We start from the raw sequence: 57,671 nt of genomic DNA, 5'->3' as shown, positions 1-57,671 counted from the left end.
GATAGGTAATACCAACTCAGGGCTGTAAACACCAATCAGCGCCAACGGCGGGCGAGCCGGGTTAATTAATGGCCCCAACACATTAAACAGGGTGCGGGTCTTCAACTGTTGGCGAACCGGCATCGCGTGGCGAAAGCCAGTGTGATACTGCGGTGCAAACAAGAAGCAAACCCCTAACTCATCCAATGCTAATCTCGATTGCTCCGCGCTCATGTCCAGGCGAATACCAAATGCGGCCAGCAAGTCTGATGAACCTGAACGGCTGGAAACACTGCGATTGCCATGCTTGGCGACTTTTACGCCGCAACTGGCGGCAACAAAGGCGCTGGCAGTAGAGATATTAATACTGTTAGTACCATCCCCCCCGGTACCAACGATATCGGCGAACAGGTAATCCGGGCGCGGGAAGGGCTGTGCATCCGCCAATAAGGCTTGTGCTGCGCCCGCTATTTCGGCGGGTGTTTCACCGCGTACTTTCATACTGATTAACGCCGCCGCCAATTGGCTCGCTTCCAGTTCGCCACGCACGATAGAGCTAAATAGAATTTGGCTTTCAGCTTGGGTCAGGGATTTAGCCTGAAACAGTTTTTCTAATAATAATTCTTTTGATAATAATAAATTTTGCATCTTATAGTCCTTAATTACACCCTACCCAAAGAACATGGTGTTACAGGGAGACAGCCAGCGAGTAACGAATGTAGCTAGCACCGCTACAGCTTCATATGTGGCGGGCATAACGCCCAGTCCAGCGTCTGCTCAAGTAGACGAGCACCATGGGTGGTTAAAATAGATTCCGGGTGGAATTGGTAGCCACACACGCGGTGTGCATCATGGCGAACTGCCATAACCATCTCACCAAAACGGGCGTTAACGGTTAATTCTGTTGGGATATTGCTGCCCACTAATGAGTGATAACGGGCTACCGGCAGCGGATTAGGCATGCCTGCAAACATACCTTGTCCATCGTGTTCAATGGCCGAGGCTTTGCCGTGCAGTATCTCTCCTGCTTGCCCAACATGGCCGCCATAAGCTTCGATGATGGCCTGATGACCAAGGCAAATACCGATAATGGGTAACTGCCCGCGTAAGCGTTGCAATAATTCGGGCATACACCCCGCCAGTGCCGGTGTGCCGGGGCCTGGTGAGAGCATCAGCACCGGTTGTTCGAGTTGTTGCAAGCGAGCGATAATGGTGTCAGCGGCGATTTGGTTACGGTAAATCACCACCCTATGACCACTGGAGCGTAATTGGTCCACCAGGTTATACGTAAAGGAGTCAATATTATCGAGCAGCAAGATATCAGCCATTAGAAGATCTCCCTGGCATGGTGTGCGGTGGCAATCGCGCGCAGTACCGCACGTGCTTTATTGCGAGTTTCATCGGCTTCGGCCTGTGGAATAGAGTCGATCACCACACCCGCCCCCGCCTGCACCGTGGCGATACCGTCTTCGACATAAGCCGAGCGGATCACAATGCAGGTGTCCAAATCGCCGTGTGCGGTAAAGTAACCCACCGCGCCACCGTAACTGCCCCGGCGCGACCCCTCACTGCCCGCAATCAATTGCATAGCGCGGACTTTCGGTGCGCCGCTCAGGGTGCCCATATTCATACAGGCTTGATAAGCATGCAGTACATCCAGATCCTGACGCAGTGTGCCCACAACGCGTGAGACTAAATGCATCACAAAGGAATAGCGGTCAACTTTAGTTAAATCGGCTACATAGCGGCTGCCCGGTTCGCAAATACGAGCCAAATCATTACGCGCTAAATCCACCAGCATCAGATGTTCAGCCAGTTCTTTATGGTCAGTGCGCATTTCCAGCTCAATACGGCTATCTAAATCGCGATCCAATTCACCATTGGCACGGCGGCCACGCGGTCGCGTACCGGCAATCGGGTAAATCTCAATCTGGCGGTTGGTGGCATCATATTTCAGCGCACTTTCTGGCGAAGCACCAAACAGGGCGAATTCGTTATCCTGCATAAAGAACATATACGGGCTGGGATTATGATCTTTTAGTGTTTGGTATGCGGCCAGTGGCGATGGGCAAGGCAGTGAGAAACGGCGTGAAGGCACAACCTGGAAAATTTCGCCTTCCCGGATAGCCAACTGCAATTGGGCCACGACTGCGCCGTACTCTTCGTCAGACTGGTTACACTGTAACTCCATTTCAGGCACTGACTTGGCCGGGATCGGTTGCGGCGCTTGCTGTAGCTGGTGGCTAATTTGCTCTAAACGCTGGGTCAGGCGTGAATGCTCGCCCTCGTCGGTGGTGAACAGACTGGCTTGTAGCTGCGTTGAACGATGCTGATGATCCAATATCAACAAGGTTTCGGCTAAATAGAAGCAGAAATCCGGGCAACGTTGGTCATGGCGCAGCGGGGGGAGATTTTCAAAACCTGCCACCAAATCGTAAGCAAACAGACCGCCAATGAAGACGGCTTCCCGCTCAGACTCTGGGGCATCAACCAGTTTTAGTAGCAGGCGTAGCGCATCAAAAACCGATAATGACTGTAAGCGTGAGTCTTCATCTTGCACTTCATTAATGACAGGGAAAGTTAACTCACGGCCATTCGGGCGCACTTGAATCTCTACTTGCGGCGGTAAGGCGGCATCTAGTAACGGTAATAAAGATGCGCCATTGCGACTGAGCGCTTCGATCGTGACTTTCTGCTCAAGGGCAGTGATACGCAGCGCGCTATCAATAATCAGCAGACTTTTTAGATTCTGCTTACTGGTCACTTCTGCTGATTCAAGCAGCAAAGTGGCAGGCCGCGCGCCGCAGAGTTGGTGAAACAGCGCGGTTGGGTCATCGCGGTAACACGCCTGAGCGCTCAGTAACTGTAATGTGGGGCGCGAAGTTTGCATCATTTATCTTTCCTGAAAAGGGATTACGCTGAAATCTGTCCATAAAAAAGCCCGCTATTAGCGGGCTGAAGCAATCTGCATTGTCTGGTGACTGATATGCGTGATTACACCGCCCGAGAGAGGGAGATGTGCCACCAACGCAGTAAGGAAATCAGGGAAGTTTTCATTATCAGTCACTACTCTCTATGATTGCATTCAGTTTATCCCCCTAGTCCTTGAAGCCGTAGGGGTGTTAGCTACGTTCGCTTGCTGCTTACTTAGATGCTTAAGTGCCTTGTGAACTTGCGTACTAGTTAACTGGTTCGCGAGATGAATGTCAACCCTTGATTGATTGTTTTCTAACAAAGTCTGTATGGTTACCTATTACACTTTAATTCAATCCAGGTGGCTGAGTGCGGTCAAGTTTGATTAACGTTAGCGTCTTATTAACGGGTATGATAGCCAGCCACGTTTTTTCGGACTTTTGTTTTGATTAATAAGACCGTTTTGATAAATAAACCTGTTTTGATTGATAGCACCATCCCTGCTGATAAGGATGCTGCTGCCACATCAACGGCCTTTACACTTTATGATTTGCATAGCCATACCACTGCGTCGGACGGTTTATTGACTCCCTCAGCGCTGGTAATAAGAGCGGCGCAAATGCGGGTGGGGGTGTTGGCTATTACTGATCACGATACCACCGCAGGGCTGGCAGAAGCGGCTACCACCATTGCCCAGCAACAATTGGCATTGCAGCTTATTGCCGGGGTGGAAATTTCCACGTTATGGGAAAACCACGAGATCCATATTGTGGGGTTGGGTATTGATACCCAGCATGCCAGTATCTGCAAATTATTGAGTGAGCAGTCCAACTATCGCCATCTTCGGGCGCAAGAGATAAGTGCGCGTCTGGCAAAAGCACGTATTCCTGGGGCTTGGGAAGGTGCGAACCGCTTGGCGGGGGGCGGCCAGGTAACCCGTGGGCATTTCGCCCGTTATCTGGTGGAGTTGGGGTTAGCGAGTAATGTCGGGCAGGTTTTTAAAAAGTATTTAGCCAAAGGCAAGACCGGTTATGTCCCAGCGCAATGGTGTACAATAGAACAAGCCATTGAAGCCATTAAGCAATCTGGTGGGCAAGCGGTTTTGGCGCACCCTGGTCGTTACGATTTAACCGCCAAATGGTTGAAACGTTTATTAGCCCATTTTGCTGAGCATGGCGGAGATGCGATGGAAGTTGCTCAGTGCCAGCAGGCTCCCCATGAACGAGCGCAGCTTGCGCAGTACGCGCGCGACTATAATTTACTTGCATCCCAGGGATCTGATTTCCATCAGCCTTGCGCCTGGATTGAATTGGGCCGCAAATTGTGGCTCCCCGCTGGGGTGGAACCGGTATGGCGTGATTGGCCTGTAGAGCCAGCTAACGTATATGTTGAATGATGAGGTAGTGTCATGAGTCAATTTTTTTATATACACCCGGAAAACCCTCAGCCGCGACTGATCAACCAAAGTGTTGATGTGTTACGCAAGGGTGGGGTGGTGGTTTATCCGACAGATTCTGGTTATGCCCTTGGCTGCCGTTTAGAAGATAAAGCGGCAATGGAACGTATCTGTCGCATCCGCCAATTAGATGGTAATCATAACTTCACACTGGTATGCCGTGATTTGTCTGAGTTATCGACCTATGCATATGTTGATAATTCGGCGTTTCGGCTGATCAAAAATAATACCCCTGGCAACTACACCTTTATATTGAAGGCGACGAAAGAAGTTCCTCGGCGTTTGATGAATGACAAACGTAAAACTATTGGTTTACGTGTGCCTTCTAACCCTATTGCGCTGGCGTTGCTGGATGTATTAGGTGAGCCATTGATGTCAACGACATTGATGCTACCGGGTAATGACTTTGCTGAGTCCGATCCAGAAGAGATCAAAGACCATCTCGGCAAGCAAGTGGATTTAATTATTCATGGTGGTTCATTAGGGCAACAGCCTACTACCGTTATTGACCTGACGGATTCTTCTCCTGAAGTTATTCGTGAAGGAGCGGGGGACGCCACGCCGTTCCGCTAAATATCTTTATATCTGGGATGTTGGATACGGCATAACCGCAAGGTACCGCTATCCAACCCAGATGACATGCTCAATCACGGATGTTAGAACGCGTATTTAACACTAAGTCCGCCAGCCACACCTTCGCGTTTTCCGCTATAACCTGACAGTTTCATGTCCATGGACAGATTCTTTTCTTTGGTCGGTGTAATACGGATGCCCACTTCACCTATACCCGTGCTTCCTTTAATGCCTGCAGAATCGATATTATCCCCATCGATAGTCCCCTTGGCTTTACCATCAAACTCATATTCATAGGCAACCCCGCTGATAACATCCAGTTTAGGTGTGGCATGATAGGTGACAGTAACGCCGGTATTCACACGCTGTGAGTTCAACGCCGAAAACTGTAGATTTTCCCCTTGGGAATTGGTGACACTGTCACTGCCTACGCGAGTTGACAGAATACTGGCATGGGTGTCTAGTTTCACCGCCGGCGTAATGGCATAACGGTAGCCGGTTTTGAGGTGCCCACTGACATAAGATGACGCGCTGTCATAATGGCTAGTAACCCCGCCATTCACGCCGAAATCAGCAGAAGAAAAGTCGCTGGATACCCGCCCTGCACGCAGAGAACTGTTGAGGTAAATAGCGTCAGTGAATGCATAGTCGGCAATAATGCCTGCACCTTTATAGTCAACATTTCCGTTACTGTTCATGCTGGTCAATCCGCTAAAATCATTATAGGCGTTATAGCTACCCCAACCGGCTTCAAACAGGCCACCGATGGTGAGTTTCCCCAGACTCTTGGTGATACCGGTGGTTAACGCGAAGCTATCCATATCAATGTGGGAACCGGTGTTGTAACGGCTTTTACTGCCGGAGGTAAGACCAAACAGTGCCACCCCATTATCATCACGGTAAAGCTGTGCTGTATCCAACCCGGCAAGCAGGTCGCTGCCTTGGTTGATTAAAAACATGCCTGGCAGGCGGCCTTCCAAATAGGTTTTAGTCTGTGGGTTTGCGTCAAAACCGGTGGTCGGGCCGTTTTCACGACTTAATTGGGTTACGCTATCTAACGACGCCTTTACTGCATCATTTTCCCGATACACTCTGACATCCGCCAGTTTTGCCGTACCAATTGTGACTTTTTGCGTGTTATTTAACGTCGGCTCACCCCCGGTGACATTTGAGATAAGCGTAATAGCATCCCCCTTGACCAAGCCGCTGTCTTTACTGATACCGGTCACTGCAATAGCCGCATTGTCGATATTGGCCGCGTTAGTCAGTGCAATCAGAACATCATTATTTTTAATATTATTATTTAGATAAAAATTATAAAAGGCAAAATTACCCATCTTATTCAGGCTGATAGGGTTGGCAGCAAAGTTAAAGGTATTGCCGGTGAAAGCATCACCATATGAGCTTGAGATACCGTCGAAAATATCCGCATAGCCTCCCCATATTTCACTGCTATTGGCGTTAAACACCGGGGAGCCTGACAGCGTAATGGTGTTATTGATTGCCGTGGCATTCTCGGATGTTGGCGCGCCACCAAAGCTTGATGCATAACCGCCATAAATAAGGCCACTGAATACACCGCCATTCAGCGTAAGAGTGTTGGCATTACTTTTCACCCGGATGCTGCTACTTTCTCCCTGAGTTGCGTTGTCAATCATAGTGATAGCTTCGGCGTAGCCAGCATAAATGGAACCGATAAATGAACCATCATTAATAACAATAGTATTGCCACTGCTTGAGGCGCTGGCATTCGCCTGAGTTTTATCTACGGTGTTAGTGCCATAGGCAAAAGCAAACACATTGGCATAGGCATACCCACCATGCACAGGGCCACTAAACGAACCGCCATTAATTGTAATGCTGTTGGTATCACTGGTGGCGCGCGCATCAGCCAAACTTCTGGCGATACTGCCAGTACCGTAGGCATTTGCAAAAGCATTGCCATTGGTAACAGAATAACCACCGTAAATATCACCCTTGAACACACCATTGTTAATAATGATCGTATTCATATTACTGCTGGCGTTTGCATAGGTATCACTTTCGGCAATACGACTTATCGCCATAGCGCTTACCATGGCATCACTATTGCCATCGGCACTGGTATAACCGCCATAAATATCGCCATTAAATAAACCATTATTAACGATAACGGTATTATTATTACTTGCCGCATTGGCATCAGCACGGCTTATAACTGCGTTAGTATTACTAACGTTAGATGTTGATGCTACCGCATCAGCAGACCCGCCAATAATAGATTGCAATGTGGCAGATGCGGGGGTATCGACTGTAACAATATACCCAGAGGCATCGGTACTCTCCGACCCCTCCGACAATATGCCAATAATGTCAGTGCTTGAGGCTGTGGTGACCGTGCAGGCACTATCAGCCGATGTTCTGGCGGGATCGTTACACTCAATGGCATAAGCACTGGAGGCTGCACCGGTCATTAACGTTGCCATCAGGCAGCGAGTAATAAGATTAAATTTTTGGATTGTAATAGGTTTCATAGAGATGAATACATCCTGGTGATAGTGATGATTACAAGAAATAGAAAATCGAAATAAGAAAACGAAATAGAAATAAGGAACGAGAAATTGAGAAAAGAAAGGCTTGGCTTTTAATCGGGTTTAAACTCGCCTTATCGAGTTGGAATTAACACTGCAGATGGCAGTTGATGGAGTACAGCTTAAATTGATTTAGATCACAAAATAATCAGACAGGTGGCCTATCGTTGTAGGATTATTCTTGTGTTGCACAATTTTTGTTCATTTCAGTCTTGGCCCCGTGCACCTTTGGGCAAGTGAAAAGGGGGGCAGACACTTTTTGAATCCTTGAGTGTGAAATTAGTGTAATATGTCGGGTCACGAACCAGCGTGTGAAGCCGCCTGCACCCTTTTTAGTGCGCCATGCTGTGTTCCAAAATGTATTACAATCAGTGAGTTTTGCTTGATTGTGAGCTTAACTTATTGATTACAATATATAACTCGACGCCTGTGAAGGCGACATTAGAGGTTGCTCAATGAGCGAGAAGTCAGAAAACCAAAAATTACCAAACTCAAAGCCACAAAGCCCTAAACCACAGGGCGATAAAATTGTGGGTGAAAAATTACAGAAAATCTTGGCACGGGCCGGTCATGGTTCGCGTCGGGAAATCGAAACCATTATCCAACAAGGCCGCGTCAGTGTTGATGGCAAAATATCAACATTGGGTGATCGTGTTGAAGTCACTCAGGCCACCAAAATTCGCCTCGATGGTCATCTTCTTTCTATTAAAGAATCTGAAGAGGCTGTTTGCCGTGTTTTGGCATATTACAAGCCGGAAGGTGAACTCTGTACGCGTAACGATCCCGAAGGTCGCCCAACGGTATTCGATCGTTTGCCAAAACTGCGCGGTTCGCGTTGGGTGGCAGTAGGTCGTCTGGACGTGAATACGTCAGGTTTATTATTGTTCACCACTGATGGTGAACTTGCCAACCGTCTGATGCATCCAAGCCGTGAAGTCGAGCGCGAATATGCCGTGCGGGTGTTTGGTCAAATCGATGACGAGAAAATCAAACAACTCAGCCGTGGCGTGCAGTTGGACGATGGTCCGGCAGCTTTTCGCACCATTAGCTTCCAAGGCGGAGAGGGGATTAACCAGTGGTATAACGTTACGTTAACCGAAGGGCGCAACCGTGAAGTTCGCCGCTTGTGGGAAGCTGTTGGCGTGCAGGTTAGTCGTCTGATTCGTGTGCGTTATGGTGATATTAATTTGCCGAAGGGGTTGCCACGCGGCGGTTGGACCGAATTGGATCTAAAGGCAACCAACTACCTGCGTGAGTTGGTCGAATTGGATTCTGAAACAGTCAGTAAATTGCCTGTAGAGAAAGACAGACGCCGGGTTAAAGCCAATCAAATCCGTCGTGCGGTTAAACGCCACACTGAAGTCGCTGGCCGCCAGGTCGCGGGCCGTCAAGGTTCTGCTCGTAAAAGTTCTACTCGTCAAAATGCGGGTAATGCAGCGCCAGCAGCAACGGCAGCTCGTCGCGGATCGAACAAGCGCGGGTAATTCATCTAAGGGGGGGTCCTTTTCTCCCCCTCATTCATTTTATGCATTCACATCATCCCACTTCCTCAGATATCCTTTTCCTTCCTAAAGTATAAAAAACCAACATATCTCTATTGGGTAGTGGAATATTTCTATAATAAATGGTTTGACCACGTATATACACTGTCAACCACAATAAGATACCGCTAGTTTTGAGATATTCTGTGTGACTATATTGCTCTTGGGGAATACCCCCTCAGATTTAAAATCCAGGAGTATTAACATGAAAAAGTCTCTGTTAACGACCAGCGCGGCTATTTTATTTGTCGTCGGCACCGGATTCTCATCTGTAACTTATGCTTGCGCTGGGCCTCACTCTCACTATGGTGACAATTGTGAAAAGACCTGTGGTTCGCTCCCTGAGCCATTGAAAACAATCTGTTATTTTGGCAGCACACAACATAAAGCTCAGTCATCGAGCCAAGTGGGCCCTGGTATGGCAACGCTCACGCCTCCCATTGGGACATTGACCCCATCCAAAATACCCATGATCCCACTCGATAAGTAATTTGGAAAACGTAGCTCACCAATAGGGGCCAGTGAGGTTGAGATCTCATTATCTATCTAGCGAAAATGCCGCAGATATTACCTCTGCGGCACCTTATTGATTTGCATGAATACTGCGAATTACCAGTCAATACCTTGCTGTGCTTTAACTCCGGCATCAAAAGCATGCTTGACCGGGCGTAATTCACTGACGGTATCGGCCATTTCTAACAAGTCGCGGTGGCAGCCACGGCCAGTAATAATCACAGTTTGATGGGCCGGGCGCTGCTTGAGTGCTGTGATAACCTCATCAAGTGGCAGATAGTCATAGGCGACCATATAAGTCAGCTCATCCAGCACCACTAAATCCAGGCTTGGGTCTGCCAACATTCGCAACCCGTGTTGCCACACACCTTGGCAGGCGGCGGTATCGGTTTCTCTATTCTGCGTATTCCAGGTAAAACCGGTCGCCATAACCTGAAATTCAACCCCATGTTGTTGCAACAGGTTTTTCTCACCGTTAGGCCATTCACCTTTAATAAATTGAATCACTCCCGCTTTCAGGCCATGCCCGACCGCCCGGGTCACCGTACCAAAAGCGGCGGTGGTCTTGCCTTTGCCGTTACCGGTAAAAACAATCATGATGCCGCGTGTTTCTTGCGCTGCCGCAACCCGTGATTCAACCTTTTCTTTTATTTTTTGTTGGCGCTGCTGATGGCGTTCTTCAGACATAACATGTTCCTTTATTCGGCGGGGCCGGGTTTGCGGCCGGGTTGTGCATCGAAACTGATACCGGTTTTTCTGCGGCTATCATCACTCATAAGATAAAGATACAGCGGCATAATATCAGCAGGCGTTTTTAACTTAGCCGCATCTTCGTCAGGGAAGGCGGACGCCCGCATCTGAGTCCGGGTTCCCCCCGGATTAATACAATTAACCCGCAGATTGCTGTGTTTATATTCTTCTGCAAGCACTTGCATCATGCCTTCAGTGGCAAATTTGGATACTGCATAAGCCCCCCAGCCAGAACGGCCCTGGCGACCAACGCTAGAGCTGGTGAAGACCAGAGAGGCGCTGTGGGATTTCAATAGCAGAGGTAAAAGCGCTTGAGTAAGCATAAATGTCGCATTTACATTCACTTGCATCACCTCTTGCCAGAGGGCAATATTCTGCTCCGCCATTGGGGCGATATCGCCTAATAAACCGGCATTATGTAACACACCGTCCAGATGAGAAACATGCTGGCTTAGGGTTCCTGCTAACTGCTGGCAATCTTGTTCTGTTGCATGTAATAGGTCAAGTGGCAGTGCTAACGCTGGTAACCCTTGAGCCTCAGCTATCTGTTGCTGTACAGCAATCAATTTACTTTCCGTTCGGCCAACTAACACTAAACGAGCACCAAAACGGGCATAAGTCAGGGCCGCTTCGCGACCAATACCATCACCTGCTCCCGTCACCAGGATAGTGCGATTATTGAGCAGGTCGTTTTTAGGTTGATAATGCATAACTATTCCTCTTACTGGCGGCAGATATTGTATTCAGACATGCCGCGATATGTTTTACATTCTTATATTTAAGCGAAACCAATGCAATTTTTCATTTGCGCAAGACGGCAGCTTACGGGTTCGCTAGAATGCAGGTATCTCTCTAATAGCAGATGAATAAAGGCGGTATTTGTGGAGTTAATTTCTCTGTACGGACTGTTTCTGGCCAAAGTAGTGACGATTGTGGTCGCCATTGGTGCGGTAGTGTTACTGGTTGTCAGCCAAGGGATGAGAAAACAAGGGCAACGGGGAGAATTGAATCTGGTTGATCTGGGTGAGCAGTATAAGGAAATGCAGCGGGAAATGCGGCTGGCGCGCATGGACCATGCGGAACAAAAAACCTGGATCAAAGAGTTTAAGAAGCAGCAAAAATCGGATCAAAAACTGAAGAAGCAGCGCGCCAAAGCCGGTGCGGTGGCAGCAGTAAAACCCTGTCTGTATGTGATTGATTTTAAAGGTAGCATTGATGCGCATGAAGTGACGTCATTGCGAGAAGAGATTTCCGCAGTGTTGGCGGTTGCTAGCGCGCAAGATGAAGTGCTGCTCCGCCTCGAAAGCCCTGGCGGTGTGGTGCACGGTTATGGTTTAGCCGCCTCGCAATTGGAGCGTTTGCGCCATAAAGGGATTCGCCTGACGGTTGCGGTAGATAAAGTAGCGGCCAGTGGGGGTTATATGATGGCTTGTGTGGCTGATCGTATCATCAGTGCGCCCTTTGCTATCATTGGCTCCATCGGTGTTGTGGCCCAAATCCCGAACTTCCACCGCTTGCTAAAAAAGAACGATATTGATGTCGAGTTGCACACCGCTGGTGAGTTTAAACGCACGCTGACATTGTTTGGTGAGAATACCGAGCAAGGGCGCGAGAAATTCCGTGAAGATTTAAATGAAACGCACCTGTTATTCAAACAGTTCGTGCAGCAGCAACGCCCCTCTTTGGACATTGATGCGGTTGCGACCGGTGAACACTGGTTTGGTACCCAGGCCAAAGAGAAAGGGTTGGTTGATGCTATTGGTACCAGTGATGATTTATTGATTGCTGAAATGGATAACCATGAGGTTATAGGTGTGCATTATGCGCGGCGCAAACGTCTGATGGACCGTTTTACCGGCAGCGCGGCAGAAAGTGCTGATCGTCTATTATTACGCTGGTGGCAGCGTGGCGAAAAACCTTTGTTATAATCTTAAACTTTGGGTTTTTAGTGAAGAAAGGCAGGGGGCTTAGCCCCCTGTTTTTTGTGGCTAAACGGGCCACACAGTAACGAGAAAAGTCACCGGCGATTAATCAATTAAATGATATTTAGCTGACAAAACGTGGGCCAAATGTTTAAACATATTAAATACTGCGGTTGTTTTCGCTGTCGGTAAACCGTCCGCATCCAGGAAAAACTCGCCGCGAAATACTAATACCGGCCCTTTTTGCTCAACCTCAGTTGCCTGCATGCCATGCAGATAATCTTCATGTTGACGAATAATCTCATTAGCCTCTGCCAATAATTTATTACGCTCAATCGGTGTTGTGTTGCCGAACATGATATCTCCTCACTACAGTGTAATTTATCTCACTATTGTACTGCGGGTTAGCATTTGTCCGCAAACCGGCTAAGGTTTATTCGAGCCTCTGGCTGCTTTGCAGCCGCGATTGGATAAATTCATATTCCTCGCTAATTAGGTTGCGTAGTGCTTTTTATCAGGTACAGTGTGGGATTTTATACTATTAGGTGGAAGGTTTTGTTGACGCCATGAGGCAGAATTCACTGCAGTAGCTCTGGGCGCAGGCAAAAATTTTGAGGGATCGTCAGGTAAGACTCGGCAGGCACATTTATGGCCCCGATCAAAAAAACAGGTTGATCTCCTGAGAAAGTACCGCAATATAAAAAAGAGATTCAGAATGCCGCGGTACGGCAAGATAAAAACCTTCTTTTAGAAGAAATAATTTAGGTAAAGGTCATTATGGGTAAAGCCCTCGTAATAGTTGAGTCCCCGGCAAAAGCCAAAACTATTAATAAATACTTAGGGAATAACTACGTGGTTAAGTCCAGTGTCGGTCACATTCGTGATTTGCCGACCAGTGGATCAGCCAGTAAGAAGAGCGCTAACTCAACTGAAGATAAAGCCAAGAAAACCGACAAGCCCAAGACCAAAGTAAAGAAAGACGAAAAGGTTGCGTTAGTGAACCGTATGGGCGTCGACCCTTATCATGGCTGGAAAGCGCAGTACGAAATTTTGCCCGGCAAAGAAAAAGTGGTTGCCGAGCTGAAAGCATTAGCCGAAAACGCTGACCACATCTATCTCGCAACCGACCTTGACCGCGAAGGAGAGGCAATTGCCTGGCATTTGCGGGAAGTGATTGGTGGTGACGATAAGCGCTTTAGCCGCGTGGTATTCAACGAAATTACCAAAAACGCCATTCAGCAAGCGTTTAATCAACCGGGTGAATTGAATATCAACCGGGTGAATGCCCAGCAAGCTCGTCGCTTTATGGACCGGGTTGTTGGTTATATGGTTTCCCCGCTGCTATGGAAAAAGATTGCTCGTGGCTTGTCTGCCGGTCGAGTGCAATCAGTGGCGGTGCGCTTAGTTGTTGAGCGTGAACGAGATATCAAAGCATTCGTTCCAGAAGAGTATTGGGAGCTGCATGCTGACTTGCTGGCGAAAGGTGACGTTCCGATTCAAATGGAAGTCACCCATGCCCATGATAAGCCGTTTAAACCGGTAAATCGCGAGCAGACGCATGCTGCACTGAAATTACTGGAAAATGCGCGCTATAACGTGCTGGATCGTGAAGATAAACCGACCAGTAGCAAGCCTGGCGCGCCGTTTATTACCTCCACCTTGCAACAGGCTGCCAGTACCCGCCTGAGTTTTGGTGTGAAAAAAACCATGATGATGGCGCAGCGCTTGTATGAAGCAGGTCATATCACCTATATGCGTACTGACTCCACCAATTTAAGTCAGGATGCGCTGACTATGGTGCGTGATTATATTGGCGATAATTTCGGTGCTAAGTATCTGCCATCCGCGCCTAATCAGTACAGCAGCAAAGAAAATTCGCAGGAAGCGCATGAAGCTATTCGCCCCTCAGATGTGAATGTGATTGCTGAGCAGCTAAAAGATATGGAAGCCGACGCCCAGAAGTTGTACCAACTGATTTGGCGTCAGTTCGTGGCTTGCCAGATGACACCAGCTAAGTATGACTCCACCACGTTGACCGTTCAGGCTGGGGATTTCCAACTGCGGGCTAAAGGGCGTACTTTGCGCTTCGATGGTTGGACCAAGGTGATGCCAGCGCTACGTAAAGGCGATGAAGACCGCACTTTACCGGTAATTGAAGTGGGCAGTGATCTGGATTTACAAAAACTGATCCCAAGCCAACACTTCACCAAGCCGCCGGCGCGTTACAGCGAAGCATCGCTGGTAAAAGAGTTGGAAAAACGGGGCATTGGCCGTCCATCCACTTATGCATCAATTATTTCGACCATTCAGGATCGTGGTTATGTGCGGGTAGAAAACCGCCGTTTCTATGCTGAGAAAATGGGCGAAATCGTTACTGACCGGTTAGAAGAAAACTTCCGCGAGTTGATGAATTACGATTTTACCGCTCGCATGGAAAGTGGCCTGGATCAGGTTGCCAACAATCAGGCCGAGTGGAAAGCTGTTCTGGATGGCTTCTTTGCTGAATTCAGCGAGCAGCTTGAAAAAGCAGAGAAAGACCCTGAAGAGGGCGGCATGCGCCCGAATCAAATGGTGATGACCAGCATTGATTGCCCAACGTGTGGGCGTCAGATGGGGATTCGTACTGCCAGCACCGGTGTATTCCTTGGGTGTTCTGGTTATGCATTGCCACCTAAAGAGCGCTGCAAAACCACGATTAATCTGGTACCCGAAGCTGAAATTCTCAATATCCTTGAGGGTGATGATGCGGAAACTAACGCATTACGCGCCCGCCGCCGCTGCCAGAAATGTGGTACGGCAATGGATAGCTATCTGATCGATAACCAACGTAAATTGCATGTTTGCGGTAATAACCCGGCGTGTGATGGTTATGAGATAGAAGAGGGCGAGTTCCGTATCAAAGGGTATGAAGGCCCGATTGTTGAGTGCGAGAAATGTGGTTCTGAAATGCATCTGAAAATGGGGCGTTTTGGTAAGTACATGGGCTGCACCAATGATGAGTGTAAAAATACCCGTAAAATCTTGCGCAGTGGCGAAGTCGCACCACCTAAAGAAGATCCAGTACCGTTGCCAGAACTGCCTTGTGAGAAGTCAGATGCCTATTTCGTGTTGCGAGATGGTGCCGCTGGCGTGTTCCTGGCTGCGAACACCTTCCCTAAGTCGCGCGAAACCCGTGCGCCGTTAGTCGAAGAGTTGGTTCGCTTCAAAGATCGCTTACCTGAAAAATTACGTTATCTGGCTGATGCGCCTGTGGTGGACAATGAGGGTAATACAACCATGGTGCGTTTTAGTCGTAAAACTAAACAGCAGTATGTTTCATCAGAGAAAGATGGCAAAGCCACAGGTTGGTCTGCTTTCTATATTGATGGCAAGTGGGTTGAAGCGAAGAAATAAGCGTCTGCACCGATCTGAGCACACTTAAGCCTATAGTGTGGCACTCCGGTACAATAAAAGAACCAGCCTCAATGGCTGGTTTTTTTATTGGGCTAATCCACTCAAGTGCTTTATAGTCTTAGTTAATCCGCTAAAGTTATCGCACTTTGGCTACTGTCTGCATTTATCAAAAAATACTATTATTTTTAGGCTGATGTACTGTAATGCCAGGTCAGAAGGGTATATATAGTTAGCAATGAAATGATATAGTAGTTATATAAAATATTTTCTTATCACCTAATGTTATTATAAGGTCAATACTGACCAGCTTCGCACCATGCAGTTTACGGGTTTTAGTTAATAACTTCTCGGCATACCGGGTGATACCGATATACCAAACTGTGGCGTTCCCACAGTGTTCAACCTAGGATGGTATCGATATGAAATTGCAGCAGCTCCGTTATATTGTTGAGGTGGTTAATCACAACCTTAACGTATCATCCACCGCAGAAGGGCTGTATACCTCGCAGCCGGGGATCAGTAAGCAGGTCCGCATGCTGGAAGATGAGCTGGGTATCCAAATTTTTGCCCGCAGTGGCAAACATCTCACGCAGGTGACCCCCGCAGGGCTGGAAATCATCCGTATTGCCCGTGAAGTTTTGTCCAAAGTAGATGCGATTAAGGCCGTTGCCGGTGAACATACCTATCCTGATAAAGGTTCGCTGTATGTTGCCACCACCCATACTCAGGCGCGTTATGCATTGCCGAATGTGATTAAAGGTTTTATTGAGCGTTACCCGCGGGTGTCGCTCCATATGCATCAAGGCTCGCCGACCCAAATAGCCGAAGCGGTTTCTAAAGGGAGCGCTGATTTTGCTATTGCCACTGAGGCGCTGCATTTATATGACGACCTGATTATGTTGCCGTGCTATCACTGGAACCGTGCTGTGGTAGTGAAGCCAGATCACCCTTTAGCAGGTAAAACCCACGTCAGCATTGAAGAGCTGGCAGCATACCCGATTGTGACTTATACCTTTGGTTTTACTGGCCGTTCTGAACTGGATACTGCGTTTAATCGTGCTGGCCTGACACCGCGCATTGTCTTTACCGCGACAGATGCTGATGTGATTAAAACCTATGTACGATTAGGGTTGGGTGTTGGGGTTATCGCCAGTATGGCAGTTGATCCGATCCAAGATCCTGATCTGGTGATAGTTGATGCCCGTGATATCTTTACCTACAGCACGACGAAAATTGGTTTCCGCCGCAGCACTTTCCTGCGCAGTTATATGTATGACTTTATTCTGCGTTTCGCCCCACATCTGACCCGTGACGTGGTGGATAAAGCGGTTGCTTTGCGTTCTAATGATGACATTGAGGCGATGTTTAAAGACATTAAATTGCCGACTAAGTGATTTATAAAGAAATAAAAGCCATCTCTTTTTAGTGATGGCTTTTCCATAACAGAACTAATAAGTAAAAATTCAAAAGCCAATAGTCACCTCTCCTGTTAATTTGTTTATGAAAATAATGGTGTTATTTTTATAGGTGCTTTCAGGGGGATATATGTCTTCAATATCTTGTCCGTTATTAAGTAATAGATTAACTAATATGTTTTCATTCCATGATGATGTCTATACCGGAAATGAAATTTTTAATATGAAAATTGGTGAAGAACAGTTTGTTTTAGAAAAAAAGAATGGAATTAATAAAGTATTAGATGAGTTATGTAAACATGGGTGGGTTAATCCATCTGCAAATTATCAAGACACGAACCTGTACAATTTACTGAGTTCTTTGGCTGAAACCTCATTGGCAGAAAGGATGATAGGTTTCGATAACGCACTGAAATGTGGTCTGCCGCCTGGTTATAACGCAACTTTCTGCTTTGAGGATAATGGCCAATCTGGTGTGAAGATGCATTATGGGGTGGTCCACAGTGACGGTGACTGTGATCTATTTAAATTGACGGGTGATTTTCTGTTTGATAAAGATTGTAAATTAAGTCATGAAAAAATTTTCATTTCTACCGAATGTTTCCCTCAATGCCCTAAGGCGTTAGAAGATGCGCTGGACTCCAGAACTGTAATAAAGGTATTTTTAGATTGGTTAATGAATTTATTTCATTTGAATGGTACTGCGTTTGAATGTGCTCAATCTGTTGCCGATATGGAAAATAATATTGAGGTGAATTTTTCTAAAGGAAATATCAATCAGGATAATAGTGCTGATTCCGTAATAGAAAGTAGAACGAATGGAAAGTATGAAAATGATCACCATGAATTTTTTGAAAAAATTTCTCATGGGTTTGATGAAATAACTCATTATATAAACAATGAATTAGATGAGTATAGTGATAATAAAATTGAACAAATGATAATAAAATTTTCTGATGATCTTAAAAATGAGATAGAGAATGATGAGAAAGCTCTTAAACAACTAGAAAGTGATTCAGTTAAACCCACTCAAGATCCTGAAAAGATAGAAGAGATAGAAGAGAGAAATGATGGATTTGAGCATCGCTCAAAAGATGATTTTGAATGGGACGATGCTATTTGATAGATAATGTAAATCTGAGTAATTGACACAAATTGGCCATCACCATCGTTTACACCTATCGCTGCCAGTAATCGCCATTGTTGCCAAAATGTTAATGTTTCTTTGTGTTATATTTAATTCAGACCTCATAATTACAAGGGAATAGCCTTGTTGGGATGAATGCTGTTTTAGAGCACTTATAAGAAACAATGGAGGCGCTATGTCGTTGGATCTGCGAAAAACGAGTATGGCCAAGTTGGTCGCTCTTAATCACGAATATCACTACTACAGCCTGCCGCAATTGGCGGCAGTGCTGGGGGATATTGACCGACTGCCGAAATCACTGAAAGTGTTACTGGAGAATCTACTGCGTCATCTGGATGGCGAACAGGTTCAAGAGGATGATTTAAAAGCCATTATTGATTGGCAGCTAACCGGGCATGCCAGCCGGGAAATTGCTTACCGGCCCGCGCGGGTATTAATGCAGGATTTCACCGGCGTACCGGCGGTAGTCGATTTGGCTGCGATGCGTGAAGCAGTCAAACGGCTGGGGGGCAATGTGGCGCAGGTTAACCCATTGTCACCGGTAGATTTGGTTATTGACCATTCCGTCACTGTTGACGAGTTTGGTGATAAAGCCGCTTTTGGCGAGAACGTCCGGCTCGAAATGGAACGTAACCACGAGCGCTATATCTTCCTGCGTTGGGGGCAGAAAGCCTTTAGCCGTTTCCGTGTGGTACCGCCGGGTACCGGGATCTGCCATCAGGTTAACCTTGAGTATTTGGGGCAGACGGTTTGGCATGAACAGCAGGATGGGCGGGCGGTTGCTTACCCCGATACGTTAGTGGGTACCGATTCCCACACCACCATGATCAATGGCTTGGGGATACTCGGTTGGGGCGTCGGTGGGATTGAAGCGGAAGCCGCAATGCTGGGCCAACCTGTGTCAATGCTGATTCCCGATGTGGTCGGCTTCAAAATGACCGGTAAGATGCGTGAAGGGATCACTGCCACGGACTTGGTGCTTACCGTAACGCAAATGCTGCGAAAACACGGGGTAGTCGGCAAATTCGTTGAGTTTTATGGTGATGGTCTGGCTGATTTGCCACTGGCAGATCGCGCGACTATAGCCAATATGTCGCCTGAGTTTGGTGCTACCTGTGGTTTCTTCCCGGTGGATGACGTGACGCTGGGGTATATGCGCTTAAGTGGCCGCAGTGATGAACAGATAGCCTTGGTTGAGGGCTACAGTAAAGCACAGGGGTTGTGGCGTCATCCTGGTGACGAGCCAATATTCACCAGCCAGCTCGCATTGGATTTAAGCACAGTAGAAGCGAGTATGGCTGGGCCGAAGCGGCCACAAGACCGGGTCGCTTTACCCAAAGTGCCCTTAGCCTTTAAAGCGTTTGAAGAACTGGAAATCAATAGCAAAAAAGATAAAGTTGACCATGTTAGCTTCACACTGGAAGGGACAACGCACGAGTTGGTATCTGGTGCGGTGGTGATTGCCGCGATCACCTCATGCACTAATACTTCGAATCCCAGCGTACTGATGGCAGCCGGTCTGTTAGCTAAAAAAGCGGCAGAGAAGGGGCTAAAAACCAAACCATGGGTGAAAACCTCACTAGCACCAGGCTCTAAAGTGGTGACTGAATATCTCAACGCCGCCGGATTAACCCCTTATCTGGATAATTTGGGTTTTAATCTGGTGGGCTATGGTTGTACTACCTGTATTGGTAACTCTGGCCCATTGCCAGAGCCAATAGAAAAAGCCATCAAAAGTGGGGATTTAACCGTCGGTGCGGTGCTGTCCGGTAACCGAAACTTCGAAGGGCGCATTCATCCTTTAGTCAAAACCAACTGGCTGGCTTCGCCGCCGCTGGTAGTGGCTTATGCCCTGGCCGGTAATTTGAACATCAATTTGGCCCAAGAGGCGCTTGGTAACGACCCAGAAGGCAAGCCGGTTTATTTGAAGGATATTTGGCCTAGCGGGTTTGAAATAGCCAAAGCGGTGGAAGAGGTTAAAACGGAGATGTTCCGTAAGGAATATGCTGCTGTATTTGATGGTGATGAGGAGTGGCAGTCAATTCAGGTCGATAGCACGCCGACTTATGATTGGCAGAGTGATTCTACTTACATCCGGTTGCCCCCTTTCTTTAGTGATATGAAAGCGTTGCCTGATCCGGTTGAGGATATCCACAATGCACGTATTTTGGCTATCTTGGCCGATTCCGTCACCACAGACCATATTTCTCCCGCCGGTAATATCAAGCTCGATAGCCCAGCGGGCCGTTATCTGCGTGATCGTGGGGTCGAAATTAAAGAATTTAACTCCTACGGTTCCCGCCGCGGTAACCATGAAGTGATGATGCGTGGGACTTTTGCCAATATTCGTATCCGTAATGAAATGGTACCGGGGGTTGAGGGGGGCGTCACTCGTCATATTCCGTCACAAAATGAGATGGCTATCTATGATGCCGCTATGCGCTACCAGCAGGAAAATGTGCCATTGGCGGTGATTGCCGGTAAGGAATATGGTTCAGGCTCTAGCCGTGACTGGGCAGCTAAAGGGCCGAGATTATTGGGTGTGCGGGTAGTGATTGCTGAGTCATTTGAGCGTATTCACCGCTCCAATCTGATTGGCATGGGTATTTTGCCGCTTGAATTCCCCGCAGGGGTTAATCGCAAAACCTTGGGGCTGACGGGTGACGAGTCCATTAGCGTGAGTGGGTTACAAACGCTGTCTCCGGGGCAAAAGGTCGCAGTGACGATAACCTACGCTGACGGGCGGCAACAAACGGTAGATACCCACTGTCGTATAGATACAGGTAATGAATTGGTTTATTTTGAAAATGGCGGCATTTTGCATTATGTGATCCGCAAAATGCTGTAGGCAGTAAAATACGGCAGTTATTCGTGACACTGTCACTGCGGTGTTTGTTCAATAAAAAGGGTGGCTGAGAAACCACCCTTTATTTGTCTTTGAACGCGGCCAGTTATTTGGTTAACAGATGGCCCATTTTGGCTGCTTTGGTCGCCATGTATTGTTCGTTCTTGGGGTTCTGCCCGACAATCAATGGCACCCGTTCAACAATATTGATCCCCGCTTCGGAGAGAATCTCAACCTTCTTCGGGTTATTGGTCAGCAAACGTACGGCTTTGACACCCAGTAATTTATATATATCAGAACATAAGGTGAAGTCACGTTCATCGGCGGCAAATCCGAGTTGATGATTAGCTTCAACTGTATCCGCGCCCAGATCCTGCAAAGCGTAAGCGCGAATCTTATTCAATAGGCCAATATTACGGCCTTCCTGACGATGATAAATCAGCACACCGCGCCCCTCTTCGGCAATGTGTGCCAAAGCGGCTTCTAACTGAAAACCACAGTCACAACGCAAGCTAAACAAAGCATCGCCCGTTAGGCACTCAGAATGAACACGGGATAGCACCGGTTTATCACCACTGATATCACCAAATATTAAGGCCAGATGGTCATGGCCAGAGGCTAATTCTTCGAAACCGACCATCAAAAAATCACCCCAAGGCGTCGGTAACTTGGCTTCTGCTACACGTTTAAGCTGCATCTTACTGTTCATATTATAACTTCAGACCTTAAGGATGTTATCGCGCATCCTGATGTGGATACCCGCTTTAACCCGTTATATCCCTTCATCTTAGGGATTAGGTTAAATAAAAAGTTTCTCTGCGATCATTATTAGCTATATTGCCATAACTTTTGACTCACTGCTGTTCAACAATGCAGCGATAAGCAAAGAGAAAATGTCTGACGAGAACATATTTGGGTAATGACAAAATTTTGTTTATGTTATCAATGATTAATGGGACTTATACTGTGTGGTTATAGCTGTTGTACAATTCGTGCTATCACCATGGAAAAGACGATATAGACATTATGTGCAACCAAGGGCTCCCAGATGTGGAATATAGCGAAACGAATCACTGCCGGAACACTAATCTTACTCTTACCCACCCTTGTTATCTGGCTCTCCGGTTGGCAGTGGCAACCTGGCAGCAATAATGTGTGGTTGAAAAGCGTGTTCTGGGTGACAGAAACAGTCACTGCACCGTGGGGAATATTGACCAGTGCGCTGCTCAGTTGCTGGTTTTTATGGTGCTTACGGTTTCGGATTAAACCTGCGATTGGCTTGCTGCTCCTGATGGGGGGCGTCATTATTGTCGGCCAGGGTGTAAAATCGCTGATTAAAGAGCAGGTACAAGAGCCACGCCCGTTTGTGGTATGGCTGGAAGCAGAGCATCATATTGATAATCGCTTTTTCTATTCACTTCCCCGGGCTGAACGCAGTGAGTTGGTCAAACAGCAACTCCAGAACCAAACTATTATCCCCGTGTGGTTGAGCCGCCATTGGCAGTTTGAAACTGGTTTTGCTTTTCCCTCTGGCCACACGGTTTTTGCTGCCAGTTGGGCATTGTTGGCGGTGGGCATATTGTGGCCACGGCGGCATTATAAGACGGTGTTTTTACTGATGATATGGGCGCAAGGTGTCATGATGAGCCGGTTGGTACTCGGTATGCACTGGCCACGGGATCTGATCGCTGCAACACTTATCAGCGGGTTATTGGTCGCCATTGTGTGTAGCTTAGTGCAACGTTGGTTCGGTTCATTAGCGATTTTGCCGCAGGAACAGCGCGAGATTGAGCAACGTGAGCATGAGGAAAAATAAGTGATTAGTTATTATTCTCAGCCCAGTCGCTTAAAATAATATCGATTAGGTACTCAATTGGCGCTTTATATTGGTGCAGGGTTTCTTTGCTGGGCAAGGAAGTGCTAATTTATCAAGTAAGGGCGCCACATTTTTGGCATAATTCATCAGGTTGATTCGGCCTTTAGGAAAAAACGTGAAATATTTGCTGATTTTTTTGTTAGTGCTAGTGATTTTCGTGATTTCAGTCACGTTAGGGGCAAATAACGATCAAGTCGTTACCTTTAACTATTTATTGGCTCAGGGCGAATATCGGGTATCTACGTTATTGGCAACGCTTTTTGCGGCTGGTTTGGTTCTTGGGTGGGTTATTTGTGGGCTTTTTTATCTGCGGGTTCGGATTTTACTGGGGCGCGCAGAGCGGAAAATTAAACGTCTTGAGTCACAGCAAGAGCAGCCTATTGAATCCAGTGCGGCTGTTTCCACACCTGCTGTCAGCAAGGAATAATTTTCTATGTTAGAAATGCTGTTTCTGCTGTTGCCCGTCGCTGCCGCCTATGGCTGGTATATGGGGCGTAGAAGCGCTCAGCAGGATAAGCAACAGGATGCTAACCGTCTGTCTCGTGAATATGTGGCAGGGGTTAACTTCCTTCTCTCTAATCAGCAGGACAAAGCGGTCGATCTGTTTCTTGAGATGTTGAAAGAAGACAGTTCGACGGTTGAAGCGCATCTGACGTTAGGGAATTTGTTCCGTTCTCGTGGTGAAGTTGACCGCGCTATCCGCATTCATCAGGCCTTGATGGAAAGTGCTTCCCTGACTTTCGAACAACGGCTGCTGGCAATTCAGCAACTTGGCCGTGATTATATGGCGGCGGGTTTATATGATCGGGCAGAGGATATGTTCAATCAATTGGTTGAGGAACAGGATTTCCGGCTCGGGGCATTGCAGCAATTATTAGTTATTCATCAGGCTACCAGTGATTGGAACAACGCGATTGAAGTTGCGGAAAAACTGGTCAAAATGGGTAAAGATAACCAGCGGCTGGAGATAGCGCATTTCTATTGCGAACTGGCACTGCAAGCAATGGGGAGTGATGATTTAGAGAAAGCAATGGGGTTGCTGAAGAAAGCGGCGGCAGCGGACAAGCAGTGCGCCCGTGTATCCATCATGCGAGGTCGGGTGCATATTGCCAAGGGTGAATATGCCAAGGGCGTAGAGGCACTGGAGCGTGTGCTGGAGCAGGATAAGGAAGTGGTCAGCGAGGCATTACCTATGCTGAGCGATTGCTACCAACATCTACAACAGCCTGAGGCGTGGGCAAATTTCCTCAAACGCTGCGTTGAAGATAATACGGGTGCTACGGCTGAGTTAATGCTGGCAGAAATTCTGGAACAGCATGAAGGCCGTGATGTGGCACAAACCTATATCAACCGCCAGCTACAACGCCATCCTACTATGCGTGTTTTCTATCGGTTAATGGATTATCACCTGGCTGATGCAGAAGAAGGGCGAGCGAAAGAGAGCTTGCTGTTGCTGCGGGACATGGTAGGAGAACAAATTCGGACCAAACCCCGTTATCGCTGTCATAAATGTGGTTTTACCGCTCACTCTTTGTATTGGCATTGCCCGTCATGTCGAGCCTGGGCTTCGGTTAAGCCGATCCGGGGGTTGGATGGGCAGTAAAATGTCTCTATTGTCTGGGGCAGATGGAAAGTAATCGGGTGAGTTGAGTCACCCGATTGGCAGAACGTGTTTTGTGATGCAGTATTGTTAGGCTTTATTTTTTCTTCTGGGGCGTTTTCACCCCGTCTTTCAATAATTGGCGCAGTTTCTTCAACTCTTTTTGGCTTAACGGCTGTTCTGAGATCTCTTCTACACCTTGATTATCAATCTCACCGTGATGCAACTTGGCATCTTTGCGGCTAGTTTTGCTGCTTTTAACATCAATCTCAAAGCTCTTTTCTAATCTTTCGCAGACTTCAGTACTCAAGGAGAACTGTTTTTCTAAGGCGGCAGCTTTGATTTTCTCTTTTAATTCCAGAGGGATCTTAATGGTTAAGGTAGATATTTCACTCATCATATAACCTTCAACTTAGGGGAAAATACCAAGCTAAGCGAGGGAAGCGAAACTGTCTAGGGGATAACACAACTGTCACAAAAAATTCACATTGGGCACGGCAAAAAGAGCGCAAATGCGCTCTTAGAGTGAGATAAAGCGTTAACCAGAGGGACGGGCATTAACGATAGATAATTGCAGTACCGTGCATTTTGTTATTGCCGGTCGCTGAAGTGATTAGGAAAGACTTTGCACCGGCAGCCTTAGCTTGCTGCGCCAATGCATTTTCTAGCTCAGTCAGCGTGCCAGCATTGCTGGCAGAAATTACGCCAATCTCATTCAATCCTGTTGATTGATTACTTTGGACTTGGGTGGCAGCAACACTGGCAAATGAAGCGAGAGACAGAATTAATGCCGGGGCGATGAATTTAATGCTTTTCATGTGAAACTCCAGTTTCTAGTTTATTATTTGAATGTTTACTATTTTTTACTTGTTCAGTAGACAGTGACTGTCTGGCGATGGAGTGAATGATACAGCATTAATATTGAATGATAATCACAAACAACTGAGGATCTAAATCAAAATATTTGATTGATAATTTACATTTCTTGAAGCTGATTTACTTAATGGTAGGTATGAACAATCCCACTGCTTGACGTAAATTGACCCTATTCGGCAATCATGTCTCATCAACAGCAAACATTGGTGTCGCCCGATAGCTGTAATTTCAGTAGAGCACCCTGTAGAATATGGGCGTTATCATTACTTATTGACTGAAAAGGGCTTAAAAATGACGTCTGCAACTAAAACGAATAACAGTGGCCCGATATCTTCTCCGATCATAGTCGCGCTGGATTATGCCGATAAAGACGCTGCGTTAGCCTTTGCTGATCGTGTTAATCCGCAAGATTGCCGGTTAAAAGTGGGCAAGGAGATGTTCACCTTATATGGCCCTCAGTTGGTCCGTGATCTGCATCAGCGTGGTTTTGAGGTTTTCCTTGATCTGAAATTTCACGATATTCCCAATACCACCGCGAAGGCGGTGATCGCGGCAGCAGAACTTGGGGTGTGGATGGTCAATGTCCATGCCAGTGGTGGCGCGCGCATGATGACCGCAGCTAAAGAGGCCTTAGTACCCTATGGGCATCAGGCCCCCCTATTGATAGCGGTTACGGTACTTACCAGCATGGATGGCGAAGATTTACGTGATATCGGTATTAACATTAGCCCGGCAGAGCATGCCGAGCGGTTAGCGAAACTGACCTGGGATTGCGGTTTAGATGGCGTGGTGTGCTCCGCCCATGAAGCTGTACGCCTCAAGCAGGTTTGTGGCGCTGACTTTAAACTGGTTACCCCAGGTATTCGCCCGCAGGGTAGTGAGGCAGGTGATCAGCGCCGTATCATGACACCTGAGCAAGCAGTCACTGCTGGGGTAGATTATATGGTTATCGGGCGTCCGATCACCCAATCTCCTGATCCGGCAAAGACACTGAGTGAAATTCTGGCATCATTGAGTAAGGTGGCATAATGACGAATGATAATAGTCGACTGGTGTATTCAACTGACACTGGGCGTATCAGTGAACCTGAGCTAAAACCCGCGCGGCCAAAAGGCGATGGCATTGTTCGCATCCAGCGTCAAACCAGTGGTCGCAAAGGAAAGGGCGTGTGTCTGATTACCGGTATCGATGGCAGTGATGAAATGCTAGAGAAAGTGGCAGCAGAATTGAAGAAGAAGTGCGGTTGCGGTGGATCAGTCAAAGAGGGCGTGATCGAGATTCAGGGTGATAAGCGGGAACTGTTGAAGCAGCTTTTAGAAGCCAAAGGAATGAAAGTTAAGTTAGCCGGTGGTTGATAATCATTACGGGTTTGATGACACGGGAGTGACTGAGAAAAATTGAGGTTGCAGGTAGCAAGCAAGCTAACACCCCCTGCAACGTCAAGTAAAATAGGCTAGGTTATTTGCTGACTTGGTGCCCGATAACCCCACCAATAGCCGCGCCGCCTAATGTCCCCAGCGTGCTGCCGGTCAACACCGCACCGCCTACGGCACCGGCACCGGCACCTATTGCGGTATTCCGGTCACGTTTGGACATGTTAGAACATGCGGACAGGGACAAGGCCAGCGTTAGCGCCAAGGCGGCAGTGGCAAATCGTTTATTGATTATCATCATAATAATTCTCCTGACGTTGGCTGAGCACGGACAGATCAGGTCATGTAGCATTCAATCTATCTATCCTGATATATCCATGCAAAATGTAACTTACCTAATTAAGTATAGGCACTGTATCAATTTTAGCCGAAGTCTCATTTTGTTAGTGTTTAGAATAAAAATCGCCGTTTGGATTTAAATTCGCAATTAATGCTAAAAATTCGTTTTGTCACCGATAGAAATTAGTATAAATATCCGCAAATCATTTAATAGGTAAATAGTCCTAATTTGATCTGATGATGAGGATAATTAGGGTTTATCTGAGGCCAAAGGCGCAATTAAGCCATTGTCAGCGCTAAATAAAATATGACGTTCTGGTAGGTACATCTCTCAGACTGTACTTTCCAGCCGATCTGCACGCAGTTTATAGCCATTTATCCCATACCTGTTCTGACCTGTGACGCTGAAAATGAGAGAAATTCAGACATTCAGGATACGACGATGCTTAACGAACTGAAACAGCAAGTGCTGGCCGCCAATCTGGCTTTACCTCGCCATAATCTGGTCACATTCACTTGGGGTAATGTCAGTGCTGTCGATAGACAACGTGGTTTGCTGGTTATTAAGCCTTCCGGTGTGGAATATGATGTGATGACACTGGACGATATGGTGGTCGTCGAGCTGGAAACTGGCAAAGTGGTGGAGGGCAGTAAGAAGCCTTCATCGGATACCGATACTCACCGAGTGCTTTATCTTAATTTCCCGCAGATTGGTGGCATCGTTCATACCCATTCACGCCATGCAACCATTTGGGCGCAGGCGGGGCTAGATTTGCCAGCATGGGGCACCACGCATGCAGATTACTTCTATGGCGCTATTCCTTGCACTCGGCTGATGACGCAGGAAGAGATTGCTGGCCGCTATGAATGGGAGACCGGTAATGTCATTGTTGAAACATTCCATCAACGGGGCATTAAGCCGGAAGATGTGCCTGCCGTTTTAGTCAATTCACACGGGCCGTTTGCCTGGGGGACCAGCGCGGATAATGCAGTGCACAACGCGGTGGTGTTAGAAGAGTTGGCTTATATGGGGATTTTCTCACGCCAATTGAACCCGCAACTTGGTAATATGCAACCGCAACTGCTGGATAAACACTATTTACGCAAACACGGTAAAAATGCCTATTACGGGCAATAATCGCTGTTTGGGCCTCTCGTTGAGAAGCAAACAAGATAACCCGTGTTCAGTCTTGCACGGGTTTCTCCAGCCATAGCACGGAGTCAGTGATATCGAGCATTTTTGCTTCGACCTGTGTAATGGCATCATTGATACCTTGATTGTAATAATGTGCGCCCAGCTCACGGCTGATGAATTCCAGTAAAAATTCCGCATCAAAATCTTCCAGCTCAATACTCAGGTTCTGCTCCAGATAGTCCTGAATTTTACGTGCCATCCGCTGTGTCTGTTCACGCGTGAAGGTAATGTCCGCCATTATTGCTGTTACTCCGTTATGAATGTTGTTCCTCTTATTCGCTGAGGATATCGACTTGAATGCCTTGTGCCATTAATTGCTGCTGATAACCTGCGGGCAGGCGGTTATCGGTAATAACCCGGTTGATGGACGATAATGGCATCAGTGAATTCTGATGCACTTGGCCAAATTTTGATGCATCGGCCAGAATAATATTTTCAGCGCCTTTGGCTAACACACTATTGATCACATCGGCCCGTAACATATCGCGCCCAGTAAAACCGGTATCCACTTGGTAACCATCGATGCCGATAAACGCCTTACTGAAATGCACATGGCGCAAACAAAGTTGCGTCAATGGGCCAACCATACTGTCACTTTTTTTCTGATAAATTCCGCCCAGAAGAATGACTTCACAGGAAGACTCTTTCAATTGTCTGGCAATATAGCCACTCACCGTCACCAAGGTAATGCCAGGGCGTTGTGCCAAATGATGCGCCAGCAGGGCGTTACTACTGCCACTTTCGACAAATACCGTTTCACCTTCATTGACCAGTGATGCAGCGTGATTGGCCAGTTTTTGCTTCATGGCGAAGTGAGTCATCATGCGAACATCAACATCGTCACTCTCAAGCGCGACGGCTGAGCCATGCACTCGCTTGAGCAAGCCTCGTGATTCTAGCTGATTGAGATCCTGACGGATTGTCACCTCAGAGACCTGTGTTTCTTGTGCCAATTCACTGACGCTGACACGTTGTCGGTCGTTTACCAACTGTAAAATTATTTGTTGTCTTGGGTTCATGGCATTCCAGATCAAAGGATGTGATGGGAGGTGCACCTGCCAACGCAGGTCAACGCTCGCCGGTCACAGCATCTTAATAGTAAATAATACCCTAAATAGCGCGGATAACACTCGGTGGACTGAGGGAAAAGTGAGGCACCCCACAACTCTGTCCTACAACCCTATCATCGCACTTTTTGCATTATGCAAAAACATATTACTTTCGATTGAAGTCAATATAACTTTCGAATGAAAGTATTTTGATGGAGATCACGTTATAGATTCATTATTGGTCTATGATTGCGGCTAATGATTGTTGGTAAATCCATTTGCTTAGCTGGGTAACCAGTCTGGCTGCTTACATAATCCAAACCGGAGGTTCTTATGGAGCTTTATCTTGATACCGCAGATGTCGCCGCAGTAAAACGCCTGGCGCGTGTATTGCCATTACAGGGGGTCACTACCAACCCGACTATTCTGGCAAAGGCGGGCAAACCTATCTGGGAGGTGTTACCTGCGTTGCGTGATGCTCTGGGCGGTACCGGTAAACTTTTCGCACAAGTGCTGGCCAATGACAGCGAACTGATGGTGTCCGAGGCAATTATGCTGTCAAAGCGCATCCCTGGTTTGGTTATCAAAATTCCCGCCACCGCTGAAGGATTGGCTGCTATTAAGCAATTGAAAGGGATGTCGATTCCCACATTAGGTACCGCCGTATATGGTGCCGGGCAAGGGCTGCTGTCTGCATTGGCAGGGGCTGAATATGTCGCACCCTATGTTAACCGACTGGATGCACAAGGCGGTGATGGTATTGCGATGGTCCGTGAATTACAGCAATTGTTAACCTTACATGCTCCAGGTGCTAAAGTGCTGGCAGCCAGCTTCCGCACGCCGCGTCAGGTTCTGGATTGCCTGTTGGCGGGCTGTCAGTCGGTCACCATACCGGTGGATGTGGCAGAACAATTTATTAGCGCGCCTGCGGTAAAAGCGGCAGTAGAACAATTTGAACAAGATTGGCAGGGCGCATTTGGCTCGCCAATCTTGAGCTAGTTGTGGTGCCTGCTGTTCAAACGGATAATAAAAACGCCCTGTGAAGTATCCACAGGGCGTGACAATGTCACTTTATGGTTCGGCTTGTTAGCCGCCTAGCAAGGGCATTTCCCCAGTTTGCCCGCCTTGCTGGGGAAGCGGGCATCCAGACAATAACGGTGGAATTCCCGTTCGGTCATCGGTGCGGTGTCAGGGTGATGCCGGCGCATATGATTAACATAATTACCGTAATCCTGTACTCCCACCATCAGGCGAAAGCTTTGTGCCACGCGGTGTGCGATAAGGCGCAACCAAGCCCGCAGATCTGTCGGCTGGACAGCCACAGGAACCAGCGGTATACAACGCGTAATCAGGCGCGGCGTGGTTGCTAAACCTGTTCGGGTGCGAAACGGTATGCCTGCATTAACCACGAGCAATCTCCTCACGCAAGACAATTTCAGTCTCATGGGTGGTCGGTTTGCTGGATTTCAGCGCACGACGGACCACAAAGAAAGATGAAATCAGCATGGTCACTGCCACCAGCATAAAGAATGCACATAAGGCGGCATTGATCTGGTTGTTGAACACAATAGTTTCCATGTCTTTAATGCTTTTGGCGGGGGCAATCAGAACCCCTTGTTCAACCCCGGCTGAGAATTTCTTCGCTTGCGCCAGGAAGCCAATACTCGGTTTTTCATGGAAAATCTTCTGCCAGCCCGCAGTCATTGAGGTAATAAACAGCCAAATCGTTGGCAGGATGGTTACCCAAGCATAGCGTTGCTTCTTCATTTTAAACAGGACGACAGTCCCTAAAATCAGCGCCATCGATGCCAGCATCTGGTTACCGATACCGAACAGTGGCCACAAGGTATTGATCCCCCCTAGTGGGTCAACTACACCTTGATAAACAAAGAAGCCCCAGCAGGCGACCGCCACGGTGGTACCGGACAAGTTACCAAACCATGAGCGGTTATTTGCCAGACTCGGCACCACCACACCCACCAAATCCTGCACCATAAAGCGGCAGGCGCGGGTACCGGCATCCACGGCGGTCAGAATAAACATGGCTTCAAATAGAATGGCAAAGTGATACCAGAAGGCCATCATATTGCGGCTGTTAAATATCTCACTGATAATATGCGCCATCCCGACGGCGAAAGTGGGGGCACCACCTGCACGGGATAAAATGGAGTTTTCGCCAACATCTTTGGCAATCATGGCCAGGGTTTCAGGTGTAACTACAAACCCCCAACTGCTAATGGCCAGAGAGGCGCTTTCTACTGTGGTGCCAATCAACGCCGCCGGAGAGTTCATGGCAAAATAGACACCGGGATCGATAACCGAGGCACAAATTAGCGCCATGATGGCGACAAAGGACTCCATCAGCATCGCGCCATAGCCGATAAAGCGGGTGTGACTTTCACGCTCAATCAGTTTTGGTGTGGTGCCACTGGCAACCAAGGCGTGGAAGCCCGAAATAGCCCCGCAAGCGATGGTAATAAACAGGAACGGGAACAGGCTACCGGAGAATACCGGGCCGCTGCCATCAATAAAACGTGTGACGGCAGGCATTTTCATTTCAGGCATGGCAAAGACAATACCGATGGCCAGACCAATAATGACGCCGATCTTCAGGAAGGTCGACAGATAGTCCCGTGGTGCCAGCAACAACCACACTGGCAGCACTGAGGCGATAAAACCGTAGATAACCAGCACCCAAGTCAGGGTGGTGCCGTGTAAGGTAAAGAATGGCCCCCAATAAGGGTGAGCCGCGATATTGCCGCCGTAAATAATTGCGGACATCATCAGTACGAAACCAATTAAGGATACTTCCGCGATTTTACCTGGGCGGATAAAGCGCATATAAACGCCCATAAACAGTGCGATCGGGATAGTCGCGGCAATGGTGAACAAGCCCCATGGGCTGTCAGCTAAGGCTTTAACCACCACTAATGCTAGCGCGGACAAGATGATAATCATCACCCCTAGCGCACCCAGCATGGTAATAACCCCGGCAAAAGCGCCCAACTCTTGTTTTGCCATCTCCCCCAGAGAACGGCCATCACGGCGGGTAGAGATAAACAGGATCAAGAAATCCTGTACCGCACCAGCCATCATCACCCCGACCAAAATCCAAATAGTCCCCGGTAAGAAGCCCATCTGTGCGGCCAGTATTGGCCCGACTAACGGCCCGGCACCGGCAATCGCCGCAAAGTGGTGACCGAATAGCACCCATTTATTGGTCGGGACATAATCCAGGCCATCATTGCGCCGCTCAGCAGGTGTTAGACGGCGGTCATCCAACTCAAACACATTCTTGGCAATAAACAGGCTGTAAAAGCGGTAAGCGATGCTGTAACACGCCACTGAGGCGATCACCAACCAGATGGCATTGACATGCTCACCGCGGCTGATTGCCAGCATGGCAAAGGCAAATGCACCAATTAACGCCACGGTCAGCCATATGACGACAGTCTTGACGTTCTTCATGGGTAACGACTCCTTGTTATGAGGAAAATTTAACAGTTATCAGCACCCGTTTTGGAAAAAAGATGCAAACCGCTAGTTAACATAAGAGCTTTAATGTGAAAGAAAAGATGCGAAAGTGAAAAATGTGATCGGTAAATTATTTTAACGTAATGTAAAGTAGCATTTGCTTACATTTTGTGACGCTGACAGCGCTAAGTGGAGGGAACATCAAGTGGGATTGAAGGGGGCAATTGAAAAGGCCGTGGGATGTTGTGTATCACCACGGCTTATACTTGTCATACTTCAAGCTGCATGTGCGTTAGCTACTTTTGTTACTCGGCCCATCCTTGGGCCACGCCTTTGCAAGCAGCGTTCAAATCTGCTCCTGGCAGATTTGTCACCGGAATCATTGACTGGTGTCAACTTATCAAACCACCGGGCGGGCCACCACATTGCGAGTTTCCATGCGAACTTCGGCAATACGCACTTCGATTTTATCGCTTTGGCTATAAACCGTTTCACCTTTAATTTGCACGGTACCTGTTTCCTGACTGCAGACCATTTCATCACGTACTGCATGAATAAACGGTGCAGGGATAAAGGCCACAGCGCCATTATCCAGCAAACGAACACGCAGGCCACCACGGGTGACATCAATGATTTCCGCCGGGAAGCGGGTATCAGTACCGGCTTGAGGCTGTAGATAACGGGCATACAGCCAGTCACCGACATCGCGTTCAGCCATGCGGTTCAGGCGGCGGCGCTCAGCCAACTGCACGGTTATCTCATCTTGTGGTTTCTCTGCTTGCTGGCCGGTAATAATAGCTTTGAGCAGGCGATGATTGACCATATCACCGTATTTACGAATAGGTGAAGTCCAAGTGGCATAGGCCTCTAGCCCTAAACCAAAGTGTGGGCCGGGAACGGTGCTGATTTCGGCAAAGGTTTGGAAGCGGCGGATACGGCTGTCGAGGAACTGGGTTGGCAACGCATCGAGATGGCGGCGCAACTCACAGAAGCCTGGCAGAGTCAGCAGAGCCTGCGGGTCAGCCTCGACACCATTGGCTTGCAACACGGTCGCTGCCTGTTCAACCAAGGCCGGATCAAAACCGGTATGCACGTTATAAATGCCAAAGCCCAAATTATCGCGTAACTCAATAGCAGCACAGACGTTGGCGGCAATCATGCACTCTTCAACAATACGGTTAGCAATACGGCGGTGCTCAACGATGATATCCAGCACTTCGCCTTTCTCACCCAATAGGAAGCGGTAATCTGGGCGGTCTTTAAACACCAGCGCATGCTCTTGACGCCAGTTGCTACGCGCTTCGCAAACCCGTTTCAGTAATAGAATTTGCTCGGCAATATCCGCATCAGGTGGCTGCCAACCCATGTTGCCGTCCAACCAGTCAGAAACCTCGTCATAAACCAGTTTGGCCTTAGACTCGACCCAAGCGGAGGAGAAGCGAATATCATCACCTAACGCCCCATCAGCGGCGATAGTCACACGGCATACCAATACCGGGCGGCGCTCATTTGGCCGCAATGAGCAGAGGTTGTCAGACAAGTGGCGTGGCAGCATCGGGATGTTGAAGCCAGGCAGATAGTTAGTAAATGCACGTTTACGGGCGATTAAATCTAACTCACTGTTTTCATCGACATAGGCCGTTGGGTCCGCAATGGCAATGGTCAACAGCAGGGAACCGTCACCGTTGTCTTCTACATACAACGCATCATCCATATCTTCGGTGCTGTTGCTGTCGATAGTGACAAAGTGTAGAGCGGTCAGATCTTCGCGTGCTAAGTCGCAGTCTGGCAAGGCGGATTCGACCATAACCGGGGCTTCACGCTCCAGATTATGGCGAGCTAATGTCACCCACCAAGGCACGAAATGATCTTCACCATTGGTAATAAATGCCGTCAGATCAGCATTAAAAGCGCGATCGCCTTTTAATGGGTGGCGGCGCATTTCAGCCACGGCCCAATCACCGTTTTGGAAATCGTGGGTTAACTCACGGTCTGGACGACATTGGATGGCATCACGCAGCAATGGGTGGTCCGGCACAATAGACAGACGATCATCTTTTCGTTGTACGCGACCGACAAAGCGGGATAAAAATGGCTCGACCAATGTTTCTGGCTCAGCAATTTCACGATCTTTATCCGTGTGCAAGGTGGCAATAATCCGATCGCCGTGCATGACTTTCTTCATCTGCGGCGGCGGAATAAAATAACTTTTCTGCCCATCTACCTCAAGAAAGCCAAAGCCTTTCTCAGTACCTTTAACCACGCCTTCAACGCGCGGGGTCTGAGTGTGAAGTTGCTGTTTTAGCTGCGCCAGCAGCGGGTTATCTTGAAACATATCGTCCAGTGAATGGTGTAGTGAGTGGGTTTAATCCGGCTGACAGTTTTACGCGAATCAGCCCCATCGGGCAAGCGGCATATCACGTTGGAGGGGAATTCCTTGTTAAAGATGTGGGCATATCCGTTGCCCATGATTATCGGCCCCTGTCACCTCAATAGGGCCGATTTCATATAACAAACTCAGGCAATCCGCTGTGACAGCGGTGGTTGCCAGCGTCGAATGGTCACGGGCACTGATTTTGATGTTGGGGTGTGGGTTTGATCACCAAAACTGGATAAGGGCACCAGTGGGTTAGTTTCAGGATAGTATGCGGCGAGATTACCGCGCGGGATATCATAACTTACCAACTTGAATCCACTGACTTTACGGCTAATTCCATCATTCCATAGGGTTTCTATTTCCACCAACTCGCCATCTTCTAATGCCAATGCTGCCAAATCTTGCGGGTTAATGAACAGAACTTCTCGCTGACCATAGACACCCCGGTAGCGATCGTCGAGACCATAAATGGTGGTGTTATATTGATCATGAGAGCGTAATGTTTGTAACACAAACGGCGCTTCAACCCCGGCAATCTGCGGGAATAGACTCTCTGGCAGGGGAGCTGCGCAAAATTCAGCTTTACCACTTGGGGTAGCAAAACGCATTTCAGCAGCGGCGCTGCCCAGATAGAAACCACCGGGTTGATCACAGCGCGTATTGAAATTATCAAAGCCCGGTACGGTGGCGGCAATATGGTCACGGATCAGGTTGTAGTCAGCGGCTAATGCCAGCCAGTCCAGCGTTGCACCCTTAACCTTTTTGTTAGCGAAAACCGCATTGGCAATGCCACAAACAATGGCGGTTTCAGCGTGCTGGGTTTGCGCCAATGGCTTCCCAACACCTTCAGAGGCGTGCACCATACTGAAAGAATCTTCTACCGTAATGAATTGTGAACCGCTGGCTTGTATATCGCGCTCGGTGCGGCCCAGAGTGGGTAAAATCAAGGCATCAGTGCCGGTTATCAGGTGGCTGCGATTTAGCTTAGTACTGATATGAACGGTCAGATCGCAACGGCGTAACGCTTGCGCAGTACGCTCAGTATCCGGTGCCGCCGCCGCCAGGTTCCCCCCAAGGGCAATCAGCACTTTTACTTCGCCGCGCAACATTGCCTCAAGGGCTTCCACGGTGTTATGACCTGCACCTTGTGGTGGGGTGAAACCAAAATGGTCGGCCAAACGATCCAGCATGGCTTTTGTGGGTTTTTCATCAATGCCCATCGTGCGATTGCCTTGCACGTTACTGTGGCCGCGTACCGGACATAACCCCGCGCCGGGCTTGCCTAACTGACCAAACAACAGTTGAAGATTAGCCAATTCACGTACCGTTATCACTGAATGTTTATGCTGAGTGATCCCCATCGCCCAGGTGATGATAACGCGTTCGGCATGTTGATAAATATCAGCGGCATGGCGAATTTGCTCTTCACTTAGGCCCGACTGTTGGGTGATCTGCGCCCAGGGCGTGTTATCTACGGCCGCCAGATACGCCTCTATACCTTGTGTATGTACCGCAATAAAGGCGTGATCAAACAAACCTGGCTCCCCGTGTGCCAGTTGATGGCGATGGGTTTCCAACAAGGCTTTCACCATGCCGCGCACCGCCGCCATATCACCGCCTAAATTAGGTTGAAAATAAGCAGAACTAATAGGGGAGGATTTTGGTGTCAGCATCTCAAGGGGATTTTGCGGATCGGCAAACCGCTCCAAACCGCGTTCACGCAAGGTATTGAAACTAACAATGCGAGCACCGCGATCTTTGGCATGACGGAGGCTGTGTAACATGCGGGGGTGGTTAGTCCCCGGATTTTGTCCGAAGACAAAAATAGCATCGGCCAGTTCGAAGTCATGCATCTGAATGGTACCTTTACCGACGCCAATGCTTTGCTTTAATCCGGTACCACTGGCTTCATGGCACATGTTTGAGCAGTCCGGGAAGTTATTGGTCCCCAACATGCGGCCAAATAACTGATATAGGTAAGAGGCTTCATTACTGGCGCGCCCGGAGGTATACAGCTCCAACTGATCAGGGCTATCCAATCCATTAATATGCTGAGCGATCAACGCCAACGCCTCTTCCCAACTGATGGGTTGGTAACGGTCAGTTTGTGGGTTATAACGCATCGGATGGGTGAGCCGCCCCTGGTACTCAAGGAAGTAGTCACTCTGCTGGCGCAATGTGGTCAGACTGTGCTCGGCGAAGAATTGGGGTTCCACTGCTTTGCGGGTTGCTTCCCAACTGACCGCTTTGGCGCCATTTTCGCAAAAACTGAAGGTGCTGTGGTTATCGTCACCCCAGGCACAACCGGGGCAGTCAAAACCTTTTACCTGATTGACCCGTAGCAAATTGCGAATATTTTTCAACGCTTGTTTGCTGTCCAGGACAAAGCGCGTAGTAGCTTCGAGGGAGCCCCAGCCACCAGCCGCGCCGGTATAGGGTTTTATTGCTGATTTAAATTTCATAATGATACGCCGCAGGTGTCTTTTTTGTTTCAAGCAGGTAACAAAGTCATTAACTGTTTGGGTTTATTTTGTCACAAGTCTAGTGGCGTGGGGATGTGGCGTCTAATCGAATACCGCAATCGCGGCATAGAGGAGATTTATCGTGGTTGATAACATGTTTAAGCGGTGGAAACGACAGCAGAGTATTGCGCGCAGGCCAGAGCGCTTGTGCGCAATTCTTATGGTCTGCCTGCGCTCATCGCCACAGGCATGTACTGAGCGTTGTCAGAGGATTAATGCTCTGGGTAGACCTTTTCTTTAAACTCACACAAATCTTCAATAATGCACGAACCACAGCGCGGTTTGCGGGCAATACAGGTATAGCGACCATGCAGAATTAGCCAGTGATGGCAATCAAGCTTAAATTCAGCCGGAACCACCTTGAGTAACTTGGCTTCAACCTGATCAACATTGCTACCGGGAGCAAAGCCGGTGCGGTTACAGACGCGAAATATATGGGTATCTACCGCGATAGTTGGCCAACCAAAAGCCGTGTTCAACACCACATTCGCCGTTTTACGGCCAACACCAGGCAGTGCTTCGAGCGCAGCTCTGTCTTCAGGCACCTCGCCATTATGCTTTTCCAGCAAAATGCGGCAGGTTTTAATCACATTTTCGGCTTTAGTATTAAACAGACCGATAGTTTTGATGTATGACTTCAGACCATCAACACCCAGATCAAGCAGGGCTTGCGGGGTATTGGCCACCGGATAAAGTTTGGCGGTGGCTTTATTGACGCTGACATCAGTGGCTTGCGCTGAGAGCAACACCGAAATAAGCAGCTCAAAAGGTGAGGTATAGACCAGTTCCGTCGTGGGGTGCGGATCGTTGTCTCGCAGCCGGGTCAGAATTGCGACACGTTTCTCTTTATTCATAAGGCGTTCCGGGCATCTCCGTCCTGAAGTTGCGGCGCAGTCGCCACTCGTTGTGCTTTGCGCGCTTTCATTTTTTCGTCAATGATATATTTACCGGCCAATAGCAATCCCAAACCAATAAAGGCACCGGGTGGCAGCATTGCTAACAGGAAAGGGCTATCCAGATGCAAAATTTCGATACGCAGCACTTTTGCCCAGTTGCCTAACAACATATCTGCGCCATCGAATAAAGTACCGTTCCCCAGAATTTCACGCAGCGATCCCAGCACAAATAACGCGCAGGTTGCCCCTAACCCCATAGCCAGGCCATCCAGAGCAGATAACCCCACCGGATTTTTTGCCGCGTAAGCTTCCGCCCGGCCAATCACAATGCAGTTAGTCACAATCAATGGGATAAATATTCCCAGGGATTGATATAACCCAAAGGCATAGGCGTTAATCAGCATTTGCACGGTACTGACCACGGAAGCAATGATCATCACATAGATTGGAATGCGAATTTCATTTGGCACCCAGCGGCGCAGCGCAGACACTGCCGTATTGGTACACACCAATACCAGTGTGGTCGCTAATCCCAATCCGAGAGCATTGGTGGCCGTAGAGGAGACTGCCAACAACGGACACAGACCCAATAGCTGCACCAATGCAGAGTTATTCTTCCATAGCCCTTGCGCTAACAGATCTTTTGCTTCACTCATTGACTCTCTCCACAGACGGGCAAACTATCAAGCTTGCCCGGCAAGGTTTCCAAATACAGCGTGGTATTTTTCACCGCTCGCACCACCGCTCTTGGCGTAATGGTGGCACCGGTAAATTGATCAAAAGTACCGCCGTCTTTCTTCACTGCCCAGCGTTTGTCTTGTTCACTCTCGACATGTTGGCCGCTGAAATGGCTAATCCAATCAGAGATTCTAATATCAATCTTATCACCGAGACCGGGGGTTTCGTGATGTTCCATCACCCGACTGCCGAGTACATTACCGTGGAAATCCGCACCGACTAACAGTTGGATAGCACCGGAATAACCGTCTGGAGCCGTGGTTTCAATCGCGGCTGCCACGGGTTTATTCGCCAATCGTGCCAGATACACGCGGTGAGGAGACAGGTTACCCAACGCAATGTCAGTGACAACGTAACATTCAGCTTGCATATCATTGTCATAATTTTCAGCCGGGACAACTTGATCCAACAACGCTTTCTGTTGCAAAGCGGCCTGATGGGCAATGGTTGACTCTGTCAGTGAGTTAACCACTGCTGTCAATCCGGTAGCACCAGCGGCAAACAGGGCCAAAGTGATACCGTGACGCTTCATGGTTTTTAGCATAACGGTTCCTTATTTACCGGCGCGGTTGTGACCATAAACCCGTGGCTGGGTATAGTGGTCAATCAGTGGAACGGTAATATTGGCCAGCAGTACGGCAAAGGCGACTCCGTCGGGATAACCACCATAAACCCGAATTAACCACACCAGAATACCGATTAATGCCCCAAAAATCAGGCGGCCACGGGGTGTGGTAGACGCACTAACTGGATCGGTGGCTATAAAGAACGCACCTAACATTGTGGCACCGGAAAACAAATGCAACATCGGCGGGGCAAAACTTTGCGGGGCGGCTATCCAACTGATTGCGGCACAACCAGCCAGTGCCAACAAGAAACTGACCGGAATGTGCCAATGAATCGCTTTACGCCACAGCAGCAATAAGCCGCCCGCCAGAAAACCAATGTTAATCCATTGCCAGCCAATACCCGCTAACGTTGCAGCAAAAATGGGTTGTTGCAGAATTTGCTCAGTGGATTGTGAGCGCAGGGCAGTTTTAAAACCATCCAACGGTGTCGCCTGACTGACACCATCATAACCCATCTGGAGTTGATGAATATCCGCGCCACTGTGGGTATGTCCGGTAAAGATAGTTAAAAGTGTGTCATAAAAACCAATCGGCATACCTTGTAATGGCAACGGGGGTAGCCAAGTGGTCATTTGTACTGGGAATGAAATCAGCAGAACTACATAGCCAACCATGGCGGGGTTAAACGGATTTTGCCCCAAGCCGCCATACAGTTGTTTAGCGATGATGATAGCAAACAACGTACCCAACACAATCATCCACCAAGGGGCCAAGGGGGGCAGGCTTATCCCCAGCAGTAAGCCGGTAAGCAGGGCGGAGTTATCTTGCAACCGTATCAATACCGGTTGTTTGCGTAACTGCAAAACAGCCCCTTCGGCTAGCACGGCGGTAGCCATCGCCAGCACGGCCTGAATCAGGTTGCCATAACCAAAGAAGTAGGTCTGGGCAATAATGCCCGGAATGCAGGCCAGAATCACCAACAACATGATACTGCGGGTACTACGTTGATTGTGCGTAAAAGGGGAACTGGCTATTTGCAACCCTTTGTTCTGGGTCGGTGTTGCTGGCCTGAATTTCATGAAATTACAACCATATGTCAAATGCTTAACAGAGTGTTTAAACGCAGCTATTGCGCTGGCAAGCCAATGCTTGCGGCCATCGATACACTCAGCCGTCAGGGGGATAATAATTGTGCCGTATTCTACCCTATTCAGGCAAAGTGTAATACGCCTTAATCATAGGGTTATTATTCATAATGCATTGAGATATTAAGGAAGCTATAGCATTAAATAACCCCCGTTAGCCTAAAAATTTAACTTGCAATTTATATCGAGATAGTAACAAACATATACTAATAACGGCTCCTTAAGTGATGGCGAGTTATTAGGTTTTAATTGGCGATAGGTGTTATTTAATTTATTGTTTTAACTTGATTTTTTGTAGGTCACTTGCGGCTAATTAACTGCAAGCTAACGATTTATTAACCTGTGAAATGAGATTTGAGAAAAGCGTTGGCATAATGATAGATTAATGTAGTATGCACTGTAATTATATATTTAAAGAATAATAAGATGATCAACGAAGACATATTGTTTATAGAAGAATTAATTGAGTGGATTGAAATCAATTTAGAGAAAAGACCCACATTGGACGATGTGGCGAAGATTTCGGGATATTCAAAATGGCACCTGCAACGGAAGTTTAAAAGTATTGTGGGGTTACAATTAGCCTCCTATATACGTGGGCGGGTACTGACCCGCGCGGCTGTTGCGCTGCGCATTTCGCGCCGTCCTATCATTGAAATCTCTGATGAGTTGGGCTTCGATTCACAGCAAACCTTTACGCGTACATTTAAGAAGCGGTTTGGGGTCACGCCTAATAGTTTTCGCCAAATGGAGCACTGGGATGTGCAAGGGATGATTCCCCGCTTTGGTTTTTGTGAAAATTATACGCCTGAAATCAAACGGATATCTTTACCTGAGAGAGAGCTGGTGGGCTTTAAGCGGCGGCTGGATTTTGATGAACACAACCATTGCAGTGGTCAACACTCCTCCTTTATGGCAATGAAAGATGAAATTCTGCTCGATTTCTTTAAGGAAGTTAATTTCTCATGCCAACGGGTGTATTCACTGTTTTCAGCCAAGGAGTGTCAGAAAGGCCAGAACAGCGTGTACTATTCGACTGCTATTGATAAAGAGAAACGGCATGAAATACAGGGGCACCGTGAGGTTGATTATATCTCTATTCCGGCGGGGGAGTTTCTCTCAATATCCCACCAAGGTAGCGCCAAAGAGTGTGTGAAATTCTCAATTTATTTGTTTAATGAAGTGCTGCCAAAATTACGTGAAGAATTTGGTGGTGGTGTCGAAATGGAAGTTATCGAGATAGACAGTTGCCATGCTGAATCAAAAATGCGCGATATTTCGGTGGTTTATAACTATCTGATGTTGACGAACTGATGCTCTGCCGCCATGGCAGGGCGTCAGTTACGTGTGTTTCGTCTTAATCTGGGTTAGCAGTTTGTGCAGCTTTTTTGGCTTTAACACGGGCAATGGCGGCAGCAACGGCAGCTTTGCGTGGATCGGTTTCTAACACTTCATGTTCCTGCACCACAACCGTGGACTCAGACGGTGCTTGCGCCGCTTTCTTGGCTTCGACTCGGGCAATGGCGGCAGCAACGGCAGCTTTGCGTGGATCGGTTTCTAACACTTCATGTTCCTGCACCACAACCGTGGACTCAGACGGTGCTTGTGCCGCTTTCTTAGCTTTAACGCGGGCAATGGCGGCGGCAACGGCAGCTTTGCGCGGATCAGTTTCTAACACTTCATGTTCCTGCACCACAACCGTGGACTCAGACTGTGCCTGCGCCGCTTTCTTGGCTTTGACTCGGGCAATGGCGGCAGCAACGGCAGCTTTGCGCGGATCAGTTTCTAACACTTCATGTTCCTGCACCACAACCGTGGACTCAGACGGTGCTTGCGCCGCTTTTTTGGCTTTGACACGGGCAATGGCGGCAGCAGCAGCGGCTTGACGTGGGTCAACCGATGGTTGTGTTGCCTCATCGGGTGTTACAGTGAGTTGTTTTTCTGCCTGACGTGCTCTGGCCTGTGCTTTTCGAGCCTCACGAGCGGCAATGACTGCGCTGTTATCTGGTGTTTGCCCTGCGGTCACGGTGATAACTGCGTCAGTATCCCCATCATGGCGAGCCAATCGACTAATGGCAGCTTCAACCCTATGCTGATCAGCGTCAGTCAGTTTAACGGCGGCTTGTTTATGGCGTAGCTCACGAGCGCGCTTTTCTCGCTCCAGCCGCACTTGCTTGGCCTCAAAACGTGCTTTGGCTTCCGCTGCTCGGGCATTTTCCTGGTCGAGGGCGCGGATTTCTGCTTTTTCCTGACGGTAATATTGAACCAATGGGATATTGCTCGGGCACACATAGGCGCAAGCACCGCATTCAATACAATCGAATAAGTTATGATTGCGCGCTTTCTCATGCTCTTCACCCCGGCTGAACCAATAGAGCTGTTGGGGCAATAAACCGGCTGGACAAGCATCAACACATAAACCACAGCGAATACAAGACTGTTCGGCTTCTGATAGCCCCATTTCGGCTTCGGTCGGTGCTAAAATACAGTTACTGATCTTAACGATCGGCACATCCAAACTTGGCAGTGTAAAGCCCATCAGCGGGCCACCCATGATCACCATCGGTTGCTGTTGAGGCTGAAATCCGGCCAATTTCAACAAGTGCGATACCGGTGTACCAATTCTGGCCCAGAAATTCCCCGGTTTTGCTAATGCATCACCGGTGAGTGTCACGACCCGTTCAATTAATGGCTCATCGTCGATAATCGCCCGCTTAATGGCGACCACCGTCCCCACGTTTTGCATCAACACCCCAATGGATGAGGAATGCTTGCCGAAGGGTACCTCTTTACCGGTCAGAATTTTGGTGAGTTGCTTGGCACCGCCGGACGGATATTTGGTCGGTACCACCCGCAACTGGATCTCGTCATGGCCCCGTAGTGCGTACTGCAAAGCGGCAATAGCAGCGGGCTTATTATCTTCAATGCCAATCAACACCTGCTGTGGTTGCAGCAAGTGCCTTAAAATATCAATACCAGTGACCACTTCTTGCGCGTGATCCTGCATTAACCGATCATCAGCGGTGATATAAGGCTCGCATTCAGCCGCGTTGATAATCAGGGTGGTAACACTGTTTAAACCACCTTGTAACTTACTGGCGGTTGGAAAGCCTGCACCGCCCAAACCAGCAATACCCGCTTGATGAATACGATCCAGTAGGGCGGCGTTATCGCGTTGTAAATAGTCGGCCCACGGCTGTTGCTCACGCCAACGGTCTTCGCCATCCGGGGCAATATGAACACACAATTCAGCCAGGCCTGAGGGGTGTGCGGTGGTATGCGGAGCAATGGCCGTAATAGTGCCAGAGGTGGGGGCATGCACTGGAACTGTGCGGCCACGGCCCACAGTCAGCGGCTGCCCCTTTAATACCTGTTCGCCGGCTCTCACGCGCAGTTCGCCTTCTGGCCCCAGATGTTGTTGCAGTGGAATGATCATTTGCTCAGGCAAAGACGCGATGCGCATTGGCACTGTGCTTGATTGCACCTTCATTTCCGGTGGATGGATCCCGCCGTCAAAATCCCAGATAATGTCGTGTTGGCGGGTGGTAAACAGCTTAAACATGTTGTTCCACATCTATCATTTTCACCGGAATCATCTGCGATGCCACTAACTGAGTTGGCAGGTTTTTGACTGGAATAGTGCTCAGGTCCCACTTCCAGTTAGCGGTGGTGGCAGCAACCGGAATCATTTCAATACAATCTGTTGGGCACGGGGCAACGCAAAGGTCGCAGCCGGTACACAGGTCTGGCAATACGGTATGCATGGCTCGGGTGGCACCCACAATGGCATCGACAGGGCAGGCCTGAATACATTTTGTGCACCCGATACAATTAGCTTCATCAATAAACGCCACTTTACGCTGCGGATGAGCGGAAGCTTCGTCACCCTCTAATGGCTGTGGCTCAACTGCCAGCAGTTCGGCCAGTTTGAGCATCACTTGTTCACCACCCGGTGCGCACTTATTGATTTTCTCCCCTTGAGAGGAAACGGCTTCTGCATAGGGCCGACAGCCGGGGTAACCACATTGACCGCACTGGCTTTGTGGCAACAGGGCTTCTACTTGCTCAACCACAGGGTCTTGATCAACTTGAAAACGACGGGCGGCAAAACCAAGCACCACGCCGGATATCAGCGCCAATGTACTTAATGCACCTACGGCAATCCATAACGACATCATTAGAACTTCACCAACCCGGTAAAGCCCATAAAGGCCAATGACATCAACCCTGCGGTGATGAGCGCAATGGACGACCCACGGAAGGGCGCGGGAACGTCAGCCACTGCCAAGCGTTCGCGAATAGCCGCGAATAGCACCATGACCAGAGAGAAACCGGCAGCGGCACTGAAGCCATAAACCGCCGATTGCATAAAATTGTGAGATTGATTGACGTTGAGCAAAGCGACACCCAGCACAGCACAGTTAGTGGTAATCAGCGGCAGAAATATCCCCAGTAAGCGATAAAGCAGCGGGCTAGTTTTGCGCACCACCAATTCGGTAAATTGCACCACGACGGCGATAACGAGAATAAAGGCCAATGTGCGTAAATACACCAATCCAAGCGGCAGCAAGATAAAGCTGTTTACCATCCAGGCGCAAACAGAAGCCAATGTCAGTACAAAGGTCGTTGCCAGCCCCATACCAATGGCGGTCTCCAGTTTTTTGGAGACACCCATAAACGGGCACAGGCCAAGAAATTTGACCAGCACAAAGTTGTTTACCAAAACAGTACCGACAAACAGGAGCAGGTATTCAGTCATTACGAAGCCTAAAAAAATAAAAGCCGCCTATTATCCAAAATTGGCGGCCTAACGACAACAGATGAAGTGCAGGGTTATTACGATTTACCCACTATTTTAGGGGGAAAAAGTGCTCAATCCCATTAAAGTTCGGTAAAAGTATGCTTCACGCGTTGAGAACGTTTGATGTAAGGCACAAAAACAGCGGCTGCCAGTAGCGGCCATCCCAGTGTGCGCAAAGCAATATCATCGCTGATCGGCGAGAAAGCGAACGCTTTGAGCGCCAGTAGCACGGTTAATAGCAACCAGAGAATAAACCATTTGGGCAGGCGACGTGAGCGGCTGCAAAACAACCAGATAACCCATAATGTATAGGCCCACATCACCAGCGTTGTTATTACCGAGAAATACCATTGCAAGGTAAATGCCTGCGAATTGGTCACCAAATACTCTCGGGATTCCGGTGTGAAGATAGCCATGGCATACAGTGCTAGCATCAGACTGGCGCTGAGCAGTGTGACAATCAAATAGGCCAGAGGGGCCAATAACCAGCCGCCAATGCGTTGATATTCTTGCGGTTGAGACATAGTGAACCTTAGTAATCTATTAATAAGAAGTGATAACAACCGATTGGTCATCACTTCTTTGTATTGAGCTAGCTTAACCCGTGAATGTGCCCTTCGTCATCTATATCAATATGATAATACGCCGGTAGGGTGCCAAGGCCCGGCATGGTCATGATATTCCCGGTATAAATACGAACAAATCCGGCACCTGCTGACACGGCACAGGCCGTTACGGGCAATACAAAATCATGTGGGACGTTTTTCAGGCTGGCATCGGCACTGATAGACAGCGGCGTTTTGGCGATACATAGCGGCAAATGACCAAAACCGGCGGCGGTTATCTCCTCCAGTTGCCGGCGGGCTTGAGGGGTAAATATCACGTCGCGGGCACCATAGCGCTGCGCCATAACCTGTAACTTGTCCTCCAGTGTGGCGCTGTCTGGGTAAGGTAACATCGGCTCAGTATCTTGTGCGCAAGCTGCGATCACTTGTTGGGCTAGTGCTGTGGTCCCAGCCCCTCCCAAGGCAAATGCATCGCTGATTTCACAAGCCAGTGCTCCGGCTGATAGCGCATAGTCAGTTAGAAATCGCAATTCTTCGGGGCTGTCATCCGGGAAGCGATTAACCGCCACCACCACCGGCAAACCGTAGCTTTTCGCATTATTGATGTGCCATTTTAGATTGGTACAGCCTTGATTGAGCAACGGAATATTCACATTGAGGATCTCGGCAGGTAGCGGCTGGCCCGGTTTAATATCATACGCGCCACTATTGGCTTTCAGGCTACGCAGTGTCGCGACTAACACTACACAAGAGGGGGCAATACCGGATTGGCGATATTTAATATTAAAGAACTTTTCCATCCCCATATCCGAGCCGAAACCTGCTTCGGTTACCACGAAATCCGCTAACTGTAAGCCCAGCCGGTCAGCCAGAACCGATGAGTTGCCGTGAGCGATATTGGCAAAAGGACCGGCATGGATCAGCACCGGTGTGTGTTCACTGGTTTGCATTAACGTTGGGTGGATGGTCTCTTTCATTAGCGCGGCCATGGCACCGGCAACGCCCAAATCTGTTGTGGTTATCGGTTGGCCGCTGGTGGAGTGAGCCAGAATAATCCTGCCAATGCGTTGTCGCATATCTGGCAGGTTTTCTGACAAGGCCAAAATAGCCATCAATTCAGATGCGGCGGTTATTTCCACATGGTCTGCCCGCTCCACACCGTTGGTCTTTTCACCAATCCCCACTCGAATATGGCGTAATGCCCGGTCGTTATGATCAACCACCCGTGGCCAGAGGATCTGTTGCGGATCAATATTCAGTAACGGTAATCCGGTTTGTTGGCTAAAAGCCGGCCCCAGGCGTTGTTCATGATACAACCGTGCATCCAAAGCGGCGGCGGCCAGATTATGTGCAGCGCTGATGGCATGGATATCCCCTGTGAGATGCAGGTTCAGTTTCTCCATGGGTTGTACCTGTGAAGCACCGCCACCCGCAGCGCCCCCTTTCACACCAAAGACCGGGCCAAGACTTGGTTGACGGATACAGGCGACACAACGGTGACCTAATCGGTTGATCCCCTGACTTAAGCCAATGGTTGTCACCGTTTTCCCTTCACCTAATGGTGTAGGAGTGATACTGGAAACTAAAATCAGTTTGCCTTGCGCGCCGCCGGGTTGGAGTGCACGAATATCCACTTTTGCCATATGATGCCCATAAGGGATGACATCCTCTGCGCTAACACCTAATTGCTGAGCAATCTGCTGGATTGGCAGCATGGCTGGGTGATGGATTAAATCAGAGTTTAGGGGGAGATCATCGGCAGTCGAAGGCATTGTCGGTGTCATGGCGAGAAAAAGTCCTGTTATCAGTGATAAAACGGCGGCAGCCAACCACTGTGGCTATAAATCACCGCAAAATTATCACATAAATCGATGAATAATTGACGATACAAATCAATAAATGTGAAGTGACCCAACGTTAAGCGTGCTACCGCAGAGTCCTTAATGTTAGCTACCTAATATTTCCAACTTAAATATATTTCTATTATGAATTAAACGTTTATCGATAAAGCTTAATTAAGATGTTTTGAGTTATTAAAAGTTATAAATCCTTATGCGATAGAATCGATATATAAAAACCACTCTATGATGCCGGTATTATCTCTATCTTAACTGTTCAGGCGATTATCTGCTTATCCTGCCGACAGCTTTTTATAATAATTTTGGTAATCATACTCTATGGAAAATCACGTTCATTCCTCACTGGTGTGCGCTGCTCGATTACTCCGTCTGGCGGGGTTGAATTCAGAGGCCGTTGAGGACTTTAGCCGCAAAGCCGTCATTGATCGTTTTACAATGGCAACTCAGGCATCATTGCAGCGCTATTTATCTCAATTTTCACGTGCCACGGTAGCTCGCTTCAAAGTCAAAAAGCAGTCATTAAATAAGATTAAGCCAGAACATTTGCCACTTGCATTCCGCGATATGCAAGGCAAATTTATCTTATTGGCTCGCATTAATCAAAAGCAGGTGTTACTGCAACATGCGGATAGTGGAAAACCAGAAATCATAAGCTATCAAGAACTTGCGTCGAGTTGGAGTGGTGTCATATTTTGTTGTAGCCAGTCACGTTTCGATATTCGCTGGTTTGTTCCAGTGTTACTGAGCCACCGTAAATCATTGGTTCAGGTGTTGGTATTATCCATGTTGTTACAGTTTTTGGCCTTGATTTCGCCTCTTTTCTTTCAAGTCATTATGGATAAGGTCTTGGTGCATAATGCACTGACAACGCTTGATGTGTTAATTATTGTGCTATTAATAGTAGGTATATATGAAGTTGTATTGAAATTACTGCGGGAATATATTTTCACTCACACCACCACGCGTGTTGATATTTTATTGGGCGGTAAACTATTTAAACATCTCATCAAATTACCACTAGGTTATTTTAAGCAACGCCATGTAGGCAATATTGTCGCCAGAGTGAGAGAGTTAGACAATATTCGTGAGTTTATTACGGGTTCAGCGTTGACGTTGTGCGTCGATGTGGTTTTTACCTTCGTGTTGTTTATTGTCATGTGGTGCATCTCACCCCTACTGACATTCATCGTTTTAGGCACATTACCGTTATATCTGCTATTAGCGGCGCTGACCACTCGGCCATTGCAACAGAAAGTTGAAGTTCTGTGCGGTTGTGCAGCACACAATGGCGCATTTTTAACTGAAACTGTCTCTGGCGTTGAGACGGTAAAAAGTTTGGCGCTGGAGCCCCAAATGTATCAACGCTGGGAAACGCAAACGCGTGATTATGCCGACGCTAATTTTCAGGTACAGAACCTGCAAAATCTCAGTAGTCAGGCGGCTCAGTTATTGCAAAAACTGGCTGGTGCAGGGGTGATTGTGGTGGGCGCTTATCAAGTGATGTCGGTGCAGCTCAGTATTGGGCAACTGATCGCCTTTAACATGTTGGCGGTGCAGGCATTGATGCCAATGAGTAAGTTGGTTGATTTGTGGCAACAGAGCATCCGCGCCCAAGTGGGGTTGATGCTGATATCCGATATTTTGAGCTTACCTGCTGAGCAGTCGGTGGGCGCGCCCATTAACCGCCCGCTTAGAGGGGATATCTTGCTGCAACAGGTGACTTTCCGTTATCGCGCCGACTTGAACCCAGTACTACACAACTTTTCATTATCTCTGCAGGCCGGAGAGCATATCGGGCTGGTGGGGCCATCAGGATCGGGGAAAAGTACTGTGGCCCGATTATTACAGTGCCTTTATATCGCGGAACAGGGAGTCATCAATATTGATGGCTCGCCAATAGGGAACTTCTCACCCGACTACTTGCGGCGTCAGATAGGGGTCGTGATGCAGGAGAGTTATCTGTTCAACCGTACTGTCCGGGAGAATATCGACCATTCTCGGCCAACAGCCTCACTGAGCGAAGTGGTCGAGGCCGCATGCCTGGCGGGTGCCAATGCTTTTATACTCGCGTTGCCATTAGGCTATGACACCGTGCTATCAGAAGGCGGTGCCTCGCTTTCAGGCGGGCAGCGGCAACGTATAGCCATTGCCCGTACACTGCTGGCCAATCCCCGTATTTTGATTTTTGATGAAGCAACCAGTGCGTTGGATGATGAGTCGCAGGCTGAAGTACAGAAAAATATGGCCCGTATTATTGCCAATCGCACGGTTATCACGATTGCTCATCGGCTCTCGACGGTACGGCATTGCCACCGTATCGGCGTCATGGAACAAGGCCGGATTACTGAGTTGGCTAACCACGAACAACTCCTGGCGCTAAAGGGTGTTTATGCCCAATTGTGGCAGCAACAGGCTGACTTCAGTCATGAGGGATCAAAATGAAGTTAATGCAATATCTGCGCAGAACAGCCTTGTTCAATACGATAAAGAACCGATGGCGGCGTTGTTTCTCGCCTCAGCGCACCCGTGATGAATATGACTTTCTTCCTGCCTATTTGGATATCGTGGAGCGGCCAGTAGCACCACTGGCACGGCGCACTGCATGGTTTCTGGCGCTGACTCTGCTGTTAGTATTGATATGGTCGATTGTCGGGAAGCTTGATATTCACGCATCGGCTAAGGGTAAAGTGATTGTTTCTGAGCATTCGAAAGTGATTCAACCGCTGGAACCGGGTGTGGTGGCAGCAATTAATGTCTGCGATGGTGACAAAGTTGAAGCCGGTCAGATATTGATTGAGTTAAATCCAATCGGCATTGATGCCGAGGTGGGTAATATCAACCAGCAATTGATGCATCGCTTACTGGAAGCTGCCCGCCTGGCTGCGCTGCTCACCGCTAACCCATCCGCTATGTTTAACCCTCCCGATAATAGTCCCGATGATTTGGTCAGTACCGCCAGAGCACTTTTGCGCAAAGAAGATAACGAGGTGAATGCAGAGTTATCGCGTCAGGAGAGTGAAATGGCGGTTAATCAGGCTCATATTCAAGCGGGTCTTACCAATATTGCTCACCAGAAAGCGCTGATGGAAAACATTCATCAACGGCTAGAGGCGTTGCGAACCCTCGCCAAATCCAAGGCAATCGCTGAAGTGGAGTTATTGCTACAAGAACGGGAATGGCTAAGTGCTACCGCTGAAGCCAACCGTCTGCACAATGAGCAGGCTATTTTGCAGGCGAAAGCACACCACCTGTCACAAACCCGACTGCACTATTTAGCCGAAAAAAAACGGAGCTATCAGGAGCGGCTCAATAAAGCCCATGAAATTATTAACCAATTGCGACAAGAACAGATCAAATTACTGGAGAAGCAGCGCCAACAAAGCCTACGAGCACCGGTTACAGGTGTGATTCAACAATTGGCAATTCATACACTGGGTGGCGTTGTAACCACAGCTCAACCGTTAATGGTATTGGTGCCTGAAAGTCATCAGTTAGAGCTAGATGTCATGATTCTTAACAAAGATGTGGGTTTTGTACTGCCGGGACAAGCGGTGGAGGTGAAAGTAGACAGTTTCCCTTATACCCGATTTGGCACGTTGTCGGGTGAAGTAAAGCATGTCTCTCGCGATGCGATGGAGGACCAACAACAAGGCTTGGTGTTTCCAGCCAGAATCCGGCTGAACAGCGACAGGCTTAGCGTTGAGGGGAAGTCGGTGCGTTTATCCGCCGGTATGGCTGTGAGTGTAGAAATTAAGACCGGTCGCCGGCGGGTTATCGATTACTTACTCAGTCCATTGCAAGAGTACCAATCAGAAGCCCTGAGGGAGCGTTGATATGATGAATTCAACATCAACTCAGATAATCCAACCACTGAGCGCACTGGCCCGGGCTGCCGCGTGTTTTGATCTCGCCGTTGAGTCTTCGCAGTTGGCACACCAACTGGGATTAGCACCGGAGAAAATCGATGATATTGCAGTGTGCCGTTGCGCTGGTTGGATAGGTTTACGGGCAAGAAAAGTCAGCCAGTCATATGAACGTTTGAAACATCTGGCTCTGCCTATCTTATTCAGCGATGGGGATCAGTGGTATGTGCTACTGGCCCTGAATGAACAGGGCGCGGTGGTTTATTTTGCCGCCAATGGACAGCAGCAGCAAATCAGCCAGCAGGCGCTAGCCAATTTGTGGGGTGGTGAAGCCATTTTATTGGCGAAAGCAGAATTACGAGGGCAGAAAAAAGCCTCTTTTGGCTTTAGCTGGTTTATGCCAGTTATTACTAAATACCGTCATCAATTGCGTAATATCGTCTTAGTCTCACTGTTATTGCAGGGTATTTTGCTGGTGACCCCAATGCTATTCGAAACGGTGATCGACAAAGTCTTGGTGAGCCGTGGGGTAGGCAGCTTGGTGGTCTTAGGCAGCGCCATGATAGCTCTGGCAATTGCTGAACCCTGTTACACTTTCTTGCGCGGCTGGCTGTTTTCACATCTCTCCAGCCGAGTTGGTGCGGAACTTAACACCCGTCTTTATCGCCATTTACTGGGGTTACCACTGGCTTACTTTGGCGCACAACAAACAGGGCAAACTATCGCTAAAGTACAAGAAATGGAGCAAATCCGCAGCTTTCTGACGGGATCTGCATTAACCATGTTGCTGGATCTGATCTTTGTCAGCATATTTATAGCCGTGATGTTTTGCTACAGCAGTCAACTGACATGGATAGTCCTGTTTTCTCTGGTTTGTTATCTTCTGTTTTGGTGGGCAATTGGCGGAGTATTACGTAAGCGGGTTGAGTGTCAGTATGAAGCCAGTGCAGATAATACATCGTTTTTAACTGAAGCGATTAGTGGGTTGGAAACGATAAAAACCACAGCAACCGAAAGCCAGTTTAATCGTGGTTGGCAGCAATCACTCGCACGCTACGTTCGGGCGTCATTTGCTGGTGCGAGGATGGCGAATATTGCTGAGCAAGGTATTACATTTATCAACAAAGTCACGTCTGCCATTGTGTTGTGGTTTGGCGTTAAATTGGTATTGGCTGGGGGGCTAAGTCCAGGTCAATTCATCGCGTTTTCAATGTTTTCGGGTTATGTAACTCAACCCATTTTGCGTTTGGCGCAGATATGGCAAGATTTCCACCACACACAAGTTGCTCTGAAACGCATTGGTACTATTCTGGATTATCCAACGGAGCCAGGGAGTGCCGGATTATCGTCAAGTAATGAGTGGGTAGGGCGTTTGACGTTTAAACAGGTGCGCTTTCGCTATCGGCCAGATACCGCTGAAGTTTTACAAAATCTCAATTTGGATATAGCCGGTGGGGAATTTATTGGTATTACCGGCCCATCTGGTTGTGGCAAATCAACGCTAACGAAGTTACTACAGCGGTTATATCTTCCTCAACATGGGCAGATTCTGGTAGACGGGCAGGACTTGGCGATTACTGATGCCACAGCTTTGCGCTGCCAAATGAGTGTGGTATTGCAAGATAGCATCTTGTTTTCTGGTAGCCTGCGGGACAACATCTGCCAGTGCCGACCCAATGCTGATGATACTCTGGTTGAGAAAATTGCCCGGCAGGCGGGGGCGCATGATTTTATTATGGCTTTACCTCAGGGCTATCAAACCCAGGTTGGGGAACGAGGTAGTATGTTGTCTGGCGGGCAGCGGCAGCGGGTTGCTCTGGCGAGGGCGCTAATGGCGGATCCTAAGATCTTGATTCTTGATGAAGCAACCAGTGCTCTGGATTATGAATCTGAGGCGGCAATTATGCGCCAATTGCCTGAGATTATCCGTAATCGCACTGTAATCTGCATTGCTCATCGGTTGAATACATTGCGTCAATGTCATCGTATTTTGGTATTAGGGTACGGGCAAGTTTTAGAACAAGGCAGTCATCAAGCGTTACTTGCTCAGGGAGGGGCCTATGCACGGTTGTGGCAGTTACAAACCGAATAACAATTAGCGATAGTGGCCGACTATTCTTGTTTAAAATAACGCTGGGTGAGAATCACTCACCCAGCGACCACCAGGCATACCGCGAGTGATTACAGCTTGTCACCGTTGGTTTTAATCACCTCTTGATACCAGAAGAAGCTTTTTTTACGCTGACGCGCCAGTTGTTTCCGATGTTCGACATAAACAAAACCATATTGTTTCTGGAAGCCATTCAACCAACTGAGCAGATCGATAAATGACCATGGATAGTCGCGATATACAGGATATCAATCACAAAACCGTAAACAGCGGCTAAACAAGGTAAAGACAATATGGGTCATCGAATACCACTGTGTATATAATCAGTGTTTCGCAAGTTAAGATTTTTTGTTGAAGAAGGAAGAATGATGATCACTCGGCTTGCTATCTCTGGTTACCGTTCGTTACGCGATGTGGTACTTGAATTGGGGCAATTGAATGTCATTACCGGCGCGAATGGCAGTGGCAAGTCCAGTCTTTATCGAGCGCTCCGATTACTGTCAGATATTGGTCAGGGGCAGGTTATCCAATCATTGGCTGCTGAAGGCGGGTTACAATCAACTCTCTGGGCAGGACCAGAGTCGTTTTCCAAGTCGATGACATCAGGAGAACAGCCGATTGAAGGTACTCATCGCCACCACCCCGTGAGTCTCAAATTGGGCTTTGCTGGTGCGGATTATGGCTATGCTATTGATCTGGGTCTTCCCACACCGCGCAGGTCATTTTTTGCGTTGGATCCTGAAATCAAGATTGAAAGCCTGTGGTGTGGCGATATTCTGAACAATAATGCCCTTTTTGCTGAGCGGCGTGGTCCGCGTGTCCGTATCCGTGATGAGCGCGGACTTTGGCGCGAGGCATATCACGGGTTAGCGGCCTATGACAGTATGATGACCCACAGCACAGACCCCCGTGATGCCCCAGAGATCCTGCTTATGCGCGAACGGATGCGGGCTTGGCGTTTCTATGACAATCTGCGTACCGACCGTCATGCGCCAGCTCGTCAGCTTCAAGTGGGGACTTATACACCGGTACTGGCCAGTGATGGTGCGGACTTGGCCGCAGCGTTACAAACGATCAGAGAGATCGGCGATACCGATGCTCTCACGAATACCATCACGGATGCCTTTCCCGGAACTACATTGGCTATTGAGCCAAATTTCGAGTTGCTGCTGTCGCAGCAAGGCTTGTTAAGACCACTCAAGGTAGCAGAGCTATCAGACGGCACCTTGCGTTATTTATTGCTGGTGGCGGCATTACTATCACCGCGCCCTCCCGAAATGATGATCCTGAACGAACCCGAAATCAGCCTGCATGTTGATCTGTTAAAACCATTAGCACGGTTGATTGGTCAGGCGGCACAACATACTCAGGTGATTGTGGTGTCCCATGCCGCTGAGTTGGTGGCAGCGCTACAGCAGGAAACCCATTGTCGCCATATCTTGTTGGATAAACAGTTTAGTGAAACAACGATACAGCAAGAGGCCACCCCTCACTGGTTATGGTCAGCACGTTAGCGGCGGTGGTTGTGATGTTGAAAACATAAAAGAAGCGTTAAGCTCCTCAGACTGCTAACAAACCGCGGCGATGCCGGCTCAGGTGGTCGGGCAGGCACAAGAATATAGCATCCGTGGCAGGGATGGCACGGTCCAAGTTTACATGGCTGCTTATTTTGGTGCAGGGAAGGTTGTGTTGTTACGATCTGCTTGTTTTCACCATTACGGGCATTTTGTCATAAAACTCAGGAGCCGAAGCCCCTGAGTTGGGTGTTTAAATCAATCGTTCTATTAAATTATCAGACCTATTTAAATTACCCAGTCTATTTAACTCAACAGATTAAATAATGGTATTAGGCTTAACTTAGCGATTCAGGTGGTAATACACTTCGTTCCAGCGGATTTCATTTTTAAATGCTGGAAGCGTCGTATCATTGTCGATCAACAGGAATTCAATACCGTGCATCTCGGCATACAGGCGTAATTCATCCACACCGACGGCTTGGGAGAACACCGTGTGGTGCGCGCCACCTGCGATAATCCACGCTTCAGCAGCCGTTGCCAACGACGGTTGTGCTTGCCAGATAGCACGGGCTACCGGCAGTTTAGGTAATGGATGCGGCTGTTCGACAGTATCAACGACGTTAACCAACAAACGGAAACGGTTCCCCATGTCAATTAAACTGGCATTCAGTGCCGGGCCTGCTGGTGTAGAGAAGATCAAGCGCGCTGGATCGGCTTTACCGCCGATACCTAAGTGTTGTACATCCAGCAACGGTTTATCTTCTTTGGCAATAGAGGGGCACACTTCCAGCATATGAGAGCCAACGACTAAATCATTGCCCGGCTGGAAGTTATAAGTGTAATCCTCCATAAACGAGGTTCCACCTTTCAGGCCAGTGCCCATCACTTTCAAAATGCGCAGCAATGCGGCGGTCTTCCAGTCACCTTCACCGCCAAAACCGTAACCTTGTTGCATCAGTCGTTGCACTGCCAGCCCCGGCAACTGCTTCAGACCATACAGATTTTCAAAGTTAGTGGTAAAGGCTTTAAAACCACCTTGTTCTAGGAAACGCTTCATGCCTAATTCTATACGGGCTGCATCCAGCAAATTTTCGCGTTTATTGCCGTGCAGTTTTACCGCATCAGTGAAGCGATAAGTGGCTTCATACTCTTCAACCAAGGTATCAATATCACCTTTGCTAACGGCATCCACTACAGTAACTAAATCACCGATCCCATAGGCATTAACTGAGTAACCAAACTGGATTTGAGCAGCAACTTTATCACCGTCGGTTACTGCCACTTCACGCATGTTGTCGCCAAAACGAGCTACTTTAAGCTGTTGGCTTTCTTGTTTGGCTGCCGCTACTCGCATCCATTGACCAATACGTTGATGCGCTTCTTTATCCTGCCAATGACCGGTTATCACGCTGTGTTGTTGGCGCATCCGCGCGCCGATGAAGCCAAACTCGCGGCCACCATGGGCAGTTTGGTTCAGGTTCATAAAGTCCATATCCATGGTTTCCCATGGGATCTGAGCATTAAACTGAGTGTGGAATTGCAATAAAGGTTTATTCAGAATACTCAAACCACCAATCCACATTTTGGCGGGAGAGAAGGTGTGTAACCACGTCATTACCCCGATACAGGCGGTGTCATAGTTCGCCTCACGGCACAGTGCCGTTATCTCATCCGGTGTGGTTACCAACGGCTTCAGTACCAGTTTTATTGGCAAGCCTGCTTCGCTATTCAGGCTGTTGACCACCTGATGGGCATTATCCATAACTTGTTGCAGTGTTTTAGGGCCATACAGATTCTGGCTACCAATGACAAACCACACTTCTGATTGCTTGAATACGTCCATCTGATACTCCATTTAATAAATTGTTATAAAAATATATTTATAAATCAGTCTGATCGCCAAGATCAG

Annotated in this window: 50 protein-coding genes, 1 pseudogene and 1 other annotated feature (2 of these 52 only partly in view); of the genes and pseudogenes, 21 read left to right on the top strand and 30 right to left on the bottom strand. The window is 48.3% G+C overall.

The genetic code is table 11. The features are described 5' to 3' along the window. From trpD to trpL, 4 genes are all read right to left on the bottom strand, one after another. On the bottom strand, positions 1 to 627 hold the 5' portion of the coding sequence (trpD, locus tag A6J67_RS15140) for an anthranilate phosphoribosyltransferase (protein WP_005191553.1). The gene continues 393 nt to the left of window position 1, outside the view; the window shows 627 of its 1,020 coding nt (coding positions 1–627); its start codon is at positions 625 to 627; the stop codon falls past the left edge of the window. An 83-nt stretch (positions 628 to 710) separates the two neighbouring features. Continuing rightward, positions 711 to 1,307 carry a glutamine amidotransferase-related protein gene (locus A6J67_RS15135; RefSeq protein ID WP_042569729.1) on the bottom strand — a complete coding sequence of 199 codons (597 nt, stop codon included), beginning with the start codon at positions 1,305 to 1,307 and terminating at the stop codon, positions 711 to 713. Then, a complete protein-coding gene (locus A6J67_RS15130) occupies positions 1,307 to 2,869 on the bottom strand; it encodes an anthranilate synthase component 1 (protein ID WP_032907729.1) in 1,563 nt (520 codons plus the stop codon). Before A6J67_RS15130 ends, A6J67_RS15135 begins: the two co-directional genes overlap by 1 nt. 41 nt (positions 2,870 to 2,910) lie before the next feature. Further along, positions 2,911 to 3,012 (bottom strand) — a sequence feature (Trp leader region). Beyond that, entirely contained in the window at positions 2,974 to 3,036 is a 63-nt protein-coding gene (gene trpL / locus A6J67_RS15125; protein WP_061512357.1) for a trp operon leader peptide, read from the bottom strand. Its footprint overlaps the feature before it by 39 nt. Positions 3,037 to 3,355: 319 nt before the next feature. Between trpL and rnm the strand changes: the two genes are divergently transcribed. Both rnm and A6J67_RS15115 read left to right on the top strand, forming a co-directional pair. Continuing rightward, a complete protein-coding gene (gene rnm, locus A6J67_RS15120; RefSeq protein WP_407842439.1) occupies positions 3,356 to 4,288 on the top strand; it encodes an RNase RNM in 933 nt (310 codons plus the stop codon). A gap of 12 nt (positions 4,289 to 4,300) precedes the next feature. Then, positions 4,301 to 4,921 carry an L-threonylcarbamoyladenylate synthase gene (locus A6J67_RS15115; RefSeq protein ID WP_005191561.1) on the top strand — a complete coding sequence of 207 codons (621 nt, stop codon included), beginning with the start codon at positions 4,301 to 4,303 and terminating at the stop codon, positions 4,919 to 4,921. 83 nt (positions 4,922 to 5,004) lie between these two features. Here the strand turns inward: A6J67_RS15115 and A6J67_RS15110 are convergent, their stop codons facing one another. Further along, positions 5,005 to 7,434 carry an autotransporter domain-containing protein gene (locus A6J67_RS15110; RefSeq protein ID WP_050296962.1) on the bottom strand — a complete coding sequence of 810 codons (2,430 nt, stop codon included), beginning with the start codon at positions 7,432 to 7,434 and terminating at the stop codon, positions 5,005 to 5,007. A 512-nt stretch (positions 7,435 to 7,946) separates the two neighbouring features. Between A6J67_RS15110 and rluB the strand changes: the two genes are divergently transcribed. Continuing rightward, a complete protein-coding gene (rluB, locus tag A6J67_RS15105; protein ID WP_050073276.1) occupies positions 7,947 to 8,975 on the top strand; it encodes a 23S rRNA pseudouridine(2605) synthase RluB in 1,029 nt (342 codons plus the stop codon). Between the two features lie 262 nt (positions 8,976 to 9,237). Beyond that, positions 9,238 to 9,522, top strand: coding sequence for a hypothetical protein (locus A6J67_RS15100; RefSeq protein ID WP_050073278.1), 285 nt, complete (start codon positions 9,238 to 9,240; stop codon positions 9,520 to 9,522). 119 nt (positions 9,523 to 9,641) lie between these two features. Here A6J67_RS15100 and cobO read toward each other — a convergent pair whose 3' ends face one another. Together cobO and A6J67_RS15090 are read right to left on the bottom strand one after the other, a co-directional pair. Further along, entirely contained in the window at positions 9,642 to 10,232 is a 591-nt protein-coding gene (cobO, locus tag A6J67_RS15095) for a cob(I)yrinic acid a,c-diamide adenosyltransferase (RefSeq protein WP_042569732.1), read from the bottom strand. A gap of 11 nt (positions 10,233 to 10,243) precedes the next feature. Further along, a complete protein-coding gene (locus tag A6J67_RS15090) occupies positions 10,244 to 11,005 on the bottom strand; it encodes a YciK family oxidoreductase (protein ID WP_005191576.1) in 762 nt (253 codons plus the stop codon). 171 nt (positions 11,006 to 11,176) lie between these two features. On the opposite strand from A6J67_RS15090, the gene sohB reads away from it, so the two are divergent. Further along, a complete protein-coding gene (gene sohB / locus A6J67_RS15085; RefSeq protein WP_050073279.1) occupies positions 11,177 to 12,223 on the top strand; it encodes a protease SohB in 1,047 nt (348 codons plus the stop codon). 99 nt (positions 12,224 to 12,322) lie between these two features. Here sohB and A6J67_RS15080 read toward each other — a convergent pair whose 3' ends face one another. After that, positions 12,323 to 12,574 (bottom strand): YciN family protein, encoded by a 252-nt coding sequence (locus A6J67_RS15080; RefSeq protein WP_005191579.1) that lies wholly within the window; start codon positions 12,572 to 12,574, stop codon positions 12,323 to 12,325. Positions 12,575 to 12,994: 420 nt separating this feature from the next. Between A6J67_RS15080 and topA the strand changes: the two genes are divergently transcribed. From topA to acnA, 4 genes are all read left to right on the top strand, one after another. Then, a complete protein-coding gene (gene topA / locus A6J67_RS15075) occupies positions 12,995 to 15,610 on the top strand; it encodes a type I DNA topoisomerase (protein ID WP_080608247.1) in 2,616 nt (871 codons plus the stop codon). 419 nt (positions 15,611 to 16,029) lie between these two features. After that, complete coding sequence (cysB, locus tag A6J67_RS15070; protein ID WP_005191584.1) at positions 16,030 to 17,004, top strand: HTH-type transcriptional regulator CysB; 975 nt, start codon at positions 16,030 to 16,032, stop codon at positions 17,002 to 17,004. A gap of 151 nt (positions 17,005 to 17,155) precedes the next feature. Next, positions 17,156 to 18,148: a hypothetical protein gene (locus A6J67_RS15065; protein ID WP_125461924.1), complete on the top strand. Its 993-nt coding sequence runs from the start codon at positions 17,156 to 17,158 to the stop codon at positions 18,146 to 18,148. Positions 18,149 to 18,347: 199 nt separating this feature from the next. Next, entirely contained in the window at positions 18,348 to 21,020 is a 2,673-nt protein-coding gene (gene acnA / locus A6J67_RS15060) for an aconitate hydratase AcnA (RefSeq protein ID WP_032907703.1), read from the top strand. Between the two features lie 103 nt (positions 21,021 to 21,123). Here the strand turns inward: acnA and ribA are convergent, their stop codons facing one another. Next, positions 21,124 to 21,714 carry a GTP cyclohydrolase II gene (gene ribA / locus A6J67_RS15055; RefSeq protein WP_005191591.1) on the bottom strand — a complete coding sequence of 197 codons (591 nt, stop codon included), beginning with the start codon at positions 21,712 to 21,714 and terminating at the stop codon, positions 21,124 to 21,126. A 351-nt stretch (positions 21,715 to 22,065) separates the two neighbouring features. Here ribA and pgpB point away from each other — a divergent pair, with 351 nt between their 5' ends. The 3 genes from pgpB to lapB all read left to right on the top strand — a co-directional run bounded on the left by pgpB (position 22,066) and on the right by lapB (position 24,496). Then, positions 22,066 to 22,833 (top strand): phosphatidylglycerophosphatase B, encoded by a 768-nt coding sequence (gene pgpB / locus A6J67_RS15050; protein WP_005191593.1) that lies wholly within the window; start codon positions 22,066 to 22,068, stop codon positions 22,831 to 22,833. A 175-nt stretch (positions 22,834 to 23,008) separates the two neighbouring features. After that, positions 23,009 to 23,320 (top strand): LapA family protein, encoded by a 312-nt coding sequence (locus A6J67_RS15045; protein WP_005191595.1) that lies wholly within the window; start codon positions 23,009 to 23,011, stop codon positions 23,318 to 23,320. Positions 23,321 to 23,326: 6 nt separating this feature from the next. After that, a complete protein-coding gene (lapB, locus tag A6J67_RS15040) occupies positions 23,327 to 24,496 on the top strand; it encodes a lipopolysaccharide assembly protein LapB (protein WP_005191597.1) in 1,170 nt (389 codons plus the stop codon). Positions 24,497 to 24,590: 94 nt separating this feature from the next. Here the strand turns inward: lapB and A6J67_RS15035 are convergent, their stop codons facing one another. After that, entirely contained in the window at positions 24,591 to 24,890 is a 300-nt protein-coding gene (locus tag A6J67_RS15035) for a hypothetical protein (protein WP_032907707.1), read from the bottom strand. Between the two features lie 160 nt (positions 24,891 to 25,050). Beyond that, entirely contained in the window at positions 25,051 to 25,311 is a 261-nt protein-coding gene (gene bhsA / locus A6J67_RS15030; RefSeq protein WP_042569736.1) for a multiple stress resistance protein BhsA, read from the bottom strand. Between the two features lie 349 nt (positions 25,312 to 25,660). On the opposite strand from bhsA, the gene pyrF reads away from it, so the two are divergent. Both pyrF and yciH read left to right on the top strand, forming a co-directional pair. After that, complete coding sequence (pyrF, locus tag A6J67_RS15025; protein ID WP_080608246.1) at positions 25,661 to 26,398, top strand: orotidine-5'-phosphate decarboxylase; 738 nt, start codon at positions 25,661 to 25,663, stop codon at positions 26,396 to 26,398. Next, complete coding sequence (gene yciH / locus A6J67_RS15020) at positions 26,398 to 26,724, top strand: stress response translation initiation inhibitor YciH (RefSeq protein ID WP_032907709.1); 327 nt, start codon at positions 26,398 to 26,400, stop codon at positions 26,722 to 26,724. The genes pyrF and yciH overlap by 1 nt, the downstream gene beginning before the upstream one ends. A gap of 103 nt (positions 26,725 to 26,827) precedes the next feature. Here the strand turns inward: yciH and osmB are convergent, their stop codons facing one another. After that, on the bottom strand, positions 26,828 to 27,043 hold the full coding sequence (osmB, locus tag A6J67_RS15015; RefSeq protein WP_005191606.1) for an osmotically-inducible lipoprotein OsmB: 216 nt from the start codon (positions 27,041 to 27,043) through the stop codon (positions 26,828 to 26,830). A 480-nt stretch (positions 27,044 to 27,523) separates the two neighbouring features. Here osmB and araD point away from each other — a divergent pair, with 480 nt between their 5' ends. After that, positions 27,524 to 28,219 carry an L-ribulose-5-phosphate 4-epimerase gene (araD, locus tag A6J67_RS15010; protein WP_005191608.1) on the top strand — a complete coding sequence of 232 codons (696 nt, stop codon included), beginning with the start codon at positions 27,524 to 27,526 and terminating at the stop codon, positions 28,217 to 28,219. Between the two features lie 46 nt (positions 28,220 to 28,265). Here araD and A6J67_RS15005 read toward each other — a convergent pair whose 3' ends face one another. Together A6J67_RS15005 and A6J67_RS15000 are read right to left on the bottom strand one after the other, a co-directional pair. Then, a complete protein-coding gene (locus A6J67_RS15005) occupies positions 28,266 to 28,514 on the bottom strand; it encodes a DUF2164 domain-containing protein (RefSeq protein ID WP_042569738.1) in 249 nt (82 codons plus the stop codon). Positions 28,515 to 28,548: 34 nt separating this feature from the next. After that, the gene (locus A6J67_RS15000) at positions 28,549 to 29,295 is read right to left on the bottom strand and encodes a DNA-binding transcriptional regulator YciT (protein WP_032907712.1); all 747 of its coding nucleotides are present in this window, start codon (positions 29,293 to 29,295) and stop codon (positions 28,549 to 28,551) included. A 363-nt stretch (positions 29,296 to 29,658) separates the two neighbouring features. On the opposite strand from A6J67_RS15000, the gene fsa reads away from it, so the two are divergent. Next, positions 29,659 to 30,324 carry a fructose-6-phosphate aldolase gene (fsa, locus tag A6J67_RS14995; RefSeq protein ID WP_005191619.1) on the top strand — a complete coding sequence of 222 codons (666 nt, stop codon included), beginning with the start codon at positions 29,659 to 29,661 and terminating at the stop codon, positions 30,322 to 30,324. Positions 30,325 to 30,419: 95 nt separating this feature from the next. Here the strand turns inward: fsa and A6J67_RS14990 are convergent, their stop codons facing one another. The 8 genes from A6J67_RS14990 to rsxD all read right to left on the bottom strand — a co-directional run bounded on the left by A6J67_RS14990 (position 30,420) and on the right by rsxD (position 40,980). Continuing rightward, a complete protein-coding gene (locus A6J67_RS14990; RefSeq protein ID WP_032907715.1) occupies positions 30,420 to 30,734 on the bottom strand; it encodes a YbdD/YjiX family protein in 315 nt (104 codons plus the stop codon). Beyond that, complete coding sequence (locus A6J67_RS14985) at positions 30,727 to 32,793, bottom strand: carbon starvation CstA family protein (protein WP_042569739.1); 2,067 nt, start codon at positions 32,791 to 32,793, stop codon at positions 30,727 to 30,729. The genes A6J67_RS14990 and A6J67_RS14985 overlap by 8 nt, the downstream gene beginning before the upstream one ends. Before the next feature lie 406 nt (positions 32,794 to 33,199). Continuing rightward, a complete protein-coding gene (locus A6J67_RS14975; RefSeq protein WP_080608245.1) occupies positions 33,200 to 35,134 on the bottom strand; it encodes an exoribonuclease II in 1,935 nt (644 codons plus the stop codon). A 182-nt stretch (positions 35,135 to 35,316) separates the two neighbouring features. Continuing rightward, on the bottom strand, positions 35,317 to 37,638 hold the full coding sequence (locus tag A6J67_RS14970) for an FdhF/YdeP family oxidoreductase (RefSeq protein ID WP_042569741.1): 2,322 nt from the start codon (positions 37,636 to 37,638) through the stop codon (positions 35,317 to 35,319). A 272-nt stretch (positions 37,639 to 37,910) separates the two neighbouring features. Further along, the gene (gene nth / locus A6J67_RS14965; RefSeq protein WP_032907720.1) at positions 37,911 to 38,552 is read right to left on the bottom strand and encodes an endonuclease III; all 642 of its coding nucleotides are present in this window, start codon (positions 38,550 to 38,552) and stop codon (positions 37,911 to 37,913) included. Next, on the bottom strand, positions 38,549 to 39,250 hold the full coding sequence (locus tag A6J67_RS14960; protein ID WP_032907723.1) for an electron transport complex subunit E: 702 nt from the start codon (positions 39,248 to 39,250) through the stop codon (positions 38,549 to 38,551). Before A6J67_RS14960 ends, nth begins: the two co-directional genes overlap by 4 nt. Further along, the gene (gene rsxG / locus A6J67_RS14955; protein ID WP_032907726.1) at positions 39,247 to 39,876 is read right to left on the bottom strand and encodes an electron transport complex subunit RsxG; all 630 of its coding nucleotides are present in this window, start codon (positions 39,874 to 39,876) and stop codon (positions 39,247 to 39,249) included. The genes A6J67_RS14960 and rsxG overlap by 4 nt, the downstream gene beginning before the upstream one ends. A 9-nt stretch (positions 39,877 to 39,885) precedes the next feature. Further along, entirely contained in the window at positions 39,886 to 40,980 is a 1,095-nt protein-coding gene (rsxD, locus tag A6J67_RS14950; protein WP_050073291.1) for an electron transport complex subunit RsxD, read from the bottom strand. A 492-nt stretch (positions 40,981 to 41,472) separates the two neighbouring features. On the opposite strand from rsxD, the gene A6J67_RS14945 reads away from it, so the two are divergent. Next, entirely contained in the window at positions 41,473 to 42,360 is an 888-nt protein-coding gene (locus A6J67_RS14945) for a helix-turn-helix domain-containing protein (RefSeq protein WP_005191641.1), read from the top strand. 43 nt (positions 42,361 to 42,403) lie between these two features. On the opposite strand, the gene rsxC is transcribed toward A6J67_RS14945, so the two are convergent. The 5 genes from rsxC to A6J67_RS14920 form a co-directional block, all read right to left on the bottom strand. Beyond that, the gene (gene rsxC / locus A6J67_RS14940; protein ID WP_080608244.1) at positions 42,404 to 44,608 is read right to left on the bottom strand and encodes an electron transport complex subunit RsxC; all 2,205 of its coding nucleotides are present in this window, start codon (positions 44,606 to 44,608) and stop codon (positions 42,404 to 42,406) included. After that, entirely contained in the window at positions 44,601 to 45,224 is a 624-nt protein-coding gene (rsxB, locus tag A6J67_RS14935) for an electron transport complex subunit RsxB (protein ID WP_005184055.1), read from the bottom strand. The genes rsxC and rsxB overlap by 8 nt, the downstream gene beginning before the upstream one ends. Continuing rightward, positions 45,224 to 45,805 carry an electron transport complex subunit RsxA gene (gene rsxA / locus A6J67_RS14930; protein WP_032906028.1) on the bottom strand — a complete coding sequence of 194 codons (582 nt, stop codon included), beginning with the start codon at positions 45,803 to 45,805 and terminating at the stop codon, positions 45,224 to 45,226. The genes rsxB and rsxA overlap by 1 nt, the downstream gene beginning before the upstream one ends. A 122-nt stretch (positions 45,806 to 45,927) precedes the next feature. Next, complete coding sequence (locus A6J67_RS14925; RefSeq protein WP_005184057.1) at positions 45,928 to 46,371, bottom strand: DUF2569 domain-containing protein; 444 nt, start codon at positions 46,369 to 46,371, stop codon at positions 45,928 to 45,930. Between the two features lie 68 nt (positions 46,372 to 46,439). Continuing rightward, entirely contained in the window at positions 46,440 to 48,197 is a 1,758-nt protein-coding gene (locus A6J67_RS14920; protein WP_072088706.1) for a formate--tetrahydrofolate ligase, read from the bottom strand. 393 nt (positions 48,198 to 48,590) lie between these two features. Between A6J67_RS14920 and A6J67_RS14915 the strand changes: the two genes are divergently transcribed. The 3 genes from A6J67_RS14915 to A6J67_RS14905 are packed head-to-tail and all read left to right on the top strand — an operon-like array spanning position 48,591 to position 54,227. Continuing rightward, a complete protein-coding gene (locus tag A6J67_RS14915) occupies positions 48,591 to 50,714 on the top strand; it encodes a peptidase domain-containing ABC transporter (protein WP_080608243.1) in 2,124 nt (707 codons plus the stop codon). After that, positions 50,711 to 52,105: an HlyD family type I secretion periplasmic adaptor subunit gene (locus tag A6J67_RS14910; RefSeq protein WP_042569746.1), complete on the top strand. Its 1,395-nt coding sequence runs from the start codon at positions 50,711 to 50,713 to the stop codon at positions 52,103 to 52,105. The genes A6J67_RS14915 and A6J67_RS14910 overlap by 4 nt, the downstream gene beginning before the upstream one ends. A 1-nt stretch (position 52,106) precedes the next feature. After that, positions 52,107 to 54,227 (top strand): type I secretion system permease/ATPase, encoded by a 2,121-nt coding sequence (locus A6J67_RS14905; protein WP_042569747.1) that lies wholly within the window; start codon positions 52,107 to 52,109, stop codon positions 54,225 to 54,227. Between the two features lie 89 nt (positions 54,228 to 54,316). On the opposite strand, the pseudogene A6J67_RS14900 reads toward A6J67_RS14905, so the two are convergent. Beyond that, positions 54,317 to 54,475 (bottom strand): annotated as a pseudogene (locus tag A6J67_RS14900) (family 1 glycosylhydrolase); the annotation flags it as partial. 138 nt (positions 54,476 to 54,613) lie between these two features. Here A6J67_RS14900 and A6J67_RS14895 point away from each other — a divergent pair. After that, positions 54,614 to 55,759, top strand: coding sequence for an AAA family ATPase (locus tag A6J67_RS14895; RefSeq protein ID WP_032906036.1), 1,146 nt, complete (start codon positions 54,614 to 54,616; stop codon positions 55,757 to 55,759). A 343-nt stretch (positions 55,760 to 56,102) separates the two neighbouring features. Here the strand turns inward: A6J67_RS14895 and araA are convergent, their stop codons facing one another. Further along, entirely contained in the window at positions 56,103 to 57,605 is a 1,503-nt protein-coding gene (gene araA / locus A6J67_RS14890) for an L-arabinose isomerase (RefSeq protein ID WP_042569748.1), read from the bottom strand. Between the two features lie 62 nt (positions 57,606 to 57,667). Next, positions 57,668 to 57,671, bottom strand: the final stretch of a protein-coding gene (locus A6J67_RS14885; RefSeq protein ID WP_042569749.1) for a ribulokinase. Its footprint extends 1,739 nt past the window's final position; the window shows 4 of its 1,743 coding nt (coding positions 1,740–1,743); its start codon lies beyond the right edge, outside the window; its stop codon occupies positions 57,668 to 57,670.

Origin of the sequence: Yersinia sp. FDAARGOS_228 (assembly GCF_002073315.2) — a bacterium.
Classification (GTDB): Bacteria; Pseudomonadota; Gammaproteobacteria; order Enterobacterales; family Enterobacteriaceae; genus Yersinia; species Yersinia intermedia.
This window is presented reverse-complemented; position numbering and strand designations above follow the sequence as displayed.

Excerpts from the sequence above, each read along its gene's own strand:
- A6J67_RS15135 (WP_042569729.1), bottom strand. The coding sequence starts at position 1,307 with ATGGCTGATATCTTGCTGCTCGATAATATTGACTCCTTTACGTATAAC.
- A6J67_RS15130 (WP_032907729.1), bottom strand. The coding sequence starts at position 2,869 with ATGCAAACTTCGCGCCCCACATTACAGTTACTGAGCGCTCAGGCGTGT.
- A6J67_RS15115 (WP_005191561.1), top strand. The coding sequence starts at position 4,301 with ATGAGTCAATTTTTTTATATACACCCGGAAAACCCTCAGCCGCGACTG.
- A6J67_RS15110 (WP_050296962.1), bottom strand. The coding sequence starts at position 7,434 with ATGAAACCTATTACAATCCAAAAATTTAATCTTATTACTCGCTGCCTG.
- rluB (WP_050073276.1), top strand. The coding sequence starts at position 7,947 with ATGAGCGAGAAGTCAGAAAACCAAAAATTACCAAACTCAAAGCCACAA.
- A6J67_RS15100 (WP_050073278.1), top strand. The coding sequence starts at position 9,238 with ATGAAAAAGTCTCTGTTAACGACCAGCGCGGCTATTTTATTTGTCGTC.
- cobO (WP_042569732.1), bottom strand. The coding sequence starts at position 10,232 with ATGTCTGAAGAACGCCATCAGCAGCGCCAACAAAAAATAAAAGAAAAG.
- A6J67_RS15090 (WP_005191576.1), bottom strand. The coding sequence starts at position 11,005 with ATGCATTATCAACCTAAAAACGACCTGCTCAATAATCGCACTATCCTG.
- A6J67_RS15080 (WP_005191579.1), bottom strand. The coding sequence starts at position 12,574 with ATGTTCGGCAACACAACACCGATTGAGCGTAATAAATTATTGGCAGAG.
- topA (WP_080608247.1), top strand. The coding sequence starts at position 12,995 with ATGGGTAAAGCCCTCGTAATAGTTGAGTCCCCGGCAAAAGCCAAAACT.
- cysB (WP_005191584.1), top strand. The coding sequence starts at position 16,030 with ATGAAATTGCAGCAGCTCCGTTATATTGTTGAGGTGGTTAATCACAAC.
- A6J67_RS15065 (WP_125461924.1), top strand. The coding sequence starts at position 17,156 with ATGTCTTCAATATCTTGTCCGTTATTAAGTAATAGATTAACTAATATG.
- acnA (WP_032907703.1), top strand. The coding sequence starts at position 18,348 with ATGTCGTTGGATCTGCGAAAAACGAGTATGGCCAAGTTGGTCGCTCTT.
- ribA (WP_005191591.1), bottom strand. The coding sequence starts at position 21,714 with ATGCAGCTTAAACGTGTAGCAGAAGCCAAGTTACCGACGCCTTGGGGT.
- pgpB (WP_005191593.1), top strand. The coding sequence starts at position 22,066 with ATGTGGAATATAGCGAAACGAATCACTGCCGGAACACTAATCTTACTC.
- lapB (WP_005191597.1), top strand. The coding sequence starts at position 23,327 with ATGTTAGAAATGCTGTTTCTGCTGTTGCCCGTCGCTGCCGCCTATGGC.
- A6J67_RS15035 (WP_032907707.1), bottom strand. The coding sequence starts at position 24,890 with ATGAGTGAAATATCTACCTTAACCATTAAGATCCCTCTGGAATTAAAA.
- bhsA (WP_042569736.1), bottom strand. The coding sequence starts at position 25,311 with ATGAAAAGCATTAAATTCATCGCCCCGGCATTAATTCTGTCTCTCGCT.
- pyrF (WP_080608246.1), top strand. The coding sequence starts at position 25,661 with ATGACGTCTGCAACTAAAACGAATAACAGTGGCCCGATATCTTCTCCG.
- yciH (WP_032907709.1), top strand. The coding sequence starts at position 26,398 with ATGACGAATGATAATAGTCGACTGGTGTATTCAACTGACACTGGGCGT.
- osmB (WP_005191606.1), bottom strand. The coding sequence starts at position 27,043 with ATGATGATAATCAATAAACGATTTGCCACTGCCGCCTTGGCGCTAACG.
- araD (WP_005191608.1), top strand. The coding sequence starts at position 27,524 with ATGCTTAACGAACTGAAACAGCAAGTGCTGGCCGCCAATCTGGCTTTA.
- A6J67_RS15005 (WP_042569738.1), bottom strand. The coding sequence starts at position 28,514 with ATGGCGGACATTACCTTCACGCGTGAACAGACACAGCGGATGGCACGT.
- A6J67_RS15000 (WP_032907712.1), bottom strand. The coding sequence starts at position 29,295 with ATGAACCCAAGACAACAAATAATTTTACAGTTGGTAAACGACCGACAA.
- fsa (WP_005191619.1), top strand. The coding sequence starts at position 29,659 with ATGGAGCTTTATCTTGATACCGCAGATGTCGCCGCAGTAAAACGCCTG.
- A6J67_RS14985 (WP_042569739.1), bottom strand. The coding sequence starts at position 32,793 with ATGAAGAACGTCAAGACTGTCGTCATATGGCTGACCGTGGCGTTAATT.
- A6J67_RS14975 (WP_080608245.1), bottom strand. The coding sequence starts at position 35,134 with ATGTTTCAAGATAACCCGCTGCTGGCGCAGCTAAAACAGCAACTTCAC.
- A6J67_RS14970 (WP_042569741.1), bottom strand. The coding sequence starts at position 37,638 with ATGAAATTTAAATCAGCAATAAAACCCTATACCGGCGCGGCTGGTGGC.
- nth (WP_032907720.1), bottom strand. The coding sequence starts at position 38,552 with ATGAATAAAGAGAAACGTGTCGCAATTCTGACCCGGCTGCGAGACAAC.
- A6J67_RS14960 (WP_032907723.1), bottom strand. The coding sequence starts at position 39,250 with ATGAGTGAAGCAAAAGATCTGTTAGCGCAAGGGCTATGGAAGAATAAC.
- rsxG (WP_032907726.1), bottom strand. The coding sequence starts at position 39,876 with ATGCTAAAAACCATGAAGCGTCACGGTATCACTTTGGCCCTGTTTGCC.
- rsxD (WP_050073291.1), bottom strand. The coding sequence starts at position 40,980 with ATGAAATTCAGGCCAGCAACACCGACCCAGAACAAAGGGTTGCAAATA.
- A6J67_RS14945 (WP_005191641.1), top strand. The coding sequence starts at position 41,473 with ATGATCAACGAAGACATATTGTTTATAGAAGAATTAATTGAGTGGATT.
- rsxC (WP_080608244.1), bottom strand. The coding sequence starts at position 44,608 with ATGTTTAAGCTGTTTACCACCCGCCAACACGACATTATCTGGGATTTT.
- rsxB (WP_005184055.1), bottom strand. The coding sequence starts at position 45,224 with ATGATGTCGTTATGGATTGCCGTAGGTGCATTAAGTACATTGGCGCTG.
- rsxA (WP_032906028.1), bottom strand. The coding sequence starts at position 45,805 with ATGACTGAATACCTGCTCCTGTTTGTCGGTACTGTTTTGGTAAACAAC.
- A6J67_RS14925 (WP_005184057.1), bottom strand. The coding sequence starts at position 46,371 with ATGTCTCAACCGCAAGAATATCAACGCATTGGCGGCTGGTTATTGGCC.
- A6J67_RS14920 (WP_072088706.1), bottom strand. The coding sequence starts at position 48,197 with ATGACACCGACAATGCCTTCGACTGCCGATGATCTCCCCCTAAACTCT.
- A6J67_RS14915 (WP_080608243.1), top strand. The coding sequence starts at position 48,591 with ATGGAAAATCACGTTCATTCCTCACTGGTGTGCGCTGCTCGATTACTC.
- A6J67_RS14910 (WP_042569746.1), top strand. The coding sequence starts at position 50,711 with ATGAAGTTAATGCAATATCTGCGCAGAACAGCCTTGTTCAATACGATA.
- A6J67_RS14905 (WP_042569747.1), top strand. The coding sequence starts at position 52,107 with ATGATGAATTCAACATCAACTCAGATAATCCAACCACTGAGCGCACTG.
- A6J67_RS14895 (WP_032906036.1), top strand. The coding sequence starts at position 54,614 with ATGATCACTCGGCTTGCTATCTCTGGTTACCGTTCGTTACGCGATGTG.
- araA (WP_042569748.1), bottom strand. The coding sequence starts at position 57,605 with ATGGACGTATTCAAGCAATCAGAAGTGTGGTTTGTCATTGGTAGCCAG.